This window comes from Streptomyces sp. NPDC047085, assembly GCF_040643735.1.
GTDB lineage: Bacteria > Actinomycetota > Actinomycetes > Streptomycetales > Streptomycetaceae > Streptomyces.
Genome location: NZ_JBEYUW010000001.1, coordinates 771,830 through 828,002, shown reverse-complemented (window position 1 = coordinate 828,002; position 56,173 = coordinate 771,830). Strand labels below are relative to the sequence as shown.

General features: G+C 71.5%; 51 protein-coding genes (2 of these 51 cut by a window edge). 34 read left to right on the top strand and 17 right to left on the bottom strand.

Annotated elements, in window-relative coordinates; all coding sequences use genetic code 11:
• Positions 1–238, top strand: the 3' portion of a protein-coding gene (locus ABZ865_RS03520) for a YafY family protein (RefSeq protein WP_361223090.1). The gene continues 746 nt to the left of window position 1, outside the view; the window shows 238 of its 984 coding nt (coding positions 747–984); the start codon falls outside the window, past its left edge; its stop codon occupies positions 236–238.
• Between the two features lie 56 nt (positions 239–294).
• Complete coding sequence (locus tag ABZ865_RS03515; protein ID WP_361224360.1) at positions 295–813, top strand: DUF4240 domain-containing protein; 519 nt, start codon at positions 295–297, stop codon at positions 811–813.
• On the opposite strand, the gene ABZ865_RS03510 is transcribed toward ABZ865_RS03515, so the two are convergent.
• Positions 803–1,639: a peptidoglycan recognition protein gene (locus ABZ865_RS03510; RefSeq protein ID WP_361223087.1), complete on the bottom strand. Its 837-nt coding sequence runs from the start codon at positions 1,637–1,639 to the stop codon at positions 803–805. The genes ABZ865_RS03515 and ABZ865_RS03510 overlap by 11 nt on opposite strands.
• A gap of 197 nt (positions 1,640–1,836) precedes the next feature.
• Here ABZ865_RS03510 and ABZ865_RS03505 point away from each other — a divergent pair, with 197 nt between their 5' ends.
• Positions 1,837–3,030: a MarP family serine protease gene (locus ABZ865_RS03505; protein ID WP_361223084.1), complete on the top strand. Its 1,194-nt coding sequence runs from the start codon at positions 1,837–1,839 to the stop codon at positions 3,028–3,030.
• Between the two features lie 31 nt (positions 3,031–3,061).
• On the opposite strand, the gene ABZ865_RS03500 is transcribed toward ABZ865_RS03505, so the two are convergent.
• The gene (locus ABZ865_RS03500) at positions 3,062–3,550 is read right to left on the bottom strand and encodes a GNAT family N-acetyltransferase (protein ID WP_361223081.1); all 489 of its coding nucleotides are present in this window, start codon (positions 3,548–3,550) and stop codon (positions 3,062–3,064) included.
• An 82-nt stretch (positions 3,551–3,632) separates the two neighbouring features.
• Between ABZ865_RS03500 and ABZ865_RS03495 the strand changes: the two genes are divergently transcribed.
• Both ABZ865_RS03495 and ABZ865_RS03490 read left to right on the top strand, forming a co-directional pair.
• Complete coding sequence (locus ABZ865_RS03495; protein ID WP_361223078.1) at positions 3,633–4,538, top strand: TIGR01777 family oxidoreductase; 906 nt, start codon at positions 3,633–3,635, stop codon at positions 4,536–4,538.
• 189 nt (positions 4,539–4,727) lie between these two features.
• Complete coding sequence (locus tag ABZ865_RS03490; RefSeq protein ID WP_361223076.1) at positions 4,728–6,092, top strand: NAD(P)/FAD-dependent oxidoreductase; 1,365 nt, start codon at positions 4,728–4,730, stop codon at positions 6,090–6,092.
• Between the two features lie 78 nt (positions 6,093–6,170).
• On the opposite strand, the gene ABZ865_RS03485 is transcribed toward ABZ865_RS03490, so the two are convergent.
• Positions 6,171–7,634, bottom strand: a complete 1,464-nt coding sequence (locus ABZ865_RS03485; protein ID WP_361223074.1) for a regulator — start codon at positions 7,632–7,634, stop codon at positions 6,171–6,173.
• 275 nt (positions 7,635–7,909) lie between these two features.
• Here ABZ865_RS03485 and lipB point away from each other — a divergent pair, with 275 nt between their 5' ends.
• The 4 genes from lipB (at position 7,910) to ABZ865_RS03465 (ending at position 11,073) form a co-directional block, all read left to right on the top strand.
• On the top strand, positions 7,910–8,743 hold the full coding sequence (gene lipB, locus ABZ865_RS03480) for a lipoyl(octanoyl) transferase LipB (protein WP_361223072.1): 834 nt from the start codon (positions 7,910–7,912) through the stop codon (positions 8,741–8,743).
• Positions 8,744–8,850: 107 nt separating this feature from the next.
• A complete protein-coding gene (gene lipA, locus ABZ865_RS03475) occupies positions 8,851–9,816 on the top strand; it encodes a lipoyl synthase (protein WP_361223069.1) in 966 nt (321 codons plus the stop codon).
• A gap of 276 nt (positions 9,817–10,092) precedes the next feature.
• The gene (locus ABZ865_RS03470) at positions 10,093–10,290 is read left to right on the top strand and encodes a hypothetical protein (RefSeq protein WP_361223066.1); all 198 of its coding nucleotides are present in this window, start codon (positions 10,093–10,095) and stop codon (positions 10,288–10,290) included.
• A gap of 81 nt (positions 10,291–10,371) precedes the next feature.
• The gene (locus ABZ865_RS03465; RefSeq protein WP_361223063.1) at positions 10,372–11,073 is read left to right on the top strand and encodes a DUF4191 domain-containing protein; all 702 of its coding nucleotides are present in this window, start codon (positions 10,372–10,374) and stop codon (positions 11,071–11,073) included.
• Between the two features lie 132 nt (positions 11,074–11,205).
• Here the strand turns inward: ABZ865_RS03465 and ABZ865_RS03460 are convergent, their stop codons facing one another.
• Positions 11,206–11,673 (bottom strand): RDD family protein, encoded by a 468-nt coding sequence (locus ABZ865_RS03460; protein WP_361223060.1) that lies wholly within the window; start codon positions 11,671–11,673, stop codon positions 11,206–11,208.
• 209 nt (positions 11,674–11,882) lie between these two features.
• Here ABZ865_RS03460 and glnA point away from each other — a divergent pair, with 209 nt between their 5' ends.
• On the top strand, positions 11,883–13,292 hold the full coding sequence (gene glnA, locus ABZ865_RS03455) for a type I glutamate--ammonia ligase (RefSeq protein ID WP_100825823.1): 1,410 nt from the start codon (positions 11,883–11,885) through the stop codon (positions 13,290–13,292).
• Between the two features lie 116 nt (positions 13,293–13,408).
• Here the strand turns inward: glnA and ABZ865_RS03450 are convergent, their stop codons facing one another.
• Entirely contained in the window at positions 13,409–13,660 is a 252-nt protein-coding gene (locus tag ABZ865_RS03450; RefSeq protein WP_361223057.1) for a hypothetical protein, read from the bottom strand.
• A 308-nt stretch (positions 13,661–13,968) separates the two neighbouring features.
• Here ABZ865_RS03450 and ABZ865_RS03445 point away from each other — a divergent pair, with 308 nt between their 5' ends.
• From ABZ865_RS03445 to ABZ865_RS03430, 4 genes are all read left to right on the top strand, one after another.
• Positions 13,969–14,226: a hypothetical protein gene (locus ABZ865_RS03445; RefSeq protein WP_361223053.1), complete on the top strand. Its 258-nt coding sequence runs from the start codon at positions 13,969–13,971 to the stop codon at positions 14,224–14,226.
• A gap of 48 nt (positions 14,227–14,274) precedes the next feature.
• On the top strand, positions 14,275–15,669 hold the full coding sequence (locus ABZ865_RS03440; RefSeq protein ID WP_361223051.1) for a hypothetical protein: 1,395 nt from the start codon (positions 14,275–14,277) through the stop codon (positions 15,667–15,669).
• A 116-nt stretch (positions 15,670–15,785) separates the two neighbouring features.
• A complete protein-coding gene (gene htpX, locus ABZ865_RS03435) occupies positions 15,786–16,706 on the top strand; it encodes a zinc metalloprotease HtpX (protein WP_361223048.1) in 921 nt (306 codons plus the stop codon).
• Positions 16,707–16,710: 4 nt separating this feature from the next.
• Entirely contained in the window at positions 16,711–17,331 is a 621-nt protein-coding gene (locus ABZ865_RS03430; RefSeq protein ID WP_361223045.1) for a hypothetical protein, read from the top strand.
• 43 nt (positions 17,332–17,374) lie between these two features.
• On the opposite strand, the gene ABZ865_RS03425 is transcribed toward ABZ865_RS03430, so the two are convergent.
• A complete protein-coding gene (locus tag ABZ865_RS03425; RefSeq protein WP_361223043.1) occupies positions 17,375–17,647 on the bottom strand; it encodes a hypothetical protein in 273 nt (90 codons plus the stop codon).
• 152 nt (positions 17,648–17,799) lie between these two features.
• Here ABZ865_RS03425 and ABZ865_RS03420 point away from each other — a divergent pair, with 152 nt between their 5' ends.
• Positions 17,800–18,531 carry an alpha/beta fold hydrolase gene (locus ABZ865_RS03420; RefSeq protein WP_361223040.1) on the top strand — a complete coding sequence of 244 codons (732 nt, stop codon included), beginning with the start codon at positions 17,800–17,802 and terminating at the stop codon, positions 18,529–18,531.
• A gap of 97 nt (positions 18,532–18,628) precedes the next feature.
• Complete coding sequence (locus ABZ865_RS03415) at positions 18,629–19,831, top strand: winged helix DNA-binding domain-containing protein (RefSeq protein WP_361223037.1); 1,203 nt, start codon at positions 18,629–18,631, stop codon at positions 19,829–19,831.
• A 94-nt stretch (positions 19,832–19,925) separates the two neighbouring features.
• Here ABZ865_RS03415 and ABZ865_RS03410 read toward each other — a convergent pair whose 3' ends face one another.
• A complete protein-coding gene (locus ABZ865_RS03410) occupies positions 19,926–20,240 on the bottom strand; it encodes a hypothetical protein (RefSeq protein ID WP_361223035.1) in 315 nt (104 codons plus the stop codon).
• 233 nt (positions 20,241–20,473) lie between these two features.
• The gene (locus tag ABZ865_RS03405) at positions 20,474–22,300 is read right to left on the bottom strand and encodes a hypothetical protein (RefSeq protein ID WP_361223032.1); all 1,827 of its coding nucleotides are present in this window, start codon (positions 22,298–22,300) and stop codon (positions 20,474–20,476) included.
• Between the two features lie 70 nt (positions 22,301–22,370).
• On the opposite strand from ABZ865_RS03405, the gene ABZ865_RS03400 reads away from it, so the two are divergent.
• A complete protein-coding gene (locus tag ABZ865_RS03400; protein ID WP_361223029.1) occupies positions 22,371–22,739 on the top strand; it encodes an arsenate reductase family protein in 369 nt (122 codons plus the stop codon).
• Positions 22,740–22,859: 120 nt separating this feature from the next.
• Positions 22,860–23,612, top strand: coding sequence for a hypothetical protein (locus ABZ865_RS03395; RefSeq protein WP_361223026.1), 753 nt, complete (start codon positions 22,860–22,862; stop codon positions 23,610–23,612).
• A gap of 3 nt (positions 23,613–23,615) precedes the next feature.
• Here ABZ865_RS03395 and ABZ865_RS03390 read toward each other — a convergent pair whose 3' ends face one another.
• Entirely contained in the window at positions 23,616–24,482 is an 867-nt protein-coding gene (locus tag ABZ865_RS03390; RefSeq protein ID WP_361223023.1) for an alpha/beta fold hydrolase, read from the bottom strand.
• 70 nt (positions 24,483–24,552) lie between these two features.
• On the opposite strand from ABZ865_RS03390, the gene ABZ865_RS03385 reads away from it, so the two are divergent.
• The 7 genes from ABZ865_RS03385 to ABZ865_RS03355 all read left to right on the top strand — a co-directional run bounded on the left by ABZ865_RS03385 (position 24,553) and on the right by ABZ865_RS03355 (position 32,046).
• Positions 24,553–25,002: a MarR family transcriptional regulator gene (locus ABZ865_RS03385; RefSeq protein WP_361223020.1), complete on the top strand. Its 450-nt coding sequence runs from the start codon at positions 24,553–24,555 to the stop codon at positions 25,000–25,002.
• A 268-nt stretch (positions 25,003–25,270) separates the two neighbouring features.
• Complete coding sequence (glnII, locus tag ABZ865_RS03380) at positions 25,271–26,302, top strand: glutamine synthetase (protein WP_361223017.1); 1,032 nt, start codon at positions 25,271–25,273, stop codon at positions 26,300–26,302.
• Positions 26,303–26,657: 355 nt separating this feature from the next.
• Positions 26,658–27,248, top strand: coding sequence for a winged helix-turn-helix domain-containing protein (locus ABZ865_RS03375; RefSeq protein WP_361223014.1), 591 nt, complete (start codon positions 26,658–26,660; stop codon positions 27,246–27,248).
• Between the two features lie 60 nt (positions 27,249–27,308).
• Positions 27,309–28,328, top strand: a complete 1,020-nt coding sequence (locus tag ABZ865_RS03370; protein ID WP_361223011.1) for an SDR family oxidoreductase — start codon at positions 27,309–27,311, stop codon at positions 28,326–28,328.
• Between the two features lie 51 nt (positions 28,329–28,379).
• Positions 28,380–29,651 (top strand): sensor histidine kinase, encoded by a 1,272-nt coding sequence (locus ABZ865_RS03365; protein WP_361223008.1) that lies wholly within the window; start codon positions 28,380–28,382, stop codon positions 29,649–29,651.
• Positions 29,636–30,289, top strand: a complete 654-nt coding sequence (locus ABZ865_RS03360) for a response regulator transcription factor (protein WP_361223005.1) — start codon at positions 29,636–29,638, stop codon at positions 30,287–30,289. Before ABZ865_RS03365 ends, ABZ865_RS03360 begins: the two co-directional genes overlap by 16 nt.
• Before the next feature lie 197 nt (positions 30,290–30,486).
• Positions 30,487–32,046, top strand: coding sequence for a DUF1996 domain-containing protein (locus ABZ865_RS03355; RefSeq protein WP_361223003.1), 1,560 nt, complete (start codon positions 30,487–30,489; stop codon positions 32,044–32,046).
• 65 nt (positions 32,047–32,111) lie between these two features.
• Here the strand turns inward: ABZ865_RS03355 and ABZ865_RS03350 are convergent, their stop codons facing one another.
• Complete coding sequence (locus tag ABZ865_RS03350) at positions 32,112–32,510, bottom strand: hypothetical protein (protein WP_361223000.1); 399 nt, start codon at positions 32,508–32,510, stop codon at positions 32,112–32,114.
• 79 nt (positions 32,511–32,589) lie between these two features.
• On the opposite strand from ABZ865_RS03350, the gene ABZ865_RS03345 reads away from it, so the two are divergent.
• The 5 genes from ABZ865_RS03345 (at position 32,590) to ABZ865_RS03325 (ending at position 37,906) form a co-directional block, all read left to right on the top strand.
• Entirely contained in the window at positions 32,590–33,126 is a 537-nt protein-coding gene (locus ABZ865_RS03345) for a tetratricopeptide repeat protein (RefSeq protein ID WP_361222997.1), read from the top strand.
• A 49-nt stretch (positions 33,127–33,175) separates the two neighbouring features.
• On the top strand, positions 33,176–35,098 hold the full coding sequence (locus ABZ865_RS03340) for a hypothetical protein (RefSeq protein WP_361222994.1): 1,923 nt from the start codon (positions 33,176–33,178) through the stop codon (positions 35,096–35,098).
• Between the two features lie 136 nt (positions 35,099–35,234).
• Positions 35,235–36,131, top strand: coding sequence for a metal-dependent hydrolase (locus ABZ865_RS03335; RefSeq protein WP_361222991.1), 897 nt, complete (start codon positions 35,235–35,237; stop codon positions 36,129–36,131).
• On the top strand, positions 36,131–37,153 hold the full coding sequence (locus ABZ865_RS03330) for a PDR/VanB family oxidoreductase (RefSeq protein WP_361222989.1): 1,023 nt from the start codon (positions 36,131–36,133) through the stop codon (positions 37,151–37,153). The genes ABZ865_RS03335 and ABZ865_RS03330 overlap by 1 nt, the downstream gene beginning before the upstream one ends.
• Before the next feature lie 60 nt (positions 37,154–37,213).
• Entirely contained in the window at positions 37,214–37,906 is a 693-nt protein-coding gene (locus ABZ865_RS03325) for a TetR/AcrR family transcriptional regulator (protein ID WP_361224357.1), read from the top strand.
• A 16-nt stretch (positions 37,907–37,922) separates the two neighbouring features.
• Here the strand turns inward: ABZ865_RS03325 and ABZ865_RS03320 are convergent, their stop codons facing one another.
• Both ABZ865_RS03320 and pulA read right to left on the bottom strand, forming a co-directional pair.
• Positions 37,923–38,288, bottom strand: a complete 366-nt coding sequence (locus ABZ865_RS03320; protein ID WP_361222986.1) for an isomerase — start codon at positions 38,286–38,288, stop codon at positions 37,923–37,925.
• A gap of 32 nt (positions 38,289–38,320) precedes the next feature.
• Positions 38,321–43,720, bottom strand: a complete 5,400-nt coding sequence (pulA, locus tag ABZ865_RS03315; protein WP_361222983.1) for a pullulanase-type alpha-1,6-glucosidase — start codon at positions 43,718–43,720, stop codon at positions 38,321–38,323.
• Between the two features lie 330 nt (positions 43,721–44,050).
• On the opposite strand from pulA, the gene ABZ865_RS03310 reads away from it, so the two are divergent.
• Genes ABZ865_RS03310 through ABZ865_RS03300 form a run of 3 tightly spaced genes read left to right on the top strand, consistent with a single transcriptional unit; the run spans position 44,051 to position 48,722 of the window.
• The gene (locus ABZ865_RS03310; RefSeq protein WP_361222981.1) at positions 44,051–44,764 is read left to right on the top strand and encodes a GMC oxidoreductase; all 714 of its coding nucleotides are present in this window, start codon (positions 44,051–44,053) and stop codon (positions 44,762–44,764) included.
• Positions 44,765–44,815: 51 nt separating this feature from the next.
• A complete protein-coding gene (locus ABZ865_RS03305) occupies positions 44,816–46,669 on the top strand; it encodes a peroxidase family protein (RefSeq protein ID WP_361222978.1) in 1,854 nt (617 codons plus the stop codon).
• Position 46,670: 1 nt separating this feature from the next.
• Complete coding sequence (locus ABZ865_RS03300) at positions 46,671–48,722, top strand: serine protease (RefSeq protein ID WP_361222975.1); 2,052 nt, start codon at positions 46,671–46,673, stop codon at positions 48,720–48,722.
• 37 nt (positions 48,723–48,759) lie between these two features.
• Here the strand turns inward: ABZ865_RS03300 and ABZ865_RS03295 are convergent, their stop codons facing one another.
• From ABZ865_RS03295 to ABZ865_RS03275, 5 genes are all read right to left on the bottom strand, one after another.
• The gene (locus ABZ865_RS03295) at positions 48,760–50,136 is read right to left on the bottom strand and encodes an alpha-amylase family protein (protein ID WP_361222972.1); all 1,377 of its coding nucleotides are present in this window, start codon (positions 50,134–50,136) and stop codon (positions 48,760–48,762) included.
• Between the two features lie 135 nt (positions 50,137–50,271).
• Complete coding sequence (locus tag ABZ865_RS03290) at positions 50,272–51,954, bottom strand: glycoside hydrolase family 13 protein (RefSeq protein WP_361222969.1); 1,683 nt, start codon at positions 51,952–51,954, stop codon at positions 50,272–50,274.
• Between the two features lie 197 nt (positions 51,955–52,151).
• Positions 52,152–53,057: an ABC transporter permease subunit gene (locus ABZ865_RS03285; RefSeq protein ID WP_361222966.1), complete on the bottom strand. Its 906-nt coding sequence runs from the start codon at positions 53,055–53,057 to the stop codon at positions 52,152–52,154.
• 19 nt (positions 53,058–53,076) lie between these two features.
• Positions 53,077–54,081, bottom strand: coding sequence for a sugar ABC transporter permease (locus ABZ865_RS03280; RefSeq protein ID WP_361222963.1), 1,005 nt, complete (start codon positions 54,079–54,081; stop codon positions 53,077–53,079).
• Between the two features lie 100 nt (positions 54,082–54,181).
• The gene (locus tag ABZ865_RS03275; RefSeq protein ID WP_361222961.1) at positions 54,182–55,456 is read right to left on the bottom strand and encodes an extracellular solute-binding protein; all 1,275 of its coding nucleotides are present in this window, start codon (positions 55,454–55,456) and stop codon (positions 54,182–54,184) included.
• Positions 55,457–55,833: 377 nt separating this feature from the next.
• Between ABZ865_RS03275 and ABZ865_RS03270 the strand changes: the two genes are divergently transcribed.
• Positions 55,834–56,173: the 5' portion of a LacI family DNA-binding transcriptional regulator gene (locus tag ABZ865_RS03270; protein WP_361222958.1), read on the top strand. Its footprint extends 695 nt past the window's final position; 340 of the gene's 1,035 nt are visible here — the first part of the coding sequence; its start codon is at positions 55,834–55,836; its stop codon lies off the right edge, out of view.

The following is a 56,173-nucleotide window of genomic DNA, read 5'->3' as shown; positions in this document are numbered from 1 at the left end:
CGGCGTGCGCGGGCTGCCGTACGCCGTCGACCCGCTCTCCGCGCGCGAGGCACTGGAGAACGCGGGCGCGCCGGACGCCGAGGAGTGGGTGACGGTGACCGTGCCGGTGGAGTCGGAGGAGGTCGCGCACACCCAGCTGACGGCGCTGGGGCCGGAGGTCGAGGTGCTGGCGCCGGAGAGTCTGCGGGAGCGGTTCACGCGCGATGCCGTACGCCTCGCCGCTCTGTACGAGAAGTAACGATCCGCCGTACTCCGCGTGCGGCACACCGGCTCAGGCCCGATGCTGGTGCCGTGATGGACGAGACGGAGTTCTGGGAGCTGATCGACGCCAGCCGCGAGGCCGCCGAGGGCGACCCCGAGGAGCAGGCGGACCTGCTGGTGGACCGGCTGCTCCAGCTGGACCCGGAGATGGTCCTGGACTTCGCCCGTCACTTCGAGGCGCGCTACAACCGCGCCTACCACTGGGACCTGTGGGGCGCCGCCTGGGTGCTGCTGGACGGGGCCAGCGACGACGCGTTCGACTTCTTCCGGTGCTGGCTGATCGGCCAGGGCCGCGAGGTGTACGAGGGTGCCGTGCACGCCCCCGACTCCCTCGCGGACCTGCTGGACGACTTCGACGAGGAGATCGACGGCGACGGCGAGGAGCTGGGCTACGCGGCCGACGAGGCGTACGAGCAGCTGACCGGCACCGTCGCCCCGGACCTGGGCATCCCCCCGGCGCCCTCCGAACCGGAGGGCACGCCGGTCGACTTCGAGAACGACCGGGCGCTCGCCGAGCGGTATCCCCGGCTGTGGGAGCGGTTCAGGGAGTGATCGGTTTCGCCGGCGGCGTCCGGCCCTGCAGCCGGGCCGCGGACTCCCTGATGGCGGGGAGCTCGGCGCCGAGGGCGGCGCCGGGGCAGCTGGTCGGGTAGCCGGCGTTGTGGCCGGAGACGGCGGGCAGGACGGCGGTGGCGCCCGCCTTGTAGTGGCTGAGGTCGTTGCTGGAGACGAGCCGGACGCGGGCGCGCGGGTCGATGCCGGACAGGCCCAGCTTCCAGGCGGCGAGGCGGGCGATCGCGTCGGTCATGGCCCGGGGCACGGGGACGCCTTCGGTGAAGGTGCCGAGGGCCGCGATGCCGGCGGTGCGGTGGTTGAAGCCCTGGGTGTGGGCGCCGGTGACGGCCCGCTCGACGCCTCCGGCGCGGCCCTCGTAGATGGTGCCGCAGCGGTCGACGAGGAAGTTGTAGCCGATGTCGTCCCAGTCGCGGGCGCCGGTCTGGCCCGAGTACAGGGAGCGGATGACGCTCGGGGTGTCGGCGCAGTCGTAGCCGTTGGGCGAGTCGGTGTGGTGAACGAAGACGGCGATCACCCTGTCGTCGTAGCGCGGGGGCGGCTGGGTGCGCCGGGTGGCGCTGTCCAGCCAGGCGGCGCGCGGCACGATGGCCGGGCGGGCCGCGCGGTAGGGGGTGCCGGCCTGGGCCGGGACGGGCCGCAGGACCTGGGCCGAGCCGGTGCGTTCGGTGCCCGGGGCGAACAGGACCAGCACGGCGACGGCGGCCAGGGCGGGCAGAGCGCAGAGCGGGACGAGGAGGGCACGGGGCACGGGCAGGCGCACGGCTCGCCACTTGCGTGGCCTGGGCACTCGCAACAGACGCATGGGCCCACTGTGGGACCGGTCCGGCCCGTCCGCGAGGTGTGCTGTGCCACCTGGCGGAACCATCGTCCAGGCGTGGGACGTTTCTGGGGGTACACGCACATGTGGGCCGCGCGTCGTCGGGTGGCCGCTTCCGGGCGCGTGACTGATCATCGGGCCTGTTGCGCCCGTACTAGGAGGTCCGAGAGAGAGGCGGCTTCGTGGACCTGCTCGACCTGGTGCTCGTGCTGGTGATCCTGCTGTACGCGGTGGCCGGCTACCGGCGCGGGCTGGTGGCCGGTTGTGTGTCGCTGGCCGGGTTCGTGGGCGGGGCGGTCGTCGGGGTGTGGGTGCTGCCCTGGGTGACGGGGCTGGTGACGCGCGGGTCGGTGACGGCGACGGTGCTCGCGGTGCTGACGGTGCTGGTGCCCGGCGTGGTGGGGCACGAGCTGGCGGGGCGGCTGGCGCTGCGGCTGCGGCACGAGCTGGACCGGGAGGGCCGGGGTCCGCTGCGGGTGACGGACGGGATCGGGGGCGCGGTGGCCAACTCGGTCGCCGTGCTGATCGTGGCCTGGGTCGCGGCGAGCGTCCTGGGGGCGGCGCCGTCGCAGACGCTGACGACGGAGATCCGGAACTCGGCGCTGCTGGACGCGGTGCAGCGGACGATGCCGGAGACGACCCCGGCGTGGTTCTCGCGGGCCACGTCCGCGCTGACCGAGGCGGGGTTCCCGCAGGTCTTCAACCCGTTCGAGAACGAGTCGACGGCCCGGGTGGCCGCGCCCTCCGGCGACAGCGTCACGACGGACGCGACGCGGGCGGCCCAGCTGAGCACGGTGAAGATCGAGGGTGCCTCCGGCACCGAGGGCCGGGAGGGCAGCGGCTTCGTGTACGCGCCGCGGCACGTGATGACGAACGCGCACGTGGTGGCCGGCATCGACCACCCGAGCGTGCGGGTGGGCGGGATCGGGGGGGCGTACGAGGCGCGGGTGGTGCTCTTCGACCCGAACCGGGACGTGGCGGTGCTGTACGTGCCCCGGCTGCGCGCGCCGGTACTGCGCTTCGACGGCCTCGCGAGGCGCGGCGAGGCGGCGGTGGTCGCGGGCTATCCGCAGGACGGGAGCCTGAACCTGCAGGCGGCGACGGTGGGGAACCGGGTGCGGGCGACCGGCCAGAACATCTACAACGACCGTACGGTCACCCGGGAGATCTACTCGATCCGCTCCACGGTCCGGCCGGGCAACTCCGGCGGCCCGCTGCTGACCACGGGCGGCCGGGTGTTCGGCATGGTGTTCGCCCGCTCCACCTCGGACTCCGAGACGGGGTACGCGCTCACGGCGGACGAGGTGGCGGGCGACGCGACCCGGGCGGCGACGGCGACGGTGCCGGTGGACACGGGCGAGCTGGTGACGTCGTAGCGCTCGTCGAAGGGCCTGTGGGTCGGGGGCCCTACAGTGTGCGGCCCATGAACACGTCGTCGACGTACGCGCCGTCGAGGAGGAACTCCTCCGGCAGGACGCCCTCGACGACGAACCCCTCGGACTCGTACAGCTTGCGGGCCGGGGTGTTGTGGCCGAGCACGCGCAGGGTGAGCCGCCGCGCGCCGCGCCGCCGTGCCTCGTCGACGGCGGCCCGGATCAGCGCGCGCCCGACGCCCTGTCCGCGCGCCTTCTCGGCGACGGCGAACCCCTGGATCTGCAGGACGTGCGCGTTCGAGGCCAGCGGGGTGGGGTGGGCGAGGCGGATGTAACCGGCGAGGGTTCCGTCGAGTTCGGCGACCAGGAAGTCGCCCGGGCGATGACGCTCGTCGAAGAACGGGGCGTAGGGCGGCTGCGGCTCGGGCGACACCGCGTGCAGGGTGGACCAGGTGGCCCGGTCGAGGGCGGACAGCTCCCGGTCGTCCTCGGCAACGGCGACACGTATGTACGGCTCGGGCATGGCGGTCACTCTACGACGGCCGTTCCCGGACACTCGCCTGGTTTTACCCGGATCCTGCGGCTCGGGCGCGCATGCTGGGATCATGGAACCTTCAAGAGTCGCGGTGGCCGGGGCGTCCGGGCTCATCGGCGGCGCCCTGGTGCGCTCCCTGGTCGCGGACGGGCACGAGGTGGTGCGGCTGGTCCGCCGGGCGGCCCGGGGCGAGCACGAGGTCTGCTGGGACCCCGAGGGGCAGTACGTGAACGCGGCGGGGCTGGCCGGCTGTGACGTGGTGGTCAACATGGCCGGGGCCGGGGTGGGCGACCACCGCTGGACACCGGAGTACAAGCGGCGGATCCGGGACAGCCGGGTGCTGGGCACGGCGGCGCTGGCGGAGGCCGTGGCCTCGCTGCCCGAGCCGCCGCGGGTCTTCGTGAACGGCAGCGCGATCGGCGTCTACGGCGAGACGGGCGACCGGGTCGTGGACGAGGACACACCCCCCGGGGACGGGTTCCTCGCCAAGGTGTGCGTGGAGTGGGAGGAGGCCGCCGCGCCCGCGCAGGAGGCGGGCGTGCGGACCGTGTTCCCGCGCACCGGGCTGGTGGTGGCCCGGTCCGGCGGGGCCTGGGGGCGGCTGTTCCCGCTGTTCCGGGCGGGGCTCGGGGGGCGTCTGGGGGACGGGCGGCAGTACTGGTCGTACATCGCGCTGCACGACGAGGTGGCCGCGATCCGGCACCTGATCGACCACGACGAGCTGTCCGGGCCGTTCAACCTGACCGCGCCCGAACCGCTGACGAACCGTGAGATCACCGCGGCGATGGGTCGGGTACTGCACCGGCCGACGGCGTTCGCGGTGCCGGCGCCGGTGCTGCGGGCGGTGCTGGGCGAGATGGCCGGGGATGTGCTGGGCAGTCAGCGGGTCGTGCCGAAGCGGCTGCTGGAGTCGGGGTTCCGGTTCGCGTTCCCGGGGATCGACGACGCGATCCGCGCGGCGAGCGCTGCGGGGTGAGCGCTGCGGGGTGAGCCGGGGCGGACAAACAGTCTTGTGACCGGATGCGACCGGCATGCGACCGTGCCCTGTCGATGCGCGACTGTTCCTGACCGATTGCGGTCTTAACCTCGACCCGAACTCGGGTATCCCCGGGGCCTGTTGGGGGCATGACGTCTCCACCGGCCGCGCAACCACAGGAGGGGCCTCGTGCTTGAGCCCGCGTACCAGGTGGACGTCGTCATCGTGGGAGCCGGGATCGCCGGACTCTCGGCGGCTCATCGGCTCACCAGCGCAGGAGTAACGACCGCAGTCCTGGAGGCCGCCCCGTACGCGGGCGGCCGTATGTCGACCGAGAAGGTCGACGGTTTCCGGCTCGACCGCATCGGACAGCTGCTGTCCACGTCCTATCCGGAACTCCGCCTGACCCCGGGGCTCGAGTCGCTCGCCCTGCGGCGCTTCGCTCCCGGTGTCCTGCTGCACCGTGACGGGCGCAGGCATCGTGCGGGCGCTCCGGCGGCCGGAGGGAGCGCAAGGGGCGCACTCCATATGGCGCGCGCCCTCGCGAGCGCCCCCAGGGGGCCCGCGGCCTCTCCGGGGCGGGTGAGCGCACCGGTGGGCGGCGCGGTCGACCAGGCCCGGCTCGGCACCGCGCTGGGCCGGATCGCGGCCACGCCCGTCGAACGCCTGCTGGCCCGCCCGGAGTCGCCCGCCGCGCACGCCCTCGCGGCCCGCGGGGTGCCCGCCCGCACCATCGAGGGGTTCCTGCGCCCGCTGCTCGCCGCGCTGCTGTGCGACCCCGAGCTGAGCACGTCCAGCCGGTGCGCCGACCTGGCGCTCCACTCGTTCGCGAGCGGGCGGCTGTGCGTGCCGGAGGGGGGTGCCGAGGCGCTGCCCGAGCTGCTGGCCGGGGCGTTGCCGCCCGGCACCGTGCACACCGGGGTGCGGGTCACCTCCGTGTCGACGACCTCGGTGACCACCGCCGAGCACGGGGCGATCCGCTGCCGCGCGGTGCTGCTGGCGACCGACGCGCGGGCGGCGGCCGAGCTGCTGCCGGGCCTGCGGGTGCCGGACTTCCACCCCGTGACGGTCGTCCACCACACCACGGACGACCAGGGCCCGGCGTTCTCCACGGGCACCGCGCTGCTGCTGGACGCCGACCGCGGAGGGCCGGTGGCCCACTCGGCGGTGCTCAGCAATGTCGACCCGAGCCGGGCGCCCGCCGGGCGGGTGCTGATCTCCTCGACGGTGCTCGGCAATCCGCCCCAGGACCTCGACACCGCCGTGCGCATCCACCTCGCGCGGCTCTACGGCACGTCGACGCGCCGCTGGGAGACGCTGGCCGTCCACCACACCCCGGAGGCGGTACCGGTCATGCGCCCCCCGCACGACCTGCGCCGCCCGGTACGCCTCCTGGCCGGCCTCTACGTCTGCGGCGACCACCGCGACACCAGCACGGTCCAGGGCGCCCTCCACTCCGCCCACCGCGCCACGGCCGCCATCCTCACGGACCTTGGCACAGCCGGCTCCCTGAACCGGGCAGACCCCGCCCCGACATTGCCGCGAGCGGCGTGAGCAGCCGCACACCAAGGCCGGCTGCACCCCTCATCGGGCACCGCCGGTCTCCGGCGTTCCGACGGTGTCGAACCGCCCTCAGCCCAGTGCCGCCACCTTGTCCCGGTAGCCCCTGACAGGGGCGGCGTCCTTGTAGGGCTCGAGGCGGCGTTCGAAGTCCTTGACGTACTCGTGGGCCCGGACCGAGCGCATTTCGGTGGCCTGGCCCGCGGCCTCGGCGGCCAGCGCGCAGGCCTGGTCGAGTTCGCCGAGGCCGAGCCGGGCGGTGGCGAGGACGACGCGGCAGAAGAGGCGGCTGCGGGCGTGGGCGGGGGCGCGCAGTTGCAGGGAGCGCTCAGCGTGCTGGGCGGCGGCCCGGAACTGCTGCAGGTCCCGGTGGCAGTGACCGAGCTCGTCGGCGAGCTGCGCCTCGTCGAAGAAGCGCGCCCAGTACGGCACTTCGTCCCCGGGCCGGGCCGCCTCCAGGGCGCGCTCGGCCCGCACCAGCGCGCTGGTGCACGCCCGCACCTCGCCGAGCACACCGTGCGCCCGCGCCTCGGCGGCGTGCAGCAGCGCCTGCACGGCCGGCGGCCCACCGGTGCCGGTCCCCTGCTGCGCCACCCGCGCCAGCTGCACGGCCTCCCTGCCGTGCCCGAGATAGACGGCCTGGCGGCTCATGGTGACCAGCACGTAGGAGCCGTAGGCCCGGTCCCCGGCCGCCTGGGAGAGCCGCAGGGCCTGCACGAAGTACCGCTGGGCGAGTCCGTGCGCGGCGATGTCGTACGACGTCCAGCCCGCGAGCCGGGTCAGGTCGGCGGCCGCGGCGAACAGCCGGCGGCCGGTCTGCTCGCCGTAGACCCCGCGCAGCATCGGCTCGCACTCGTGCTCCAGGTAGCGCACCAGGGCCTGGCGCGCGTGCCCGCCGCCGTACTGGTCGTCGAGGGCGCGGAACAGCTCCCCGACCGAGCGCAGCGCGGCGATGTCGCCGCCGGTGACCCGGTGTCCGGGTACGCGTTCGCCGCGCGGGCGGGCCGGGGCGAGCACGGCATCGGGCCGGTCCCTTCCGGCGGCGCCGGCCCGGGCCTGCGCGGGCACCCGGGGCACCAGCTCGCGGCCCACCCGGTCGTCGGCCTTGCCGATCAGCCAGTCCCGGCTGGGCACGACGAGGCCCGCCGGGGTGAAGGCGATCTTCCGCAGCTCGGCGTGGCTGCCGGAGTCCTTGCGCCACAGCCCGCTGACGATGTCGACGGCCTCCTCGGGGGTGGCCGCGAACTCCAGCCCGGCGTACACCGGCGCGCAGGCGTCCAGTCCGAGGTCCTGGGCCGTGAGCCGGCGCCCGAGCCGGCGCGTGAACACCTCGGCGATGAGGGCCGGTGTCGTCCCGCGTGGCTGCTGCCCGCGCAGCCAGCGGGTGACGGACGTCTTGTCGTATCTGAGATCCAGCCCGTGTTCCAGACCGAGCTGGTCGACGCGACGGGCCAGACCCGCGTTGGAGAACCCCGCCTCTGCGATGAGCGCGGCGAGCTGGCGGTTGGGGGTGCGCTGCGCGGGTCGGTCCGTCATCTGCGGTGCGGTCTCCTGCCTTCCAGGCCTCTGAGGTGCCGGGATTGCCTGTGAGCAGCCCTTTTGGCCTCACGAACGGCGCGAATGTAGCGGAGAGTGAACAGGCGGTCGCACACTTCCGCGTGCATTCATCCGATCGTGTGAGGATTGCCCGCGGGGCTGACGTACCCGGGTCGGACGTACAGTGGCGTGGGCGCGTTACGTGCCTGACACACCCATCTCCGGGAATCCGGGATGCCATGCGATGCCACGGGATGCCAAGGGAGGCGCTTGCCGTGAGTGAGTTGCGGTTCGTCCGTATGGGGTTCGGCGCGGATGCCGTCGACTACCAGGAGGCGTGGGACGAGCAGCGCCGGGTCCACGCGGCCCGGTTCGCCGACGAGGTCCCCGACACCGTGCTGCTCCTGGAGCACCCCCCGGTGTACACGGCGGGCCGCCGCACCGCGGACAGCGAGCGCCCCCTGGACGGCACCCCGGTCATCGACGTGGACCGCGGCGGCAAGATCACCTGGCACGGCCCGGGTCAGCTGGTGGGCTACCCGATCCAGAAGCTGCCCCGCCCGGTGGACGTGGTCGCGCACGTGCGCCGCCTGGAGGAGGCGCTCATCCGCACCTGCGCCGAGTACGGCGTCGAGACCACCCGCGTCGAGGGCCGCAGCGGCGTCTGGGTGCTGGGCGACCCGGTCGAGCAGCGCCCGGCGCTCGGCGGACTCTCCCTGGACTTCGACCCGCGGCTGAACGACGAGGAGTTCGACCCGCGCCTGAACGGCCCGGAGTACGCCCCCTCCAACGCCGGCCAGCGCCGCGAGGACCGCAAGATCGCCGCGATCGGCATCCGCGTCGCCAAGGGCGTCACGATGCACGGCTTCGCCTTCAACGTGAACCCGGACAACCGCTGGTTCGACCGGATCATCCCGTGCGGGATCCGCGACGCGGGTGTCGCCTCGCTCGCGAACGAGCTGGGCCGGGACATCACGATCGAGGAGGTCCTGCCGGTGGTGGAGAAGCACCTCAAGGACATCCTGGAGAACGCGGACCTCAAGCCGCGTGTGATCGAGAAGCCGGTCGAGGTGCCGGTCGAGAATCCGGTCGAGAAGGCATCCGCCTGACCTCGGGAATGCGCCCTGCGACCGCGAGGTTGGCCTCACCGGTAGGGCCCAATGAACACGGGCGTACCCTGGTGTACGCCGAAGAATCGAAGCTACAGGGAGCCGACGTGTCCGCAGTCGCACCCGACGGACGCAAGATGCTGCGCCTGGAGGTCCGCAACAGCCAGACCCCCATCGAGCGCAAGCCCGAGTGGATCAAGACCCGGGCGAAAATGGGCCCCGAGTACACGAAGATGCAGAACCTCGTGAAGAGCGAGGGCCTGCACACGGTCTGCCAGGAAGCCGGCTGCCCGAACATCTACGAGTGCTGGGAGGACCGCGAGGCGACCTTCCTCATCGGCGGCGACCAGTGCACCCGGCGCTGTGACTTCTGCCAGATCGACACCGGCAAGCCCGAGGCCCTGGACCGCGACGAACCGCGCCGGGTCGGCGAGTCCGTGGTCACCATGGACCTGAACTACGCCACCATCACCGGCGTCGCCCGCGACGACCTGGAGGACGGCGGCGCCTGGCTGTACGCCGAGACCGTGCGCCAGATCCACGCGCAGACGGCGGACCGCGAGGCCGGCCGCACCAAGGTGGAGCTGCTCGCCCCCGACTTCAACGCGGTCCCCGAGCAGCTGGCCGAGGTCTTCTCCTCCCGCCCCGAGGTCTTCGCGCACAACGTCGAGACGGTCCCCCGGATCTTCAAGCGCATCCGCCCCGGCTTCCGCTACGAGCGCTCGCTGAAGGTCATCACCGAGGCCCGCGACTTCGGCCTGGTCACCAAGTCCAACCTGATCCTCGGCATGGGCGAGACCCGCGAGGAGGTCAGCGAGGCGCTCAGGCAGCTGCACGACGCCGGCTGCGAGCTGGTCACCATCACCCAGTACCTGCGCCCCTCCGTCCGCCACCACCCGGTGGAGCGCTGGGTGAAGCCGCAGGAGTTCGTGGAGCTGAAGGAGGAGGCCGAGCAGATCGGCTTCTCCGGTGTGATGTCCGGCCCGCTGGTGCGGTCCTCGTACCGCGCCGGGCGGCTCTACCAGATGGCCGTCGAGAAGCGGGGTACGTACGTTGCCAGCCAGGCGGTGTGAGCCCGGCGCCCGAGCGGTGCATGCGCCGGGCGCACAACCCGGCGCTTGAGCCAAGCGTGTGAATTCACGCACAAGTTGTTACCGGCCAGTAGTGGCCGAGTCGACGCGGTCCTGACCGTCCTCGCAGATGAGGGCACCCGTCAGGGCCGCGTCGGCGTTCCGGGGCTCCCCATCAAGGCTTCATTGGCGTTTGACCGGTCGGTCACGCCCTGGTAACACCAATCAGTGACTCTGGTATCACGCCACGTACACCCGGACCGAGGGGGGACCTCGACCATGCAGGCCGCGCCCGTTCGCGCCACCGCCATTCCGTCCTTCACCGACGCCCTTCGCGCCGTCGAGTCCCTGCTCATGAGCAGCGGCCAGCGCACCGCCCGCCGCAACGCCTGGACCTCCGTGCTGGAGGACCGCCGCCGCGCCAAGGACCGGGTCGAGGCGCAGCGCGTGCTGGAGCAGGCGACCATCCACTCCTGACCACTCCGCTTCCCCTCCCTTCCGCGGCCCGACCCGGCACTGCCGTCGTGGGCGCTCCCGGGGCCACGTAGACTTCGTGACATGGCGAGGAAGGAAACCGCGGCGGACGCCGCGAACGCAGGGCGACTGAAGCAGATCGCTCTCACGTACAAGATGACCCGCAAGGCCGACAAGAAGATCGGTCTTGTACTCGCGGCCGTCGGCATCGGCACCCTCGGTGTCTTCCTCGCGATCGGCTTCTTGATCGGCCACCCGGTCTATCTGGGCATCTTCGGCCTGCTGGTCGCCGTGCTGGCGACGGCGATCGTGTTCGGCCGTCGTGCCGAGCGGGCCGCCTTCGGCCAGATGGAGGGCCAGCCGGGCGCCGCGGCGGCGGTCCTGGACAACATCGGCCGGGGCTGGACGACCACCCCGGCGGTGGCGATGAACCGCAGCCAGGACGTGGTGCACCGCGCGGTCGGCAAGGCCGGCATCGTGCTGGTCGCGGAGGGCAACCCGAACCGGGTGAAGAGCCTGCTGGCCGCCGAGAAGAAGAAGATGAACCGCATCGTGGCGGACGTCCCGGTGCACGACCTGATCGTCGGCACCGGCGAGGGCCAGATCTCGCTGAAGAAGCTGCGCACGACCATGCTGAAGTACCCGCGTGTGCTCACCGGCCCCCAGGTGACCGCCACCAACGACCGGCTGCGCGCCATGGGCGACCTGATGAGCAACATGCCGCTGCCGAAGGGTCCGATGCCCAAGGGCATGCGGATGCCGAAGGGCGGCCCGAAGGCCCGCTGACGTCCCTCGTACTCCTACGACGATGGGGGCGCCCGGATTCCGTTCCGGGCGCCCCCATCGTCGTAGGAGGTCGGATCCTGCCGTCCGTCGCAGAAGGCGGGATCCTGCCGTCGTACGAGGATCAGCCGAGGATCAGATCCTGACCTCGACGGTCTTCGCGAGCCGGTCGTGCAGGCCGCGACCGTCCCGGTCCCAGATCAGGGCGGGCAGCGCGAGGCAGAGCAGGAACGTGCGCAGCAGGGCTCGCGGCGGATTGACCGTGCCGGTCTGCAGGGCCACGACCCGGATGCCGAAGAGGCGCTTGCCCGGGGTGAAGCCGATCGTGCCGACCGTGAGGGCGCTCATCACGAAGAAGACGAGCAGCGCCCAGTTGCTCGTAGCGGGGCTGTTGCCATGCGTGATCAGGCCGTATGCGATCAGCACGCACAGGCCCCAGTCCACGGCCAGCGCCCCGAGCCGCCGTCCGGGCCGGGCGATCGAGTTCGGGCCCTCTTCCGGCAGCCCGAGCTGCTCACCCCGGTAGCCGAAGTCGGCACCGGCTTCCTCCATGGCCGCCCGCGGCCCGGAGAGCCACGATCCGATTGCTTGCCTGTTGTCCACCCGTCCACGGTACTGGGCCGGATTCGGACAGGATGCGCAGGGGTGTCTCGGGGCTAGGGTTGAAGGGTGACCGGTTAACTTCTGCGAAACAAACGGGTCACGCCCGAGAAATCACCCGTCCCTAGGGTCAAGACCAGCGTGTGCCACCGCACTGGCAGCACGAACGATCTACCACCCCGGCGAGGACGGTCGGGAGTAGGAGGAGCTGGATGTTCCAGAACGCCGACGAGGCCAAGAAGTTCATCGCGGACGAGGACGTCAAGTTCATCGACGTCCGCTTCTGCGACCTGCCGGGCGTCATGCAGCACTTCACGGTGCCCGTCGAGGCGTTCGACCCGGACGAGGAGCTGGCCTTCGACGGATCGTCGATCCGCGGTTTCCAGGCCATCCACGAGTCCGACATGGCCCTGCGCGCCGATCTGTCGACGGCCCGCGTGGACCCGTTCCGCCGCGACAAGACGCTCAACATCAACTTCTTCATCCACGACCCGATCACGGGCGAGCAGTACTCCCGTGACCCGCGCAACGTGGCGAAGAAGGCCGAGGCCTACCTCGCGTCCACCGGTATCGCCGACACGGCGTACTTCGGCCCCGAGGCCGAGTTCTACGTCTTCGACTCCGTCCGCTTCGCGACCGGCGCGAACGAGTCCTTCTACCACATCGACTCCGAGGCCGGCGCCTGGAACACCGGCGCCCTCGAGAACAACCGTGGGTACAAGGTCCGCTACAAGGGCGGCTACTTCCCGGTCCCGCCGGTCGACCACTTCGCCGACCTGCGCGCCGAGATCTCCCTGGAGCTGGAGAAGAACGGCCTCAAGGTCGAGCGCCAGCACCACGAGGTGGGCACCGCCGGCCAGGCGGAGATCAACTACAAGTTCAACACGCTGCTCGCCGCCGCGGACGACCTGCAGCTGTTCAAGTACATCGTGAAGAACGTCGCCTGGCGCAACGGCAAGACGGCGACCTTCATGCCGAAGCCGATCTTCGGTGACAACGGCTCGGGCATGCACGTGCACCAGTCGCTGTGGAGCAACGGCGACCCGCTGTTCTACGACGAGGCCGGTTACGCGGGCCTGTCGGACACCGCCCGCTACTACATCGGCGGCATCCTCAAGCACGCCCCGTCGCTGCTGGCCTTCACCAACCCGACGGTGAACTCGTACCACCGCCTGGTGCCGGGCTTCGAGGCGCCGATCAACCTGGTGTACTCGCAGCGCAACCGCTCCGCAGCGATGCGTATCCCGATCACCGGCTCCAACCCGAAGGCCAAGCGCGTCGAGTTCCGCGCGCCCGACTCCTCCGGTAACCCGTACCTCGCCTTCTCGGCCCTCCTCCTCGCGGGCCTCGACGGCATCAAGAACAAGATCGAGCCGGCCGAGCCGATCGACAAGGACCTCTACGAGCTGGCTCCCGAGGAGCACGCGAACGTGGCCCAGGTCCCGACCTCCCTGCCGGCCGTCCTCGACTCGCTCGAGGCCGACCACGAGTTCCTCCTCCAGGGCGACGTCTTCACGCCGGACCTGATCGAGACGTGGATCGACTTCAAGCGCACCAACGAGATCGCGCCGCTGCAGCTGCGTCCGCACCCGCACGAGTTCGAGCTGTACTTCGACGTGTGATCGACGCGCGACAGCGCTCTGGCTCGACTGAGCTCTGATGAGCTCTGAGGGAACACTGAGGGCCGCCACCCGGAACGCTCCGGGCGGCGGCCCTCGGCCGTGTCAGCCCGCCGCGATCACGCCACGATCACGATGACGGGCACGGTTCCGAAGCCGAAGCCTGGGAAGAAGCCGTTGTTGAAACCGAAGCCGTTGTTGAAGCCGAAGCCTCGGTTGCAGTTCCAGCTGTTGAAGCAGCCGTGGTTGGTGGTGACCTGTGTCGGCGTGGCGGCCGAGGCCGTGGTCGCCGTGGCGACTGTTGCGCCGCCGGCCAGCAGGACGCTTGCGGCGGACAACGCCACGAAGCGCCTGGCACGCTGTGCATTCATGGGACGTACCTTCCTTCCACCCCTCGTGCGGTTGTCGACTGCACGAATCGGATGGCCGCGACTCAGAGTGAAAAGTCCGGCGCGGTCGCTGGATGTGGCCGCTTTGCGGTCGGCCCACCACTCGATGCTAGTTGCCCCTCGCCCGCTCAGCATCCTGGACGGCAACAGGCTGTGACCAGGCGGGGATCACCCCCTGCCGCGCCCTGACCGTGCAACCTTTCGCGCTTCCCACGCTTCCTACTCTCGGGGGATCATCTCCCCTGACTCTGCCGACGAGTGATTCCGCCGACGAGAGAGGTTGAACGGGGATGTCCGAACAGGACGACTGGGAGCGGGAGTTCGATCACCGGTGGGCGAACTCCGCCGAGCACAAGGAACCCTCCGCACGGGCCCGCATGCTCGCCGCCCGCTGGAAGGAGAACCCCCCGGACCCGGCCCCCTTCCGCGCCGACCCCGACCCGATATCCCCACGCCGCTCCTCGTGGGTCTCCACCGTCGTGGTCCTCGGCTGCGTGGCCGCGGTGATCGTCCTGCTGGGGTGGGCGCAGATGAGGTCGCCCTACTAGGGGACGTAGGAGGCAGCGGGGCACGGAAAACGAGGAGAGGGGCGGCGCGTGCCGGAGGAGACAGTCCGCGGGGCGGCGGCCGCGCTGAAGCTGGCGGCGGGTGCCGCGCTGGGCGACGTCCTGGACGCCGGTGACCCGGCCGCCTGGCTGGCGCTGGACGAGGGCGTGCGGTCGGACTGGTGGTACGTCGCACCCGACGCCGTCCCCGTCTGGGAACAGACCGACGGCGGCCGCGCGCTGACCGCCGCACTGCGCGGCGACGGCCCGCTCACCGAGGCGCGGCTCGCGCTCGCCCTGTGCCACCGGGACGGCAGGATCCGGCACCAGGCGCTGGGGCGGGCCGCCGGGCATCCGGCCCTGCTGCCCCTGGTCGCCGTGCGCTGCGCCGACTGGGCCGACCCGGTACGCGAGCGGGCCAGGAAGCTGTTCGCCGAGGCCCTGGACGTGGAGACGGCCGTGCGCCTCGCCCCGCTGGTGCGGCGCCTCGGCGACCGCCACCGCGGAGACCACGCCCTCGGGCTGCTGGCCGGGGTCCTGCGCCGGGCTCCCGCCGGACACCTGGCCCCGCTCCTCGCCTCCCCCGACCGGCCCCTGCGCCGCTTCGCCCACGGCCTCGCCGTCGAAGAAGGGCTCCTCTCCCCCGCGGAGCTGGCCCGCGCGGCAGCCGGGGACGACGACGCCGTCGTACAGACCCTGTGCGCCGATGCGGCGCTCGCCGCCGTGGACGAGGGGACCGCGGACGACGTGCTGGGGCCGTTGCTCGGCGCCCGGAGTCCCCGGGCGCGGTCGGCCGGAGTGACCGCGCTGCGGCGGCTCGGGCGGCCGGAGCAGGCGCTGGGGTTCCTGGCGGACCGGTCGGCGCTGGTGCGGGCCTGCGCGCGGTATGTCGTACGGCAGTACGGAACCGATCCGCTGCCCTGGTACCGGGACAGGTGTGCCGATCCGGGCGGCCGGGCGCCGGCGCCCGGGGCGGTCATCGGGCTGGCGGAGTGCGGGACACGGGCCGATGCCGCCCTGCTGTGGCCGTTGCTGGACCACCCCGTGCCGGCGGTGCGGGCGAAGGCGGTGGCCGGGCTGCGCACGCTGGACCTGACGGACGTGGCGCGGATGCGGCGGATGCTGGACGATCCGGCGCCCGGGGTGGTCCGCGAGGCCACCCTGGCCCTGCTGCCGTCGGCCGGGCTGCTGCCCGAGGCATGGCTGGCGGAGCGGCTGGAGGCCGGGCGGCCCCGGTGGGTGCGGGTGTCGGCCTATCGGCTGCTGGTCGCGCGGGGCGGGGTCGCGGAGCTGCGGGCCGCGGTCGCGGTGCTCGGAGATCCGGACGAGCGGCTGCGGGCGCGGGCCGAGGCCACTGTGGGACAGATGATGCGGTGGGGGACCGTGGGGCGAGCCGGGCCGGAGGTCGTGGGACTGCTGGAGAGGGCCCGTGCCCAGCTGAGGTAGGGCGCCGCCCGGGCGGAAGGCTTTGCTGGGCCTAGGGGCGATCGGACCCTGTTCATGGGATTCGGTGGGTGCACACTGGACAGCGGGACGAGTGCCTGACTGCGGGATGGTGCGAGATGCGGAGCCGCTTCCGGAGCGACCGACGGCTGACCGTGCGGATGACGGTCACGATGTTCCTGCTCGGGCTGCTGTACGTGGCCTTCGTCGCCGCGTTGATCGTGTTGCTGAAGTCCTGGCTGCTGGTCGTCGTCCTGGTCGGGGCGATGTTCGTGGCGCAGTTCTGGTTCTCCGACCGGATCGCGATGTTCGCCATGCGCGGGCGGGTCGTGGAGCGGGAGGAGTATCCCGAGCTGCACGCGGTGGTCGACCGGCTGTGCGCGATCGCCGACATGCCGAAGCCGGTGGTCGCCGTGTCCGACATGGAGATGCCGAACGCGTTCGCCACGGGCCGGAATCCCGATCACGCCGTGGTGTGCGTGACGACGGGGCTGCTGCGGCGGCTGGAGCCCGGGGAGCTGGAGGGTGTGCTCGCGCACGAGCTGTCGCACGTGGCGCACAAGGACGTCGCGGTGATCACCATCGCGTCGTTCCTCGGCGTGGTCGCGGGGCTGATCGTGCGGTTCGCCTTCTACTCGCAGGTGTTCGGCGGGGGCCGCCGGGACCAGAACACGGCCATCGTGTTCGCGGCGGTGATGGGGGTCTCGGCGGCCGTGTACGCGATCAGCTTCCTGCTGATCCGGGCGCTGTCCCGGTACCGTGAGCTGGCCGCCGACCGGGCGGCCGCGCACCTGACCGGCCGGCCCTCGGCGCTGGCGTCGGCGCTCACCAAGGTCTCCGGGGACATCGCCCGGATCCCGACCAAGGACCTGCGCACGGCCCAGGCCTTCAACGCCTTCTACTTCACGCCGGCCACCGGCAAGGAGCCCGGCATCGAGCGGTTCTTCTCCACCCACCCGACCCTGGAGCAGCGGCTGGACCAGCTGGGGCGGATCTCCGCGGAGCTGGGCGAGGCGGCCGCTCCCGGAAAGGCGGGGTGACCTCTTGGGTCTGCTGGACATCCTGCTGGGGCGTACGAAGCCGGTCGCGCCCGATCTCGACCGGTTGTTCGCGCTGCCCTCGGCGGCGGTGACGCTCCAGGCGGCGGCCGGGTACACGCCGACCGGTGACGGCGCGGTGTGCTTCGCCACGGTCGAGGGCGCGGCCTTCGAGCAGACGCACCGGGAGGTCCAGGCGCTGCTCGACGCGGACGCCGACCGCACCGGCCCGCCGGTGGGACTGAGCCAGGACGAGTACGGCTACTCCTGGCTGATCTCCCGCCGCACCCCCGACCAGCTGCCCCAGCTGGTGAACGACCTGCACGCGGTGAACAGCTCGATGGAGGCCAACGGCTTCGGCCCGCAACTGCTGTGCTCGCTCGCCACGTTCCGGAAGGAGGGCAACGGGGACGGCGGCAACAGCAACGGCGATGGCAACGGCCGGAAGCTCGCCCTCGTGTATCTGTACAAGCGCGGCACCTTCTATCCCTTCGCACCGCTGCCCGGAGCGGGCGAGCGCCGGGACAGCGCGCTGGAGCTGCAGGTGAAGTCGATGCTGGCGAACGACCTGCGGATCGAGCAGGACCTCGGCCGGTGGTTCCCGGTGTGGGGCGCCCCCGGCCTGTGACCGGGGGCCCCTGCGCTCACCCGCGTTGTGTTCCGCTCTTCGTTCACCTGCTCTTCTCGCGCTGCTGCCGCCGGGTCTCGAGGGGGCGCTCGCGACGGTAGCGGCGCTCCCACTTGGCCTGGCGGTCCCGGCGCTCGCGGTACGCCCGGTACGAGTCGGGCAGCGGGCCGGGCCCGGCCGCGGGGGGCGCGGGTGGCGAGCCGCGACCGTACTTCACGTACAGGCACAACAGCGCGACGGCGACGAGCCAGTAGGTGTGGTTTCCGGTTCCGAGGATCACCAGGACGACGGTCCAGGTGATGACGATGGTACGCATGACCGACCTCCGTGAATGGTGAGAGGGGATGGGGAGTTGAGGGGGGGAGGGGGGACGTGTCGGCTTCGCGACGTTTGTTCAGCGTAGGGAGACCGTCACCCCGGCTGCATCCCGTTTTCCGGGCCCCGCGCGGCTGTGAGTGAATGGCCCGCATGAGCGAACTCTCCTGCGCGTACGACGCGTTCACGCACGCGTACGACGGTGAACGGCTGAGCGTGGTGCGCGCCGGCCGGCCCGGACGGGCCACCGCCGTCCTGCTGCACGGCGCGGGCAACGGCAGCAAGGAACGGCTGCTGCCGCTGCTCGGCGACTTCACCGCACAGAACTGCCACGCCCTGGCCTTCGACTTCTCCGGGCACGGTGAAAGCACCGGAGAACTCGCCGAGCTGAGCCTGCGGCGGCGCTGTGAGCAGGCGGTGGCCGTGATCGACGCGCACGCCCCGGCGGACGCCCCGCTGATCCTGGTCGGATTCAGCATGAGCGGGCAGACGGTGTCTGATCTCGTACGGCACTACGGCCGCCGGGTGGCCGCCGTGGCCCTGTGCGCGCCCGCCGTGTACGCGCCGGAGGCCTGGGCCGTGCCGTTCGGCAACGGCGACGGCCGCTTCAGCGAGATCATCCGCACTCCCGGCAGCTGGCGGAAGGCACCGGCCCTCGAAACGCTGCGGTCGTACGAGGGCCGCGCGGTCCTGGCGGTGCCGGGCACGGACACGGTCATCCCGCCGGAGGTCACCGAGGCGCTGCAGGACGCCCTGTCGGCCCGCGCGGAGTACACCCGCCTCGAACTCCCCGATGCCGACCACTGGTTGGGCCTGTGGTTCCGCGACCACGCGGAGGACCGCCGGAGGCTGACCGCCGCCCTGCTGAGCGGCCTGGGGGCATAGAGCGGCGGCGGCACGGTCGCCGGGCCGGGGCCGATTGTCAGTGGCGTGCGCGACGATGGCGAGCAGAGCACGGTGCGTGAGCGACGGGGAGGTCGGCATGGGTGACGGACGCGACGGACGTGACGGACGGCTGCGGCACGTCGACGCGGCGGAGCGGCGGGCCCGGCTGGCCCTGCGGCACCGCCTGGCGGTGGGCGAGCGGGCGGCGAGTCCGGAGGAGGTCGCCGCGGCCCTGGTCGCGCTGCACGGCACCGACCCGGCGACCGTGTACCTGGCGGTGGCCGCGCGGCTCGCCGACGCCGCGAAGGCGGTGCCGGAGACGGAGCGGGCGCTGTACGAGGACCGCACGCTCGTCCGCATGCACGGCATGCGCCACACGGTGTTCGTGTTCCCCACGGAGCTGACCGCCGTCGTCCACGCCTCGACCGGCCTCACCGTGGCCGCCCGTGAGCGTGCCTCCCTCGTCAAGGCCATGGCCAAGGCGGGCGCCCCCGACGCGGCCTGGCTCGCGGAGGTCGAGGAGTCCACGCTGGCCGCGCTGGCCCGGCGCGGCCAGGCGACGGCGGCGGAGCTGACGGCGGACGAGCCGCGTCTGCGCGAGCAGTTCGTGTACGCGGCGGGCAAGAGCTACGAGGGCGTCCACACGGTCTCCTCTCGCCTCCTGCGCGTCCTCGGCGTCGAGGGCAAGGTGGTCCGGGGCCGCCCCCTCGGCTCCTGGACCTCCAGCCAGTTCCGCTGGGCCCCGGCACCCGAACACCCCGAGCTCGAGCCGGCCCGGGCCCAGGCGGACCTCCTCCGGCGCTGGCTGCACGCCTGCGGCCCGGCCACGGAGGCGGACCTGAAGTGGTGGACGGGCTGGCGCGTCACGGAGGTCCGCCGCGCCCTGTCGGCGATCGGCGCACGCGAGGTCTCCGTGGACGAGGGCACCGCCTACGTCACCGCCGAGGACACGGACCCGGTGGCCTCCCCCACCGATCCCTGGGCCGCCCTCCTCCCCTCTCTCGACCCGACGGCCATGGCCTGGCAGCAGCGCGACTGGTACCTCTCCCCCGACCTGCGCCCCCACCTCTACGACCGCAGCGGCAACGTGGGCCCGACGGTCTGGTGGAACGGCCGGGTGATCGGCGGCTGGGCCCAGCGCGCGGACGGGGAGATCGTCTGGCGCATCCCGGAGGAGGGCGTCCGCCGGGAGGCCGAGGCGGCGGTGGCGGCGGAGGCCGAGCGGCTGCGGGGCTGGATGGGGACGACGAGAGTGACGCCCCGCTTCCGGACGCCGCTGGAGCGGGAGTTGACGGCGTAGGACGCCGAGGCGCGGAGACATGCGCGAAGACGGTGCGCGGAGACGATGCGGTGCCGGGTGCCCCGCACCGACGCGGGGCACCCGGCACCACGGCTCACCGCGAGTAGCGCATCAGCGCCCGCACCATGTGGCAGGTCGTGTCGGACGGCGGGTGCACTCCGATCCGCTCGGCCGTGCTGCGGATCGTCTCGTCGCGGGCCTGGTTCGGCAGGTAGACGCCGGAGTCGAGCAGGGCTATGGCGAGGCGCATGGCCTTCAGCCGCCGGTTGTGCGTGACGTACCACTCGCGCGGCCGTCCGGCCGGCAGCCGGTGCTTCATCAGCGGCGCGTAGGGCGAGTCGAGCGGGACGGAACGCTTGGCGGTGGACTGGGTCGGCGACGGCTTGGTCTTCAGGGCGGCAGCGGGCACGGGCATCCTCCTGTCGCGGTCAGGGCATCCTCCGGAAGCTCCGGCGATTCCCTCGAACACTGCTCCCAGTCTACCGCCGGGCACTGACAATCAGGCAGCCTGAGAAGACCCTCAAATGCCCATCTGAGCTGGGAAATTGTCGTCACGTCACATCAGCATCGGGAGGCACGCACGGAGTCCCTGAAATTCGAACAGAACCACGTCGACGCACGGTTCGCCGGCCGTGGCTCCGGTCAGCCGAGCAGGCGCAGGGCGGCGTCACGCAACTCGTCGTCCGGGTTCGGGATCGCCGGCGGCCAGGTGGTCGCCAGGAGGCGCCGCGGGGAGTAGGCCCAGTGGCGCAGGGCCGGCCGGAGGTCCTCGGGGGCGGTGCCGGTCTCGGCGAGTGCCTGGAGGGCGTTCAGTCCCACCGGGGAGGGGCCGGCGATCTCGGCGAGGATCGGCACGGCGCGCTCGGGGTCCCGGGTGATGCGCCAGTGTGCCGCGGCGGCGGACATGGTGGTCCAGGCGCTCCCGGCGCCGCGGCTCAGCTCCTCGACGAGGGGCAGCAGCGGTGTCCCCGCGCCGGCCAGCCGCCCCGCCTCGGCCAGATGCCACGGCAGGTCCCGGCCGGCCCCGAGCAGCCGCTCCAACAGGCCGAGCGCCGGGCGCGCGTCGCCGCTCAGGCGGGCACGGGCCACGGCGGCGGTCACGGCCAGGTACACGTCGGTGCCGTCGGAGGCCCGGGCCAGCAGGTCGAGCAGTTCGGCGTCGTGGACGCCCCAGGTGCCGAAGTACCGGGCGAGCAGCGGGACACCGCGGGTCCGCAGCTGCTCCTTGAGTTCGGGCAGGAGGTGGGTCACGGCCCCCGGGGTGAGGGTGGCGAGCAGTTCGTCGAGGTGCTGCGGGCTGGGGTCGCGCAGGGCCCGGCGCTGGTGGTCCAGGTCGCCGGTGCGGGCCGCCAGCACGGTCAGCGCGGCCGGGGTGGGCGTGGCGGTGACGGTGAGAACGCGGGCGTCCCCGGCGCGGCCGAGGGCGAGTTGGGCCGCGGCGGCCACGCGTCGCTCCTCGGAGCCGGTGTGGGCGAGGAGCGTGGTGAGCAGGGTGCTGTCGGGCCGGCGGACGTGGGAGATCCAGCGGGCGACGCCCTCCAGGCACAGGGCGAGCCGCTGCGGATCACGCTGGTGCGGCAGGGCTTCGGTGAGCAGGGCGACGGCGTCGACCTCACGGCTGCGCCACGTGCAGGCGATCTGGTCGGCCTGGAAGGAGCCGCGCCCGCCGAGGTCGCCCTCCGCGATCCAGTGCCGGGCGACGGTGACCGCGGTGCCGGGGTCGGCGTCGAGGACTTCCCTGACGCGGCGCTCGGAGGTGCCGAGGGCGGGGAAGGGGAAGTCGTCCTCGCCGGGATCGGGGTCGGCCCCGGCCTCGGCCAGTATGCGAACCATCGCGGGCGCGTAGGGAGGGCCTGAGCGCTCCGCGGCCAGCAGCGCGGCCACGTACCGCAGGGCGGGCATCCCGCTGTCGAGTGCGGCCCGCTCCCGGGCCTCGACGGCCGCCCGGTCGGCGTCGAGCAGGGCGAGGGCGGTCAGCGCGTCCGCGCGCACCTCCACGACCGGGTCGTCCTCGTACCGGCGGATCAGGTGCTCGACCACCGCCGGTCTCGCCGCCTCGTCCGCGGCGGTCGTGAGCCGGACGGCGGCACGGCGCACGGCCCGGGCGGGATCGTCCAGGAACGGCAGCAGGTCGGGCAGGACCGCCGCGACCCGTGCGCTCACCGCCCGCTCGACGGCGCTGGGCGACGCGCCGCGGTCCGTCATGTCGGCCAGCATCATCAGCAGCCAGTCGCGCTTGGCCCGGACGTGGGCGGCGGCGTGCGCGAGGAAGGGGACGGCCTCGATCGTGGCCGGGTAGACCGAGCCCTGGTGCAGGACACAGCTGAACAGCTCGCTCAGGGCTTCGTCGACCTGCTCGGGGTCGGCGGAGTACAGCGCGCGGATCAGGTCCGGGACGTCCTCCGCGCTGCCGTACGCGTGCGTCAGCGCGGCCCAGTCGACGGTGTCCAGTTCCTCGGGTGGTCTCATGAGCGCCGACCCTAATCACGGCCACTGACAGGTCCGCCGGCACGTCCGCCCGGACGCTACCGTGGGCCCCATGGAAATCTGGATCAATCCGGCCTGCTCCAAGTGCCGCAGCGCGATCAGCCTCCTGGACGCCGAAGGGGCCGAGTACACCGTCCGCCGCTACCTGGAGGACGTGCCGAGCGAGGACGAGATCAGGGCCGTACTCGACCGGCTCGGGCTGGAGCCGTGGGACATCACCCGGACCCAGGAGGCGGCCGCCAAGGAGCTGGGGCTCAAGGACTGGGCCCGGGACGCGAGTGCGCGGGACCGGTGGATCACGGCGCTCGCCGAGCACCCCAAGCTCATCCAGCGGCCGATCATCACGGCCGACGACGGAACGGCGCTGGTGGCCCGCACCGACGACGCCGTACAGGAGGCGCTGGCCAGGAGGAAGAGCTGAGCAGGGCTCAACTCCGCTGTGACGCAGGTTACTTCGGCGAACTCCCGTGACCGCTGAGTAACCTCGTTCGGCATCTCGTACATAGCGACGTACGCTCCCCTACCTCTTCAGGAGGCGCGCATGTCGCGCAGGAGAACTCTCAGCACGAAGAAGAAGCTCGCGGTGTTCGTCAGTGCCGCGGCAGTTGCGGGCGGCGGGGCCTTCGCGCTGGCGTCCACCTCGAACGCGGCGCCGCCCGCGAACAACGCCAAGACGCTGTCCGCCGCGAACTCGACCGTCTGCCAGGGACTGGCCACGGCCCACGGCAACAACGACAAGTTCATCGCGGACCAGAAGGCGAACCCGGACGCCCAGTCGGCGGCCCGGATCGCCAACCGCGAGGCGGTCATCAAGCAGATCGAGGTCCAGCAGAAGGCTGCCGGATGCACCGTTGGGGAGTCGGCTCAGGGCTCCCAGTCGGCGCAGGGCGGCCAGCAGGGCAACGGGAACCAGCAGGGCAACGCCAACGGTCAGGGCAACGCCAACGGTCAGGCCAACGCCGGCCAGCAGGGCAACGCGCAGCAGGGCGGTCAGCAGGCCGGCGCCGCGGGGAACGACAACGGCGGCGGTGCCGCCGCGGCCTCCGGCCAGCAGGTCTGCAAGGGCTCCACCGTCACGCTCTCCGGCGAGGGCGGCGCCCCGGCCGCGTCCAGCAACCAGTTCCCGGCCGGTACGACGCTGAAGGTCACCAACCTGGACAACAACAAGTCCACGACGGTGAAGGTCACCTCCGTCTCCGGCAGCTGTGTGCTGCTGAACAACGCGGCCTTCGAACAGGTCCGGGAGCCGGGCAAGTTCCTCATCCGCCGCGCCGTGATCGAGAAGGTGGGGTGAGGCTCAGCCGGCTGACAGGAAACCGGTGAGCCGGCGGGTCAGGTCGTCCGGTGCCGCCTGTGGCAGCGCGTGGTGCGAGACGTCCGCGAGGACGCCGGTCTCCACGCGCGGCAGCATCGCGGCGGCCCGCGCCGCCACCGTGGTGGGGTCATGGGTCCTGCTGTTCGCGGCCACGAGCAGCAGGACCGGCACGTCCAGGGCGCGCAGCGCGTCCGGGGCCGGGCGCGGGCTCGTCACCGGCCGTACGGCCGGGAAGCCGGCGGCCGCCTCCTGGAGGCGCAGCCAGTCCGGATCCAGGGGGACTCCCCCGGTCTCCCACTCCAGGAAGGCGCGGGCCCGGTGGGGCGCGGGCCGCAGCAGCATCGGCAGGGCGTGACAGAGGTACGCCGCCTTGAACCCGGCGAAGCACTGGGTCGGGTCCAGGAGGAACAGGCGGCGCACCCGCGCGGGTGAGCGCAGGGCGTGGTGCAGGGCCGTCCAGGCGCCGTACGAGTGCCCGCCCACGTCGGCCGACGTGACGCCCAGGCCGTCCAGCAGGGCGTCCAGCCAGGCAGCCAGGTCGGCGACCGTGCGGGGGTGGCGGTCGTCGGCCGTGGCGCTCAGACCGGGGGCGCCGATCAGGTCGGGGGCGTAGACCCGGCGGGTCCGGGCGAGGTCCGCCGCCTGGGCGTACCAGGACACGGAGGTCGCTCCGCCGCCGCCCGGCAGCAGGAGCAGCGGGGGCGCCTCGTGCGGGCCGCAGGCGTTGACGCGGGTCGCGCCGAAGGGCGTGGAGACCGTCAGCGCCTCGCGGTCCGCGGGCCATTTCGCCAGCACCTTGTCGTATGCGACCCGGAAGGCGTCGGCGTCGTACGCGCTCGTCCGTGGCACGGATGCACCCCCTATTATCTCGTTGAGCAAGATACTTGCCGAACGAGACGATACGCCCCGGAGGATGCGCATGCCCACCCCGTCCGAGATGGAGACCGTCCATCTGCTGCGCGCCGCCGTCGTCGAACTCGGCCTGCACAGCGCCCGGTTCGCGAGCCGCAACGGTATGCACCCGACCGACGTGCGCGCCCTGATCGCGCTGATGGACGCCCGGCGCGCGGGCGAGGAGACGACCGCCGGGCGGCTCGGGGCGGAGCTGGGGCTCAACTCGGCGGGGACGACGGCACTCGTCGACCGGCTGGAACGGGCCGGACATGTGCGGCGGGTACGCGGGCAGCGGGACCGGCGGCGGGTCGTGATCGAGGTGGAGGACCGCGCGGTCGAACTGGGCCAGGCGTTCTTCGGGCCGCTCATCCAGCGCTCGGTCGAACTGCTGCGCGGATACGACGAGGGGCAGCGGGCAGCGATCCGAGACTTCCTCGACGGCGTCCGGCAAGCGGCGGCCGAGGGCCGGGACTGAGCGCCACGGCGAGCCGGAACCGGGCCCCGCGGCACGGCCCAGCGGCCCCTTTACCCCGCCCCATCCCATCTCACAACGTGATCCGCGGCACAGAATGCCCAGGTAACACGGGGTTCACATACGGGCAACGGACGGGAAATCGCCTGTTGACAGGCTGCCGGGCAGATCGACGCGGCGCCCTGGTGCCGCAGCGCCGCAGCACACACGTTGCAGCACCCGCAGCACCCGCACCGAGTGCGCCCGACCACCCCCGAAGGATGTGGCCCCCGTGACCTTCAAGGCTGAGTACATCTGGATCGACGGCACCCAGCCGACGGCCAAGCTTCGTTCCAAGACGAAGATCATCACGGGTGCTCCGGCCGGTCTCGAGTCGCTCCCGATCTGGGGCTTCGACGGCTCCTCCACCAACCAGGCCGAGGGCCACTCCTCGGACCGCGTGCTCAAGCCGGTCTTCACCTGCCCGGACCCGATCCGCGGCGGCGACGACATCCTGGTGCTGTGCGAGGTCCTCGACATCGACATGACCCCGCACGCGTCCAACACGCGTGCCGCGCTGGCCGAGGTCGCCGAGCGGTTCGCCGCGCAGGAGCCGATCTTCGGCATCGAGCAGGAGTACACCTTCTTCGACGGCGCCCGCCCGCTCGGCTTCCCCGAGGGCGGCTTCCCGGCCCCGCAGGGCGGCTACTACTGCGGTGTCGGCGCCGACGAGATCTTCGGCCGCGAGATCGTCGAGGCCCACCTGGAGAACTGCCTGAAGGCGGGTCTGGGCATCTCCGGCATCAACGCCGAGGTCATGCCGGGCCAGTGGGAGTTCCAGGTCGGCCCGCTCTCCCCGCTGGAAGTCTCCGACCAGCTGTGGGTGGCCCGTTGGCTGCTGTACCGCACCGCCGAGGACTTCGGCGTCTCCGCGACCCTCGACCCCAAGCCGGTCAAGGGCGACTGGAACGGCGCGGGCGCGCACACCAACTTCTCCACCAAGGCGATGCGCGAGGGCTACGACGCCATCATCACCGCCTGCGAGTCCCTCGGTGAGGGCTCCAAGCCGCTGGACCACGTCAAGAACTACGGCGCCGGCATCGACGACCGCCTGACCGGTCTGCACGAGACCGCCCCGTGGGACAAGTACTCCTACGGCGTCTCCGACCGCGGCGCCTCGGTCCGTATCCCGTGGCAGGTCGAGAAGGACGGCAAGGGCTACATCGAGGACCGCCGCCCGAACGCCAACGTCGACCCGTACGTGGTGACCCGCCTCCTGGTGGACACCTGCTGCTCCGCCCTGGAGAAGGCCGGCCAGGTCTGATCCGGGCCTGAACCAGGCCTGATCCACGCCTGATCCCCAAGCACGCCAGGGGCGTTCACCGTGACGGTGGGCGCCCCTTCGCTGTGTCACGGGAGTGTCCGACCAGTGAAAGGAGGGTCCGCTCCCGCCCCTCCGTCTGCTTCAATGGGGGCATGGCCAGCTTCCAGAAGTACACAGCGACGGGTCGCCATGACCTCGAGCCGTTCTGGCCTTCCCGTCAGCACCACGACTTCGACCGGCTGTGTTGCCGCGCGACGAGCGCGCGGGCCCTCTGAAGCCGTACACCCCGGTCTTCGGCCGCCGCGCACCGACGTACGTCCTCCGACGGACCTTCGCGCGAAAGAGCTGACCTCTCATGGCGACCTCCCGTTCCCTTTCCGGTACTTCCACCCTCACCGCCCCGACCCCGGCGAACGCCGCCCGGCACCGACTGCGGGCCGTCGACCGGGACGAGGTGGTCGACGTGGCCGACTTCCTGCCGCCGGGCGCCACCTGGCTGCCCGCGCCGCAGCACACCCTGCCCACCCTCCCCGGCCGGCCGCCGATGGTCGGCTACCTGGTGCTGGTCCCGGCCGACCAGCAGCCCCCGTTCCTGCCGGTCGCGGTCCCGGACCGGCCGGAGACCGAGGAGACCGCGGAGACCGGCGCCGCCGAACCGCTGGTGCGGATCGACTCCACGCGGCGCACCGCCCGCGTCGACGGCCGCGAACTCGACCTCACCTACCTGGAGTTCGAACTGCTCGCCCACCTGGTCGCGCACCCCCACCGGGTGCACACCCGCGACCAGCTGGTCACCACCGTGTGGGGCTACGGCCACGTCGGCGACGGCCGCACCGTGGACGTCCACATCGCCCGGCTGCGCCGCAAGCTGGGCGCCGAGCACCGCCAGGCGATCCAGACCGTGCGCCGGGTCGGTTACAAGTACACCCCGCCGACCGGGCGTTGATCGTCTGCTGAGAGCAGAGTCCCGTTCCGTTCCACGGCCCCGGCGGGCAGAGTCACCCGTATGAGACTTCTGATGCTGGGTGGTACGGAGTTCGCCGGGCGGGCCGTCGTGGAGGCGGCCCTCGGGCGGGGCTGGGACGTCACCGTCCTCAACCGGGGACGGCACGAACCCCTGCCGGGGACGACGGCGTTGCGTGGCGACCGCACCGCGCCCGACGGGCTCGCCGCCCTGGCCGGGGGCGAGTGGGACGTCGTCGTCGACACCTGGTCGCGGGCGCCGCGCGCGGTGCGGGACGCGGCGCGGCTGCTGCGGGACCGCGCCGAACGGTATGTGTACGTGTCGACCTGCTCGGTGTACGCGTGGGCCCCGCCCGCCGGGTACACCGAGGACGCGCCGCTGGTCGAGGGCGCCGCGGCCGACGCGGAGCAGACCGAGTACCCGCAGGACAAGCGGGGCGGCGAGCTGGCCGTGCTGGACGCCTTCGGCGCGGACCGCTCGCTGCTCGTGCGGGCGGGGCTGATCCTCGGGCCGTACGAGAACATCGGCCGGCTGCCCTGGTGGCTGACCCGGATCGCCCGGGGCGGACCCGTGCTGGCGCCCGGCCCGCGGGACCTGCCCCTGCAGTACGTCGACGTCCGCGACCTCGCCGATTGGATCCTCGACGCGGCCGGGGCGGGGCTGAGCGGGCCGTACAACCTGCTGAGCCCGCAGGGGCACGCCACGATGGGCGAGCTGCTCGACGCGTGCGTGAGCGCGACCGGCGCGGACGCCGAGCTGCGCTGGACCGACCCGGACGCCGTACTCGCCGCGGGCATCGAGCCGTGGACCCAGCTGCCCGTGTGGGTGCCGCCGGGGACCGACATGCACGACGCCCTGCACGCCGCGGACGTCTCGCGGGCCGTCGGGGCGGGCCTGCGCTGCCGGCCCGTGACCGAGACCGTGGCCGACACCTGGGCCTGGCTGAAGTCGATCGGCGGCACCGCGCCACAGCGCCCGGACCGTCCGCCGGTGGGGCTGGACCCGACGGTGGAGGCGAAGGTGCTGGCGGACGCCGACGGTGTACCTGGCACCACCCCCTGACGTGGGCCTTCGCCCCGTGACCGGGGCCGTCGGGTCCGCGAGACTTGTGGCATGAACACCGACACGAAGAGCAGCGGGGTCCGTGCGCGGACCCGGGAGACAGCACTGGCCGCCGTTCAGGGACTGACACTTGCGGTGGCCGTGCTGCCCATGTCCGTGCTGTTCCTCGTCCTGACTCTGGTCTCCGTCGCGCTCGTCCCGGTCGGCGTCGGCCTCGTCACGACTCCGGCGATCCTGACCGGGGTGCGCGCCCTCGCGGACAAGCGCCGGGAGCTCGCGGCGGAGTGGTGCGGGGTGCGGATCCCGTCCGCCTACGAGCCCGTCCCGGCCGGCGCGAACCCCTGGACGCGCACCTTCACCCTGCTGCGCGACCCGCAGGTGCGGCGGGACGTGCTGTGGCTGCCGGTGGACATGACGGCCGGGTTCGTCACGGCGCTGCTCCCGGCCGTGCTCTTCCTGTATCCCTTCGAGGGGTTCGCGGTGGCGGCCGGGCTGTGGCGGGTGCTCGACGACGGCCAGACCTACTGGTACGGCTTCGTGCCGGTCACCGACCAGCCGACCGCGCTCGGCGCCGCCGCCACCGCGGCCGTCCTGCTGGTCGCCGCCTACCGCCTCACGCCGCGCCTGCTGAAGGCCCACTTCACGCTCACCCGGGCCGTGCTCGACACCGGCCGGGGCGAACTCGTCGAGCGGGTACGCGTGTTGACCGAGACCCGGCGCGACGCCGTCGACACCTCCGCCGCCGAGCTGCGCCGCATCGAACGGGACCTGCACGACGGGGCGCAGGCCCGGCTGGTCGCGATGGGCATGGACCTCGGCACGATCGAGATGCTGCTCGACAAGGACCCCGCGCAGGCGAAGCAGCTGCTGTCCCAGGCCCGCCGGAACTCCGTCGAGGCCCTGGAGGAGCTGCGCGACCTGGTCCGGGGCATCCATCCGCCGGTGCTGGCCGAGCGCGGACTCGGCGACGCCGTAAAGGCGTTGGCGCTACGGCTGCCCCTGCCGAGTGAGGTGACCGTGGACCTGACCGGCCGGGCGGACGCGCCGGTCGAGTCGGCCGCCTACTTCGCGGTCAGCGAGGTGCTCACCAACGCCGTCAAGCACTCCGGCGCCGACCGGGTCTGGGTGGACCTGGACCACACCGACGGGATGCTGCGGATCACGGTCACCGACAACGGCAGGGGCGGCGCCACGGTCGGCGCGGGCTCGGGGCTCGCCGGGGTCGAGCGGCGACTGGGTACATTCGACGGCGTCCTGGCCGTCAGCAGCCCCGCGGGCGGTCCCACCCTGGTGACCATGGAGATCCCGTGCGCGTTGTCCTAGCCGAAGACCTCTTCCTGCTGCGCGACGGCCTGGTCCGGATGCTGGAGGCCTACGGCTTCGAGATCGCGGCGGCCGTCGAGTCCGGCCCCGAACTCACCCGGGCGCTGGCCGAGTTGGAGCCGGACGTCGCCGTGGTCGACGTGCGCCTCCCGCCCACGCACACCGACGAGGGCCTGCAGTGCGCGCTGCACGCCCGCCGGGAGCGGCCCGGGCTGCCGGTGCTGGTCCTCTCTCAGCACGTCGAGCAGCTGTACGCGCGCGAGCTGCTTGCCGACGGCACCGGCGGCGTCGGCTATCTGCTGAAGGACCGGGTCTTCGACGCCGAGCAGTTCGTGGACGCCGTACGACGGGTCGCGGCGGGCGGTACGGCGATGGACCCGCAGGTCATCCAGCAGCTGCTGTCCCGCAGGGCGGCCGCGGACCGCCCCCTCGGCAACCTCACCCCGCGCGAGCTGGAGGTGCTGGAGCTGATGGCACAGGGCCGCTCGAACGCGGCGATCGCGGCACAACTGGTGGTGACGGAACGGGCCATCGCAAAGCACACCTCCAACATCTTCACCAAACTGGGCCTGGAGGTCTCGGACGACGACAACCGCCGCGTCCTGGCGGTCCTGGCCTACCTGGACCGCGACCGCTGAACCGTCATGCCGAACCGTAATCCGGAACACGTTAACTTCCGCTGCTCACAGGCCATTTGACGCCCTGGGCACCGTGATCCTCCGACGAAATCTGTGGGACGGCTGAACACCACTGAGGCGGCGTCCGTATGGAAGGACGCCGCTTCACTCCTGTCGGGCGCCTCGATGCTGCCCCGCAAGGAAGTCAGAGGAGTTCCATGGGACGCAACACACGAAAACGCCGTACGCCGCTGGCCACCAAGGCCATTGCCGCATCGGCGGCCCTAGCGCTCGGTGGGGGCGGGCTGATCTGGGCCAACTTCTATGCCTCGGCCCACGAGTCCAACAACCAGTCGTGGGGAGGCAACCAGACCAAGGCCGCGACGGCGCAGGTCGCGACGATCTCCTGCCCGGACGTCGGGCAGAAGCTGACGAACGTGCCGGCCCAGGCCCGTACCGAGGTGGCCGGGGAGCTGGCGAACCTCGACCGGCAGATCACCGACGCCTACCAGCGGCTGGCGACCACGCGGGACGCGCAGGCCAGGGACGCGAGCTTCGTGCAGAACTCCATCCTGCAGCCGCTCAAGGACCGGCGGCAGGCGATCCTCGACCGGATCAAGCTGGAGATCACCCGCGTCGGCGGCACCGCGCCGGCCGATCTGAACACCCTCGCCACCTGTACCGGCAGCCCCGCCAACCAGACCAACGCCGGCGGCCAGACCGGCACGGGCGACCAGCAGAACAACACCGGTGGTCAGCAGCAGACCGGCGGGCAGCAGCAGACGGGTGGCCAGCAGCAGGGCGGCCAGCAGCAAGGCGGCCAGCAGCAGGGTGGCGGGCAGCAGCAGGGCGGGCAGGCCGGCAACGGTCCGGTCGCGGCCGACTTCGTGGACATCACCAAGGTCCAGCCGAACGTGCCGGCCAAGCCGGCCAGGAACGGCAACGCGTCGACCGGTACGTTCACCACGCGCTGCGGCGTGAACGCCAACAAGAACCACAACACCGACAACGTGATCGTGGCGCCCGGCGTGGCCAACGGCGCGCACCACCTGCACGACTACGTCGGCAACCAGAAGGTCAACGCGTTCTCCAGCAACCAGACGTTCCTGCAGGGCGGCACCAGCTGCCAGAACCGGAACGACCTGTCGTCGTACTACTGGCCCGTGGTCCGCGTCCAGGACGGCACGCAGGACTTCGACCAGAACAAGGACGGCGGCGGCAAGGAGGGCAACGTCGGCAAGATCCTGACGCCGGTGCGGGCCCAGATCAAGTACGTGGGCAGCCCGACCAGCAAGGTCGTGGCGATGCCGCAGTTCCTGCGGATCATCACCGGTGACGCCAAGACCACCACCAACGGTCTGGCCAACGCCAACGCGCACTGGAGCTGCACCGGCTTCGAGAACAAGGTGCAGCTGACCACGCAGTACCCGATCTGCCCGCAGGGCAGCCAGGTGGTGCGCACGTTCGCCTTCCAGAGCTGCTGGGACGGGCAGAACATCGACAGCGCCAACCACCGCACGCACGTGGCCTTCGCGGACGCCAACGGCAACTGCCAGAACGGCTTCAAGGCGATCCCGCAGCTCACGATGCGACTGGTGTACAACATCACCCCGCCGACCATCCAGAACGGCCAGGTGAAGAACGCCTACGCGGTGGACGGGTTCCCGGAGCAGCTGCACAAGCCGGCCACCGACCACGACGACTTCATCAGCGTCACGACCGGCGGCCTGGCGAACAAGATCGCCAACTGCATCAACACCGGACAGCGCTGCGCGTAGTCACCCCCCGGGAAAGCGGGCGGTGGGAATCTCCCACCGCCCGCTTTTCGTGTGCCCGAGCCAGGTCAGCCGCCGTGGGCGTGGGCGTGGTGGTTGGCGCCGACCTCGACGTCGCCGCCGAGGGTGGTGCGCAGTGCCTTGACGACGCCGTCGTCGCCGACGGCCACCCACTTGCGGCCGACGAGGTAGTAACCGCCGTAGTCCTTGGCGTCGTTGATCCACTCGCGCTGGCCGCGGTCGGTGGCGAAGGTGGCGAGGACGAACCTGCCGTCGCCGTTGCGGCACAGGGCCTGGCGGATCTCGTCGGCGTCGGTCTGCATGTTCGGCTTGCACTTCACCTCGGCGGCCAGGCTCTCCAGGCTGCCGGTGGCGGTGGGCGGCACCGCCTCGGTGTCGCCGCCCGCTCCGCAGCCCGCCAGCGTGAGTGCCGCCGCGCCGGCGAGCAGCGCCCTTGTCAACCTCATCCGTTCCTCCGGTCCTGGTGGGCCAAGCATGCCGCAGTCCTTTCGGATACGGCTCCGGGGCGGGCTGTGCTCAAATCCGATGCCGGGGTGGGCACGTGTGTGCGAGGGTGTGCCGGTGAACCGAGACTGGGAAGATCGTGTGGCCGCCGCCTGGGCCACCTTCGACGAGTACCCCGAGGAGCGGGCGGCCGAGTTCCGCGCCCTGATCGACACGCTCGTCGCCGAGCTCCCGGACGGCAGCCCGCTGGGCCCGTTCGAGCAGGCCTGCGCCTGGGACTCCACCGGGCACTCGGACAAGGCGGCGCCGCTGTACCGGGAGGCGCTGGCGCGCGGCCTGGACGGCTACAAGGGGCGCCGGGCCAAGATCCAGCTGTCGTCCTCACTGCGGAACATCGGGCAGGCGGAGGAGGGCGTCAAGCTGCTCACCCCCGAACTGGACGCACCATCCGACGAGTTGGACGACGCGGTACGGGCGTGTCTCGCCCTGTGTCTGTCGAGCCTGGGCCGCGACCGCGAGGGGCTGTCCCTCGTACTCGGCGCTCTGGCCCCTCATCTGCCCCGCTACCAGCGGTCGATGGCCAACTACGCGCGGGCGCTGGTCGATCCGGAGGCGTGAGTCATCCGCTTGGCGGTGACCAATCAACGGCTCGCTCGTTTTCCCGAACGTGCAGTCACAGGATGTAGCCCAGCGTCACACACGTGCCTCCGCCGGGGCCGATGGCCCGGTCGTCGACGTCGAGCAGGCCGAGGCCGCGCTCGTCGAGCACTACCCACGGCTGGTCCGGCTCGCCTACCTGGTGCTGCCACCGGGCCTGGGCCGGGGGCGCCGGGTGCTGACCGCACACGCCCTGGTCCAGCGCGCCCTGCCCCGGGGCCGCAAGCAGACGCCGCTGATCCCGGCGCAGGCCACCGGCCGGGACGGCGACCCCGGGTACGGCTTCGTCCGCCTGAGGGTGCTGCGTACGGCCCTGGAGGCGGCCCGCCCGCGCAAGGGCCTGCCCACGCGCGCGCAGCTGCCGGCGCCGCTGCCCCGGGTGTGGGGCCTGCGGCTGTTCCCGCGCTCCGGCGGCGCCGACGAACTCGCCCTGGACCAGCGGCTGTCCGCGCTGTCCGGTGCCGCCCGCGCCGCGTACGTGCTGCGCGGTCTGGAGGGGCTGACCGACCCCGACGTGCGCAAGGTCCTCAAGGCGGCCGGGGTCACCCGACCCGAGAAGGCGCTGGCCGAGGCGAACAGCGTGCCCGAGCAGTACACGCTGCTGGCCTCGTCCGAGTTCGACGCCTGCTCGCTCCAGGCCCGCCCCACCGACCTGATGCGCCGCCGCCAGCACAGCAAGGCGGCGCTCGCCGCGGCCGCCGCGCTCGCGGTGTGCGGTGCGCTGGTCGCGATGCCGGGCGGGGGCTGGGGCCCGGACGGCGCCGCGGCGCCGGTCTACGCGGAGAACCCGGCCGCCGAGGCCGCCCTGGACCCCGGCAAGCTCGTCCGGGTCGCCCCCACCGCCTGGGAGTCCTCGGCGCGCACCGACTTCTCCGTGTGGCCCGCGCGCGGCCCGCTCACCGGGGACAAGGAGCTGCTGCGCCGCGCCCTAGCCGTCTGGGCCCGCCCGGGCGGGACGGTGCGCGTCTCGGCGACCCCCGGCACCCAGACCGGGGGCCCGGCGGGCCCGCCCCAGCTGCTGTACGCGGGCGAGGTCGACAACGCGCGCGTGGTGATCCTCTACGACGGCCTGCGCATCGCCCGCTACGCCGAGCCGGCGGACGGCACCGAGGGCGCGGCGCTCGACTTCGCCCGTGTCGACGGGGCGAGCGGCGCGGAGGCGAGCGCGCTGGTGCTCGGCCGGTCCGACGGCAACGTCCGCTATCTGACGGCGCCCTGGGTGAAGAAGGCCGCCGAGCGGGATCTGATGAAGCCGGACGCGACGCCGACCGCGCTCGCCCTGACCGACGGCGTGACCGCGTCGATGGACAGCCCGGCGCTGCGCTCCGGCGGCTGCACCTCCTGGGACGTGCTCCAGCTGACCGGCGCCGACGGCACCCGGCTCGCCACCGACCTCGGCGAGCTGGTGCCCGCCCATCTCACCGCCGGGCGGCCGGGCCGGACCGGTGAGGCGTCCGGTGCGGAGGGGCTGCGGGACTGGGCGCCGTTCGCCTGCTCGCTGGCCGTGGCGCGCTCCGCCGGGGTGCGCAGCGTGAACGCGTGGGCGTACGCGCAGCAGCCGCTGCCGGACGCGAGCGGCAGCGGGGAGTGGGTGTGCACGCGCGCCGAGACGTGGCGCGGCGACGGCACGGCCGCGCTGGCGCAGTTCCGGACGCCGGGCGGGCCGGTGGGGGCGGTCGTGGCCAAGGCGACGGACGTGCCGGCGTGCGGTCCGCGCGACCCGCATGTGCTGGCCGGGGTGCTGTGGAAGTCGAAGGCCGGGAACTGGTACCTGCTGGCCGCGGGCAGCAAGGAGACGTCGTCGATCCGGTCGACGGGTGGGGTCACGGCGTCCGGGCAGGGGCCGTTGCTGGCGGCTCGCGCCGAGCAGGGGGCCCGGGCCGACCTCGAGGGGACGCTCGCGGACGGGCGGCGGATCAGCGGGTTGCGATAGGCACGGCGTCGGCGTCATCGGTGTCGTCGGCGCCGGCATCGGCGGTGTCGGCACCGGCGACCGCTTGGTGACACTGATGTAAACAAGGCCGTCCGCAGGGGTTCTCAGACAGCCTACCCATCAGTACATTGACGCCATGTCTAACACGCAGGCCCGGCCGGTGGAGTCCGAGCGCATCCCGCTCAAGGCCCGCAACGTGTCCTTCTCGTGGGAGGACACGCCGCTGCACTGGGTGCCCGGCGATCCGTTCACCACGCACACCATCAACGTGCTGCACCTGCTGCTGCCCGCCGGCGAGCGGTGGTTCGTGCATGTGTACAAGCAGGTGCTGCCGCTCATCCGGGACGACCGGCTCCGCGAGGACGTGCTCGGCTTCATCGGGCAGGAGGCGATGCACTCCCAGGCCCACGACGAGGTGCTGCCGCACCTGCGCGAGCGGGGCCTCGACCCGACGCCGTACACCGCACAGGTCGACTGGTTCTTCGAGAAGCTGCTCGGCGACCGCACGCTGCCCCCGGGGAAGGCGCGTCGCTGGTGGCTGCTGGAGCGGGTCGCGCTGATCGCGGCCATCGAGCACTACACCGCCTTCCTCGGCGACTGGGTGCTCAACGCGGCCGAGCTGGACCGGCGCGGCGCCGACCCGACCATGCTGGACCTGCTGCGCTGGCACGGCGCCGAGGAGGTCGAGCACCGCTCGGTCGCCTTCGACCTCTTCCTGCACGTCGACGGCAGCTACCGGCGCCGGGTGCGCACCTGGGCGCTGGCCTTCTCGGCGCTGGTGTTCCTGTGGCAGCGCGGGGCCCGCTTCTTCATGGAGAACGACCCGAGCCTGGTGGACGGCAAGGCCTCGTTCACGGAGTTCTACCGCAGCGGCCGCCGGGGCACCCTGCCCTCGACCGGCGCCATGCTCAGGTCCATCCCCCGCTATCTGAACCACGCCTATCACCCCTCCCAGGAGGGCTCCACCGCCCAGGCGGTCGCCTACCTGGCCTCCTCCCCCGCCGCGCTCGCCGCGGAGAAGGCGGTGCGGTGATGCCGAAGCTGCGTACCGTCGCGCTCGTCGCGGGCGCCGCCCTGCTGACCCGGCGGGCCCTGCGGCGCCGCATCCAGGCGTCGCCGCTGTGGCCGATGCCCGCGCTGGAGGAGCCGACCTCGGGCCGGCCTCGCTCACGGGCGCTGAGGCTGCTGGTGACCTCGCACGAGACGGCGGCCGACGGGGTCGCGCAACTCCGGCTCGAGGGCTCGGAGTTGCCCCGCTGGGAGCCCGGTGCGCATCTCGACGTCGTGCTGCCGTCGGGGCTCGTGCGGCAGTACTCGCTGTGCGGCGACCCGGAGGACACCTCGTCGTACACCGTCGCGATCCGGCTCGTCGAGGACGGGCGGGGCGGCTCGCGTGAGGCGCACGAGCAGGTGACGGAGGGCATGGAGCTGGAGGTGCGCGGGCCCCGGAACCGCTTCCCGCTGGTCGAGGCGCCGTCGTACGTCTTCGTCGCGGGCGGTATCGGCATCACCCCGCTGCTGCCGATGCTGCGGGCGCTTCCCGAAGGCACGGACTGGCGGCTGCTGTACGCCGGTCGGACGCGGGCGTCGATGCCGTTCCTGGAGGAGGTCGAGAAGCTGGGCGGGGACCGGGTGACCGTGGTGGAGGGGCGGCCCGATCTCGACGCGCTGCGGGTGCCGGAGGGAGCCGTCGTCTACTGCTGCGGGCCGGAGGGGCTCATGTCAGCCGTCGAGGAACGCTTCCCGGAGGTCCGCCTCGAACGGTTCGCACCGCGCACCTCCGCCGACGGCAACCACGAGTTCGAGGTCGAACTGCGCCGCAGCGGACGGACCTTGACGGTCCCGGCCGGCTCCACCGTGCTGGCCGCCGTGCGCCGGGAACTGCCCGACACCGCCTACTCCTGCGCGCAGGGCTTCTGCGGGACCTGCCAACAGCGGGTGCTGGAGGGCGAGGTGGATCACCGGGACGAGCTGCTGACGGATGCGGAACGGCACGAGTCGATGCTGATCTGCGTATCGCGGGCCCGGAGCGATCGCTTGGTGCTCGACATGTGAACACGGGGGGCCGAATCCGGTCGGTAAGGTGTTCGCATGAGTACCGGGGTTCGCCGCAGGATGGGCGTCGAGGAGCGGCGGCAGCAGCTGATCGGCGTCGCCCTCGACCTGTTCAGCCGACGTTCGCCCGACGAGGTCTCCATCGACGAGATAGCGTCGGCGGCGGGCATCTCGCGCCCGCTGGTCTACCACTACTTCCCCGGCAAACTCAGCCTGTACGAGGCCGCGTTGAAGCGTGCCTCGCAGGATCTGGCGGCCCGGTTCGCGGAGCCGCACGAGGGCCCGCTGGGCGCCAGGCTGCTGCGGGTGATGCGCCGCTACTTCGACTTCGTGGACGAGCACGGGCCCGGTTTCTCCGCGCTGATGCGCGGCGGCCCGGCGGTCTCCGCGGACGGGGTCGGCGCGAAGGACCACGTCTCGGCGACCAACGCCCTCATCGACTCCGTACGACAGGCCGCCTACGAGCAGATCCTCTCGCACCTGGGCGTCACCGCCGCGCCCCCGCGCCTCGAGCTGGTCGTCCGCTCCTGGATCTCGCTCGCCGAGTCGACGGCGCTGATCTGGCTGGACGGCCGGCGCATCCCGCGCGGCGAGCTCGAACTCCAGCTCGTGCACGACTTCGCCGCGCTGGCGGCGGTCAGCGCCGCCTACGACGAGGAGATGGCCGCCCTGCTGCGCACCATGGTCAAGGACGAGCCGGCCGACGGCCCCTTCGCGGAGCTCGTCGGCCGGCTGCTGTCCCTGGCGCCCTGAGGGCCCGCCGGATCCGCTACCGGTCGAACTTCCGGTACGACGGATCCAGCTCGCGGACCTCGGCGGAGGCGTGCAGGGTGACCCCGTCCTCCGCCGCCACATGCGTGCGGAGCAGCTCCAGCACGGCCTCCGTCAGCCTCGCCTCGGTCTCCTCGCTGCGTCCGGCGAGCAGACCGATGGTCACGTGGACGATGGCGGGCTGCCGGTCCATCGGCTCGTATCCGTAGGCGGAGAGCCCGTCCCGGAACAGCGTCTTGCAGGCCTCCGGCTTGGCCGCCGCGATCTCGACGACCGTTTCGTGCAGGGCCCGGGCGAAGCCGTCCATGTCGAAGGCGTCCGAGTCCTCCAGCACGGCGGTGTAGTCGACGGTGATCTGCGGCATGGGCACTCCTGTTCTACGACGACGGACCGACCCTACTTCGCCGCCCGGGTGAACACCGCCACGGTCCGCGCCGGGACGGTGAAGGTGCCCGAGCCGGCCGCGTAGGAGGAGGTCTTCACCACCTCGTCCGCGCCGGCCGCCTGCACCGGGTGCAGCGTGTACGGCGTCCCGGCGAGGGTGCCGACGTGCTGCTCCTGCGCCTGCGGGGTGGCGTTGAAGACGACGACGAGGTCACCGAGCTTCATGGTGATCACGCCGGGCGTCTCGTCCTTGCCGGACAGCGGGAAGGACAGCTGGTCCTGCACCTGCGTGGCCGTGCCGAGGGAGAACGCGTGCTCGGTCGTACGGATCCTCAGCAGGTCCTGGTAGGCGGCCGAGGCGCCGGTGATCTGCGGGCAGCCGACCTTGACCGTGCCGAGCAGCGGCTTGGCGTAGGTCCACTTGGACTGGTTGTCGGCGGCCGGGGGCAGCCCGCGGCCGAAGCCGTTGCCGTCGGCGCAGTTCCAGTGGATGGCGTTGAACCAGTCGCCGCTGTCGAAGGAGTTGCGGTCCAGCGACTTCGAGCGGAGCAGGTCGGTGCCCGCCTGGGAGAGGGCCGGGCCCTGCGAGAGGGCGGCCGTGGCCATCGCCAGGACCTGCATGCGGGCCCGGTCGGACGCGGAGGTGTCCTTCGGGAGCTTGTAGGTCAGGGCGTCGAACAGCGACTCGTTGTCGTGCGCGTCCACGTAGGCGAGGGCGTCGCCGGGCGCGTCCGCGTAGCCGGCCGGGGCGCCGTTGTAGTCGACCTCGGAGCCGCCCACCTCCTTGCCGTCGGTGTCGGTGAACCGGTACTTCGCGAGGTTGCCGCTCAGGCCGACCTTGATCAGGTCCTGGTAGTGCAGCAGCCGGGCCTTCTGCTCGGCCGACGTGCCGTTCGCCGCCGATCCGTTGGGGTCGGTGTACAGCCCCGACGCGAAGCCCTGGATGCCGGGGTCCGAGTCGAAGGGGCCGCCGCCGCGCACGGCGTCACGGGCGCGGTCGGAGAAGGTGGCGATGCCGGTTCCGGCCATGTTCGCCTGCGTGGCCTGCACGAACCGGGCGTCGTTGGCGACCTCCCCGAAGTTCCAGCCCTCGCCGTACAGGATGATCTTCTTGCCGTCGACGCCGTCCTTGTCGAGGGTCAGCGCGTCGAGGGCCTTCCTGACCGCGAGGATGTTGGCCTTCGGGTGGTGGCCCATGAGGTCGAAGCGGAAGCCGTCGACCTTGTACTCCTTGGCCCAGGTGACGATCGAGTCCACGACCAGCTTGCCCATCATGGCGTTCTCGGGCGCGGTGTTGGCGCAGCAGGTGCTGTTGGCCACGCTGCCGTCGGCGAGGAGCCGCTGGTAGTAGCCGGGCACGACCTTGTCGAGGACGGAGGTGTCGGCCTGGCCGCCGGCCGCCGTGTGGTTGTAGACGACGTCCATCACGACCCGGAGGCCGTCCTGGTTGAGCGCCTTGACCATCTGGCGGAACTGGACGGTACGGGCGGTGCCGTCGGGGTCGGTGGCGTACGAGCCCTCGGGGACCGTGTAGTGGTACGGGTCGTAGCCCCAGTTGTAGGCGTCCTTCGCGGCGATCTTCGCCACGCACTCCTGCTGCTTGTCGGAGTCGGCCGCGTACGAGGCCAGGTCGCAGTCGGTGGTGGCCTGGTCGGCCTTCTTCTCGGGGATGGTGGCGATGTCGAAGGCCGGCAGCAGGTGCACGTACGAGGTGCCCGACTTCGCCAGCTCACGCAGGTGCTTCGAGCCGTCGCTGTCCTTGTCGGTGAAGGCCAGGTAGGTCCCCGGGTGCTTCGAGGTGGCGTCCCCGACGGAGAAGTCCCGGATGTGCAGCTCCTGGATCTGCGCGTCCTTCAGCGGTACGGCCTTGGGCTTGCGCAGGCCCGACCAGCCGCTCGGGGCGAGGGCCTTGTCGTTCAGGTCGACGACGAGGCTGCGCTCGGAGTTCGCGGTCAGGGCGACCGAGTAGGGGTCGGTCACCTTGTTGGTGACCATCTTGCGGACGCTGGGCGCCCAGACCTTCACGACGTACCGGTAGGGCTTGCCCTTCCAGGAGGCGGGGCCGGTGACGGACCACACGCCGGTCGTGCTGTCCCGATGCATCTTCACGGCCGTGCCGTCGAGGTCCAGGTGGACGGACTGGGCCGTCGGCGCCCACACGGACAGGGTCGGCCTGCCGTCGTGGAAGACCGGCCCGAGGGCGGCCTTCGTCGCGCCGGGGTACAGGTCGTCCAGGACCCCGGCGATCTGCACACCGGTCGCGGCCAGCACCGCGCCGTTCGCGGCACGCTGGGAGGCGACGAGCTGCCCGCCGAGGGCCGAGCGCACCCGGTCCCGGTCGCGCGGGTCGACGGCCCAGGCGGTGTAGTCCTTCAGGTGCGGGAACTTCGCCTTCTGGGCGTCGGTGAGCGTGGTCTTCGACAGGCGCAGCCAGCGCTCGTCGTCACTGGTCAGCGTGCCGCCCTTGGCGACGATGGAGCCGTCGTGGGAGGAGAGCAGCTGGGTGGAGGCGGCGCCGTCGGCGCCGTTCCAGGCGAGGGTGTTCCGGTCGATCCAGACCGCCTTGGAGGTGGTCAGGTCGACGGCGGCCGCGCTGCCCGCGGGCTGCGGCAGCAGGTACTTCTCCTGGCCGTTCAAGAGCCACACCTCGTGGCCGTTGGCCTTGAGGTCCAGGGACTGGTCGGTGGGCAGGTCCTTGTCGTCGCCCTTGTGGACGATGTAGCTGAGGCTGGTGGCACCCTCGGTGAGCGGCACCTCGAAGACCGCGCCATAGGCATCAGTCTTCACCGGCTTCAGCGGGTTCGACCAGTCGGTGGGGTTCGCGGCACCCGTCCAGACGTGCAGGCCCCAGCCGTCGTAGTTCCCGTCGGCCCGGTGGTAGTGGATGACCGCCTTGGTCGTGTCCTGCGCGGGATAGTCGGGCCGCTGGGTCAGGACGTCGGCCTTGCCCTGCTCGACCCAGATCTCACCCGTCCTGGTGACGTCGATGGACCGGTCGGCGGAGACGTCCTTGTTGCCGTCCTTGTCGATGACCAGGAAGCCGACGTTCGAGGCGCCCGGATTGAGCTTGACGTAGGCGAAGGCGCCGTAGGCGTCGCGGCCGGTGAAGGGGTGGCTGGCGGGCCAGTTCGTGGCCTCGCCGTCCGCGAGGTCGCCCCAGGCGTACAGGCCCCAGTTGTCGTAGTCGCCGTCGGCGCGCTTGTAGTGGACGATCGCGTAGTCCCGGGAGGAGGCCGTGGGGACCTCGGGCGCGGGCGGGGTGCCGGTGGTGCTGCTCGCCAGGGCGCTCGCGGTGTGCCCGGCCGAGTCGATCACGACGGCCTTGTAGCGCAGGGCGGTTCCGGACGGAACGTTCTTGCCGAGGGTCTGGGTGACCTTGTAGGGGGCGTGGTCGGCGGAGCCGAGCGTCTGCCACCGGCCGTTTCCGACCTGGGCGGCGAAGACGACCCGGTTGAGCTGTCCGCCGTCGACGTCGGCACCGATCTCGACGGTGCCGGTGGCTCCGGCGGCCGGGGCCTTCAGAGTGATCGTCGGCTTGGTGGCGGGCTTGGCGAGGGTGCCGGAGGCCTTGTAGACGACGGTGGTGCCGGCCGGGACGGTGACGGTGAGCTTGCGGTCGGCGTCGGTCTTCAGCGTGCCGTTCGTGCCGTAGATGCCCTGGTACGCCATGTCCGCCGAGCCGGTCGCGAAGGTCGCGGACTTCTCGGTGTCGGCGTTGTTGAGGGCGACGACGTACTCGGCGCCCGTCTTGGCGTCCGTACGGGTGAAGGCGTAGATCCCGGTGCCGTCGGCCGCGTACCGCTCGGTCTGGACTCCGTCGGTCAGGGCCGGGTTGGCCCTGCGGAGCTTGGCGAGGGCGGCGATGTCCTGGTAGAGCGGCGCGCCGGTGTCGTAGGCGTCGCTCGCGTGGGTGCGGTCGGTGCCGATCTCGTCGTCGTCGAGGTAGTCGGCGACCTTGGAGGCGAACATGGTCTGGCGGGCGTCCTTGTCGCCGCCGGAGCCGGTGAAGCCCTGCTCGTCGCCGTAGTAGACGACGGGGTTGCCGCGGCTGAGGAACATCACCTCGTTGGCGAGCCGGTCCTTGGCGAGCAGCTCGGCGTCGGTGGCCTTGGGGTTGTCCTGCTTGAGGAAGTACCCGACGCGGCCCATGTCGTGGTTGCCGAGGAAGGTGACCTGCTCGTACGCGTTGGCCTTGCCGGACGTGTACTTGTAGTCGTCGCCGAAGACGCCGGCGAGCTTCTTCGCGCTGCCGCCCTGGGAGGCGAACTGGCGTGCCGCGTCCTGGAAGGGGAAGTCGAGGGTGGCGTCCAGGCGGCCCTGGGTGACGTACGGGGAGGTGATGGAGGTGTCGCCGGAGTAGACCTCGCCGAACATGAAGAAGTTCTTACGGCCCTGTGCGGCCGCGTACCTGTCCAGCGCGGTGGCCCACTGGGTCCAGAACTCCATGTCGACGTGCTTGACCGTGTCGATCCGGAAGCCGTCGACGGCGAAGTCCCGCACCCACCGCTCGTAGATCTTCTCCATGCCCTGGACGACCTCGGGGCGCTCGGTCCACAGGTCGTCGAGGCCGGAGAAGTCACCGTGGTCCGAGGACTCGCCGGCGAACGTCGAGTCACCGCGGTTGTGGTACATCGTCGGGTCGTTGAGCCAGGCCGGGACCTTGCTGCGGCTGGTGACCTGCGGGGTGCGCGGGAAGGAGTCCGCGTCCACGGCCGGGAACTTCCGGCTGCCGTCGGCGTAGTCGGCGTCGTCGAAGGGACGTCCGTCCTTGGTCAGGTACGGGAAGGCGCCCTTGGAGAGGTAGTCGTACGCCTTCTCCTTGTAGTCGACGACGTCGGCGGTGTGGTTGGTGATGACGTCGAAGAAGACCTTCATGCCCTTGGCGTGCGCCGCGGAGATGAGGGTCTTGAGGTCCTTGTTGGTGCCGAAGTGCGGGTCGACCTGGGTGAAGTCGGTGATCCAGTAACCGTGGTAGCCGGCCGAGGCGTTGCTGCCCGTGCCCTGCACCGGGCGGTTCTTGAAGATGGGGGCCATCCAGATGGCGGTGGTGCCCAGGCCCTTGATGTAGTCGAGGCGCCGGGTCAGCCCCTTGAGGTCGCCGCCCTGGTAGAAGCCCTTGTCGGTGGGGTCGTAGCCGGTGGTCAGGCGGGATCCGGTCAGTCCGCCCTTGTCGTTGGACGTGTCCCCGTTGGCGAAACGGTCCGGCATGACGAAGTAGAACTGCTCGCGGGTGTCGTCGTGCCGGGCCGGCTGGGCGGCCAGTTGGGCGTCCGACGGGGGTGCGGGCGGGGTGGCGGCGTGGGCGGCCACTGGCTGGATCAGAGCGGCGGCGAGGGCGGCGGCGGTGACGGCCGCGGCCCTTCCGCGATGCGGCGTACGGCGCGTGCGGGGCGCCGGCCATCTGGGTATCACAGGCGGTAACTCCTAGCGATTACGGCTCTTTCGGGTCCGACCCCAACGCCACGGCGCGGCTCCGCTGCCGGGCGACCGCGCGACCGTACCGCCGCCGAAAGGTTTACAGCAAGAGACTTGAAACCAACGGTAAGAAATTTCACCGCCGATCGGACTCGGCCGTCGTCACCTGGCGGCAGTAAGACCATGCTCTCCAGGGCGGTTGACGACCGCACCTATTGACCGTTCAACCAGGGAGGCCGCGTTGCGGGATGCTCCGCGCAGGTGAAAAGTGGCTTGTGTACCGGACCTCGGCTCAGCAGTACGACGCACAGCCCGTCTGGATCCCTCATGGCCAGAACCATCCGGCGACACGTCCTCCGCACATCTGCCGTGACCGCAGTGCTTGCTCTGCCCGCCGTGCCCTTTCAGCCGACGGCTCTCCCATCGACGCCGAGCGCGCGCCGGGACGATCGGCGGGTGCACCGCACACCACGCGCTGATCGCCGTCTACCCGTACAACAGGGACTGGGACGCCATCGCCGAAAAGACGGGCGACGCGACCTGGCACAGCACGGCCATGCGCCGGTACTTCGAGCGGCTGGAGCGCTGCACCTACCGGCCACGGCCCAAGGAGCCGCCCGGCCAACCGCTGCCGGCCGCGTTGCTCCGCATCCTGCCCGGCGTGGCGGCCCGGTACCGCAACGACGCCCGGCACGGCTTCGACGGTTGGCTGCCCACCGCCCTCGCCGATCCCGAACTGGTCGTGCAGGACCCCCAGTTGCTGAAGGTCATCCTCTCCGCCGCGCAGGACACACTCCCCCTCTCCACGGCAGGCGGCCGCCGCAGTGCCGTACGGGAACGTGTCCAGGCGGTGCAGCGCGCTCATCCGGATCACCTGGTGGTCCGTACCCACGCGCTGGCCGGGTACGCGGGACGGACCGTCCGCGGATCGTCGACGCCTCCGTGTTCCCCCGCATTCCCGGATTCTTCGTCGCCGCCCCCATCTACATGATCAGCGAGAAGGCGAGCGACGTGATCCTCGCCGACACGGCCCGCGCCTGACCGCACCGTCCGCCACGCAACGGGACCAGGAGCCCCTCAAGGAGTCATCCCATGAGTATGCACCGACGCGCCGCACAGCGTTCCCCGGCCGGATACCGCACATCACTCCCCTGGCGGATCGTCACCGGAGCCGCCGGATACATCGACCGCCGCTTCGGCTGGGACAGACTGCCCGTCGTCGCCGGCCTGCTGACACTCCTCGGGCTGCGCGTCAGGCTCCGGCAGAAGAACCTCTACGACACCAGCCGTCTGCCCGCGGTCAACGCGCCCAAGCCCGCACCCCCGTCCGCGAGTCACAAAGTCAACCGGACCGCCGACGGCAGCCACAACGACCTCGGTGAGCCACGCATGGGCATGGCGGGCACCCGGTTCGGCCGGAACATCCCGCTGGAGGCCATCGCTCCCGCCGCGCCCGAGGACGTACTGGTCCGGCCCAATCCGCGAGAGGTCAGCCGCGCGCTGCTCACCCGCGACCGGCTGATCGCCGCCGAGTCCGTGAACTCCCTGGTCACCGCCTGGCTCCAGTTCATGATCCGGGACTGGTTCAGCCACGGTACGAGCCCCACGGACAGGCCCTGGGAAGTTCCCCTGACGGATGACGACCCGTGGCCGGACCAGCCCATGCGGATCATGCGGACCCCGGGCGACCCGACCCGTGACCCCGACGCCCCCGCCGGCACGCCGGACACCCGCGTCAACGCGTCCTCCCACTGGTGGGACGCGTCCCAGATCTACGGCAGGAACGAGGCCGAGCAGCACCAGTTGCGCACCGGCCGGCTGGGCAAGCTGCACCTGTGGGACGACGAGCAGCCGCCCGTCCCCGCCGACCCCGCCCAGGACCCCACGCGCGTTCCCGGCTTCTGGCTGGGCCTCGCCATGATGCAGGACCTGTTCACCCGGGAGCACAACGCGATCTGCGACCACCTGCACGCCGCCTACCCGTCCTGGGGCGACGAGGAGCTGTTCCAGCGTGCCCGGCTCGTCAACGCGGCGCTTCTGGCGAAGATCCACACCGTGGAGTGGACACCGGCCGTGATCAGCCATCCCACCACCGTCAAGGCGCTGCGCGCCAACTGGTGGGGCATCGCGGGCGAACGCGTCCACAACCTCTTTGGCCGCGTCAGCGACAGCGAGGTCGTCAGCGGCATCCCCGGCGGGGAGACCGACCACTACGGCGTCCCCTACGCGCTCACCGAGGAGTTCGTGGCGGTCTACCGCATGCACCCGCTCGTCCGCGACGACTGGCATCTGCGCTCCGTCACCGATGACAGCACCCTGCGCCACTGCACCCTTCGCGACATCTCGGGCCCGGGAGCGCTGAAGTTCCTGGAGACCACGGAGATGGCCGACCTGCTCTACAGCTTCGGCACGCTCCATCCAGGACTGGTCACCCTGCACAACTTCCCCAGGTTCCTCCAGGAGTTCGAACGCCCGGACGGGCATCTGCAGGACCTCGCCGCCACCGACATCCTGCGCTCCCGGGAGCTGGGAGTGCCCCGCTACAACGACTTCCGGCGCCTGCTGCGGCTCAAGCCCGCGGACAACTTCACGGAGCTGGCACAGGACCCCGCGTGGGCCGAGCAGATCGAGCGGCTCTACGACGGCGACATCGAGAAGGTCGACCTGATGGTCGGGCTGTACGCGGAGAAGCTGCCGGCCGGATTCGCCTTCAGCGACACGGCGTTCCGGATCTTCATCCTGATGGCCTCGCGCAGGCTGAACAGTGACCGCTTCTTCACCGAGTACTACACCCCCGAGGTCTACTCCAAGGCCGGTATGGCCTGGATCGACGACAACAGCATGATCACGGTCCTGCTGCGCCACTGCCCCGAGCTGCGCACGTCCCTGTCCGGGCTGACCAACGCCTTCGTGCCGTGGCACAGCGCCGCGCGGAAGGAGACCTGAGATGGGCGTGACGGAGCGGACGGGTCAGGAGCGCGTACGCCAGGTCGCCGCGGCCGCCGAGCGGTATCGCGCGACGAGCGACGAACGCCGGGCCATCGAACGGCAACAGGATGCCGGCGTTCCCTTCCCGGACTCCCGGCAGGCGCTCGCCGCGCGGGCCATACGCCTGCTGGACCGGCACGCGGTGCCCGCCGCCCTGGCCGTGGAGGCCGTGCGCGCGGAACCGCTGGCCGCGCCCGACGCCTACGAGCGCATCCTCGGGGTGTCCAAGGAACTGCAGGCATGGAGCTTCCTGCCGCGTGGTGCCAGGGCGGCGCGTACCGTGGCACGGATATCGGTGCGGGAGAACGGCCGCGAACTGCCGCTCGGCACCGGCTTCCTGGTGTCTCCGCGCCTGCTGATGACCAACCATCATGTGATCAGCGACGCCGAGGCGGCCCGGCAGTGCTTCGTCGAGTTCGACGCCCAGGTCACCGTGGACAACACGCCGCAGCCGCCGACGCGGCTGGAGCTGGACCCCGACGGGTTCTTCGTGGCCGACGAACCCTTGGACTTCGCCCTGGTCCTGGTCGCACCCGGCCCGGACGGGCGGCCGCCCGGGGAGACGTTCGGCTGGAACCGGCTCAGCGTCCAGCCGGGCAAGCTGGTCATCGGGGAGCCGGTCAATGTGATCGGCCATCCGATGGGGCGCCTGAAGGAGATCGCCGTCCGCGACAACATGCTCCAGGTGCGGCTGGACGACTTCCTCCACTACCGGACGGACACCGAGCCCGGCAATTCGGGTTCCCCGGTCTTCAACGATCAGTGGGAGGTCGTCGCGCTCCACCACAGCGGGGTGCCGAGGACCGACGACCAGGGGCGCATCCTGCGCACGGACGGGCAGGTGTGGCAGCCGGGCGACGGCGACGACGCGGTCGACTGGGTGGCCAACGAGGGCGTACGCATCAGCTCCATCCTGCGCCACCTCGCCGAGCTGCCGCTCGGCACCCCGTCGGGCCCGCTGTCCGAGATGGGCCCCGAATCGGGTCTGGCCCTGACGGAGTCCGCCGTTCCCGCTCCGGCACCCGCCGTCGCCGTACCCCAACCGGTCGCCGCGGCCGGCGTACCGGCCCCCGTCACCGCGGTGGCCGGGGCGCACGCCGGGTTGCGTGCCCGGGACGGCGCGTTCGGCGGTGGGCGCCATCTCGTCTTCCTGCACGGGCGCTCCCAGCAGGGGAAGGACCCGGAGAACCTGCGCCGCGAGTGGGTGGCCGGTCTCAACCAGGGGCTCGTGCGCGCCGGGCTCCGGCCCGTCGACCCGGCCGACGTCTGGTTCCCGTACTACGGCGACCGGCTGGTGCAGGCGCTCTCCGCGCGCGAGGCCGTGCCACGGGTGACCGAGTCCACGAGTCTCTCGCCGGCGGAGATCGTCGCCCCCGCCACGCCCACGGCACGGGCGCTGTACGAGGAGCTCGTCGGTGAGGCCGCCGTCCGCTGGAACATCCCGCCGGAGCGGCAGCCGGGCGCCGAGCGGATCGGCTTCGGCGACCTCGTCGGACCCCTCCAGCGGCAGCTGAGCTGGCTGGCCGCGCGGAGCGACCTCGACGCCTGGTCCATCGCCCTGGTCTTCCACGACGTGGCCGCATACCTCGACGACCGGCGCATCCGGGACACGGTTCTGGACTGTGTGCTGGAGACGATGCCCGAGGAGGGGGAGCTGGTCTTCGTCACCCACAGCCTCGGCACGATCGTCGGCATGGACCTCACCACACGGCTGTCGCCTGCCGTGCGCCCGGTCCACCTCACCACGGCGGGCAGCCCGCTGGGCCTGGACAGCGTGTACAAGAGGCTGCTCATCGGGGGGCCCAAAACCCCCGACGTGGTGGCGGACTGGCTCAACGCGTGGTCCCCGGCCGACGCGGTGGCCATCGGATGCCCGCTGGCCGACGACTGGGCGGACGGCCTGACCGACGTGGCGGTCGTGAACGCCCGTGACCGGGCCCACAGCATCGTGGAGTACCTCTCCCACCCAGAGGTCGCCGGGGGGATCGGCCACCACCTCGCGCTCGCCTGACAGCGAGCGGGACGCGGCGGGCCCGGCCGCGGCCGGGTCAGCAGCTGGTCTTGCCGGCGTAGATGGCGAGCGCGGTGTTCGGGGCGACCGACGCCGTGAACCAGCCGGTGCTGTTCACCGTCACGGTCCGGTTGCCCTGCACGTCGCAGTAGGTGCCTGCGGGCAGCGAGGTCTGGTACGAACGGTTGGCCGTCGTGGTCTCGTGGTTGATGACCACGTAGCCCTTGGTGCCGCGGCCGAAGGTGATGAGGTTGTTGCCGTTGTCCCACCAGTTGGTGACCGCCTGGCCGCGGGTGGCGTTGCGGAAGGCGACCATGGACTTGATCTCGGGCCAGGCGTGCTGGCACTTCCAGCCGTCCTGCCAGCAGGCGTTGACGGTGCCGCCGTTGGGCGGTCCCGCGTCCGCGTCGGTCCACTCGTAGCCGGAGTTGATGTCGGGGGCGCCGTAGGGCCAGGCCAGCATGAAGACGTTGGCCAGGGTGTAGTTCGCGCCGCTCTTGTAGTTCAGGGTGCTGCCGTTGCGCTCGGTGTCGTGGTTGTCGACGAAGACACCGGCGCCCGAGCTGCCCAGATAGCCCCAGGGTTCGCCGAAGTTGCTGAGGTAGGCGAGCTTCTCGGTGTTGAAGACCCGCTTGAGGTCGTAGGCGTAGCGGAACTCCTGGACGTCGCCGTTGCCGGTGTACTCGGTGGGCTGGACCGCCTCGCCGGCGCCGTAGATGACCTCCTGCTTCCAGTAGGCGTTGGGGTTGGTGAGGCGGGACTTGATGTTGGCGAGGTCGGCCGTGTCGATGTGCTTGGCCGCGTCGACGCGGAAGCCGTCCACGCCGAGGGAGAGCAGGTCGTTCATGTAGTTCGCGATGGTCTGGCGGACGTACGACTCCCCCGTGTCGAGGTCGGCGAGGCCCACCAGTTCGCAGTGCTGGACGTTCCAGCGGTCCTGGTAGTTGGTGACCTGGGAGGTGCAGTCGTCGAAGTCGGCCGAGGAGTACAGGCCGGGGTAGTTGTACTTCGTGTACGACGAGCCGCCGGTGCCGGTGCCGGATCCGGCCGACATGTGGTTGATCACCGTGTCGACGACGACCTTCACGCCCGCCGTGTGGCAGGTGTTCACCATGTTCTGGAAGGCCGTGCGGTCACCCAGCCGCCCGGCGATCTTGTAGCTGACCGGCTGGTACGACGTCCACCACTGGGAGCCCTGTATGTGCTCGGCGGGCGGGGAGACCTGGACGTAGCCGTAGCCGGCGGGGCCGAGGGTGTTGGTGCACTCCTTGGCGACGGAGGCGTAGCTCCACTCGAAGAGGACGGCGGTGACGTCCTTGGTGCCGGGCGGGGAGGCCTGGGCTGTAGCCGGGTACATGCCAACCGTGACGGCGGCCGCAAGGGCCAACGCCGCGGGGAGGGTTCTGCGTGCCATGTGGGGGTTCCTTCGTCATTGAAGGCGCTTGCTGAAACCTTTCAGCAAACTTGCGGTGACGCAGATGTTAAAGGCCCGCTGCCTGAAACGGCAGCGGGCCGAGCAAAGTTGATGCAAGAACTTTCCGAGGGGCCGTCAGGCCGTCGTCCACCACACCGTCGTGTCGGCCGGGACCTTGGCCTGGCCGCTCGTCTCGGCGACCTCACCACTGCCGAGCAGCAGACGGCCGTAGGCCGGAGTCGTCACCGACTCGCCCGTGGTGTTCGTGACGCAGACGAACTCGCCGCGCCGGAAGGCCAGCACGCCCTCGGGGGCGCGCAGCCACTCCACCGCGTCGCCCGCGCCGAGCGAGGGCTGTTCCCGGCGGGCGGCGAGCGCGGCCCGGTACAGCTCCAGCGTCGAGCCGGGCTCGCCCGTCTGGGCCTCCACGCTCAGCTCGCCCCAGCTCTCCGGCTGCGGCAGCCAGCTGCCCCCGTCGCCGAAGCCGTACGACGAGCCCGTACGGGTCCACGGGATCGGCACCCGGCAGCCGTCGCGGAAGCCGTCCTGGCCCGCGCCCCGGAAGTACGCCGGGTCCTGGCGCACCTCGTCGGGCAGGTCCACGACGTCCGGCAGGCCCAGCTCCTCGCCCTGGTAGATGTATGCCGAGCCGGGCAGGGCGAGCATCAGCAGGGTGGCGGCGCGGGCCCGGCGCAGGCCCAGCTCGCGGTCGCCGGCCGTGCGGATCTGGGTGCCGAGACCGGGCGGGTTGGCGAAGCGGGTGGCGTGCCGGGTGACGTCGTGGTTGGACAGCACCCAGGTGGCCGGGGCGCCGACCGGGCGCATCGCCTCCAGCGTGCGGTCGATGACCCCGCGCAGCTCCTCCGCGTCCCACTCGGCGCTCAGGTACTGGAAGTTGAAGGCCTGGTGCAGCTCGTCGGGACGGACGTAGTTGGCCGTGCGCTCGACGGTCGGGGTCCACGCCTCGGCGACGAAGATGCGCTCGCCCGCATACTCGTCGAGGATCGTGCGCCACTGCCGGTAGATGGCGTGCACGCCGTCCTGGTCGAAGAACGGCATGACATCGTTGCCCAGCAGCTTGAGCTGATCATGGGAACCCAGGTCCGGGAGGCCGTCCGCCTTCACCAGTCCGTGGGCCACGTCGATGCGGAAGCCGTCGACGCCCATGTCCAGCCAGAAGCGCAGGATGGAGCGGAACTCGTCGCCGACCGCCGGGTGCTGCCAGTTGAAGTCGGGCTGCTCGGGCGCGAAGAGGTGCAGGTACCACTCGCCGGGCGCCCCGTCGGGCTCGGTGACCCGGGTCCAGGCCGGGCCGCCGAAGATGGACTCCCAGTCGTTGGGCGGCAGTTCGCCGTTCTTCCCCTTGCCGGGACGGAAGTGGTAGCGCTCGCGCAGCGGCGAGCCGGGGCCCTCGGCGAGGGCCCGCTTGAACCACTCGTGCTGGTCGGAGGAGTGGTTGGGAACCAGGTCCACAATGATGCGCAGGCCCAGCGCGTGCGCGTCACGGATCAGCGCGTCGGCGTCGAGCAGGTTGCCGAACATCGGGTCGACGGCACGGTAGTCGGCGACGTCGTAGCCGGCGTCGGCCTGCGGAGAGGCGTAGAAGGGGCTGAGCCAGACCGCGTCCACGCCGAGGTCGCGCAGGTACGGGAGTCTGGAGCGTACGCCCTCCAGGTCGCCCATGCCGTCGCCGTTGCTGTCGGCGAAGCTGCGCGGATAGACCTGGTAGATCACCGCGTCGCGCCACCAGTCGCGGCGCCCCGCGACGGTGGCGAGCGCGGAGTCGGTGGCCGGGGCTGCAGGTTGCTGCTGGCTCATGGCGTCCTTGATGCGTGATCGAGTTCTGGTCATGGGGGGTGGGGCGACCGGCGGATGTGCGAGGCGGCCGCGGTGTCAGCGGGGTCGGATGGAACACCGCGGCCGCCTACCCGCGCGCTCGGGCGCGGGAGCCTCTGTCCGGATCCGGTCTCGGGCATCCGTCTCAGGCGTCCGGTTTCAGTTGTCCGGCAGGGGCGTCAGCCCTTGGTGCCGCCCGCGGTGAGGCCGGTGACGAGGTTCTTCTGCACGAGGTAGAAGAACACCGACACGGGTATCGCGATCAGCACCGCGGTGGCGGCCATGTAGTTCCACTGCGCGTCGTGCTCGCTGACGAAGGTCTGCAGACCCACCGCGAAGGTGTACTTCGAGTCGTCCAGCATGAAGGTCGTGGCGAAGGCGACCTCGCCGACGGCGGTGATGAAGTTGTAGAAGGCGGCGACGGCGAGGCCCGGGCGGGCCAGCGGCAGGATCAGCCGGAAGAAGGTGCCGAAGGGGCTGAGTCCGTCCACGCGCCCCGCCTCGTCGATCTCGAAGGGGATGGTGTCGAAGTACCCCTTGAGCAGCCAGGCGCTGTACGGCACGGCGGTGGTGCAGTTGATGACGATCAGCGCCCAGTAGGTGTCGATGAGGCCGAGTTCGCCGAAGATCTCGTACATCGGCACGATCAGGATGGCGATCGGGAAGGCCTGGGTGAGCAGCAGCACCCACATCAGCGACTTGTAGCCGGGGAAGCGCATGCGCGAGACGGCGTAGCCGGTGGTCGCGGCGACGAAGACGCCGATCAGGGTGGTGCCGAGGGCCACGATCATCGTCGACTTGAACCAGTCGAAGAAGGCGGTGTGCTCCAGCACGAAGCTGTAGTTGGAGAAGCCCATCTTGCCCGCGATCTTGCCGGGGTGCAGGTAGTCGTCCTTGTCCGGGCCGAGGGACAGGAAGAACAGCCAGGCCACCGGGGCCAGCGCGATCAGGCTCGCCACGGCGAGACCGCCGTGCAGTAGGGCGGCACCGAGCGGGCCGCGCTCGCCGCGCCGGCGGGTGCGGCGCCGGGGCGCGGGGGCGGGGACCGGTGCGGTCTCGGTCTTGTCCAGGGTCGTGGTGCTCATGGTGGCGGCTCCTGCGGCGTCAGACGGCGAGCTGGTCATTGCGCCTCAGCCAGCGGAAGTAGAAGGAGGTGAAGACGGTGAGGATCGACAGCAGCAGCACGCCGTACGCGGCGGACTGGGCGAAGTCGCGCGGCTGCTGTCCGAAGCCCAGGAAGTAGGCCCAGGTGACGAGGATCTGGGCGTCGGGCGCGCTGGTGGGGCCGAACAGCAGGAAGATGATGGCGAACTGGTTGAACGTCCAGATGATGCCGAGCAGGATCACCGTGGAGCTGACCGAGCGCAGGCCCGGCAGGGTGACGTGCCGGAAGCGCTGCCAGGCGCTGGCGCCGTCCATCTCGGCCGCCTCGTAGAGCGAGGAGTCGATGGACTGCAGGCCGCCGAGCAGCGAGAGCATCATGAACGGCACACCGCACCAGGTGTTGACCATGATCGCGGCGAACCGCTGCCAGAAGGTGTCCTCCAGCCACTGCGGCTGGGGCAGGTGGACCGCGTCCAGGATCTGGTTGATCACGCCGGAGTCGGCGAGCATGATCCGCCAGGAGAAGACGGTGACGAAGGTCGGCACGGCCCAGGGCAGGACCAGCATCAGCCGGTAGAAGGTGCGGCCGCGCAGCTTCTGGTTGAGCATGAGCGCGAGGCCGAGGCCGATGGTGTAGTGCAGGGCCACGCAGGCGACCGTCCAGAAGACGGTCCACAGGAAGTGCGACCAGAAGCGGTCGTACGCCGTCGGGCCGAACAGGATGTCCTTGTAGTTGTCCAGCCCGATGAACTTGTACGTGGCGTCGATGTGGTTGACGCCGATCGTGCGCGCCGAGTTGAGGCTGTTGGCGTCCGTGAGGGTGAGGTAGACGCCCCGCGCCAGCGGGTAGCCCACCAGGACGCCGAGCACGATGACCACGGGGGCGATCATCGCGTAGGCGTACCAGTATCTCTGGAAGCCGTTCTTGAAGCGCTGCCCCAGCCCGGGCCGAGGCGCGCGGTCACCGCGGCGCTTGCCGGTCGCGCGGTCGATGGCGACTGTCATGGTTCGACACCTTCTGATGGTTCAGGGTTCGGGCTGGGCACAGCGGGTGGCCGCCGGATCCCTACCCCCTTCGGGGCGGGGATCCGACGGCCGCTCGGGCTTACTTGCTGTAGCCGGTCACCAGCTTGGAGATGGCCAGCTCGGCGTTGCTCAGGCCCTTGTCCAGGGACTCCTTGCCACCGGCGATCTTGGGCAGCTCGGTGTCCAGCGGACCCCACAGGGAGCTGTACTCGGGCAGGGCCGGGCGCGGCTGGGCGGCGGCGAGGACGCCCTGGTAGCCGGCGATGCCCGGGTCGGCCTTGACCTGCGCGGTGTAGGCGTCGGAACGGGTGGGCAGCGTGGAGTTCTTCAGGGCGATGGTCTCCTGGGACTTCGCCGAGGTCATGAACTGCACGAACTTCAGCGCCGCGGCCTGGTGGGCCTTGTCGGAGCCGGCGTAGACCGCGAGGTTGTGACCGCCGGTCGGGGCGCCCGCCTTGCCGCTGGAGCCGGCCGGGACGGTGGCGATGCCGAGGTTGGACTTGTCGCTGAAGGCCGAACCCTTGTAGAAGTTCGTGATCTCCCAGGGACCCTGGACGATCATGCCGACCTTGCCGTTGACGAACGCGTCCTGGATGTGGGCGTAGGCGTCGGCGGTGGTGTCGGCCTTGTGCAGGCCCTTGCCGGAGAACAGGCTCAGCCAGGTGCCGTAGGCCTTCTTGGCCGCGGCCGAGTTCACGGTGATCTTCTTGGCGGCGACGTCGACGGTGTCGGTGCCCTCGCCGTACAGGAAGGACTGGGCGTAGTAGGCCGCGGTGGAGCCCCAGTAGCCGTCGACGCCGGCCTTGGCCTTGATCTTGGCGGCGTCGGACTTCAGCTCGTCCCAGGTCTTGGGGGCCTCGGCGATGCCGGCCTTCTTGAACAGGGCCTTGTTGTAGACCAGGGCGAGGGTGTCGGTGACGAACGGCGTGCCGTAGGTCTTGCCCTCGTACTGGGCCTGCTTGATCAGGTTCGGCTCGAACTTGGCCTGGTCGGCGAGGGCGTCCGTGCCGTCCAGCGGCAGGAAGTAGCCCTTCTTCGCGAAGGCGGGCGTCCAGCCGACCTCGGAGCGCAGCACGTCCGGGGCGCCCTTGGAGCCGGCGGCGGTGTCGAACTTGTTCTGCGCCTGGTCGAAGGGGACGTTGACGTACTTGACCTTGATGTCCTTGTTGGCAGCCTCGAACTGCTTGACCAGGGCCTGGTACGTCGGCGCCTCGTTGGTGGCGTTGGAGGTGTCCCACCAGGTGATGGTCACCGGGCCGGACGCCTTGCCGTTGTCGCCGTCGTCCCCGCCGCACGCCGTCGCCGTGAGGGCGAGGGACGCCACCAGCGCGGAGGCCGCTATGCCACGCCGCATGAGTTCTCCTTGAGGGTTAAGCCCGTGTGATGCAGGGATCGGTCCCGCCCGTCCCCGCGGTCTTGCCGACTGCGCCGTTGCGGCCGCCGGGCGAGTGGAACGTAACAGCGTTGTAAGCGGCGCGAAAGGTCTTGCAGAAAAAAAGTGCAAGAGGCCACGATGGTTACGCGGCCGTGACCTCCGCTCGACCCTGGCGCAACCAAGGATTGAAGCCGTTGAGCGGGCGGGCGGGCACGTGTGCAAGACTCTGCAAGCTCTTTCCACCACGCTTTCAAGGGAGCGCGATGACGCAGCAATCCACGGCGGGCCGTCCGGCCGCCCGCGCACGCCGTTCCGTTGGTGGGCAAGGGCAGGTGCGGCCGGTACAGTCCAGTGCCGTGACCACACGGCTTGCGGACATCGCTGCGCAGGCGGGGGTGAGCGAAGCGACCGTCAGCCGCGTCCTCAACGGGAAGCCGGGCGTAGCCGCCACCACCCGCCAGTCGGTGCTGGCCGCGCTCGACGTGCTCGGCTACGAGCGTCCGGTGCGGCTGCGCCAGCGCAGCGAGGGCCTGGTGGGCCTGATCACCCCGGAGCTGGAGAACCCGATATTCCCGGCCCTGGCGCAGGTCATCGGCCAGGCGCTGACGCGCCAGGGCTACACCCCGGTGCTCGCCACCCAGACCCCGGGCGGGTCCACGGAGGACGAGCTGACCGAGATGCTGGTGGACCGGGGGG

Bases quoted from the DNA above. Each gene is read 5' to 3' on its own strand.
- ABZ865_RS03515 (WP_361224360.1), top strand. From the start codon at position 295: ATGGACGAGACGGAGTTCTGGGAGCTGATCGACGCCAGCCGCGAGGCC.
- ABZ865_RS03510 (WP_361223087.1), bottom strand. From the start codon at position 1,639: ATGCGTCTGTTGCGAGTGCCCAGGCCACGCAAGTGGCGAGCCGTGCGC.
- ABZ865_RS03500 (WP_361223081.1), bottom strand. From the start codon at position 3,550: ATGCCCGAGCCGTACATACGTGTCGCCGTTGCCGAGGACGACCGGGAG.
- ABZ865_RS03495 (WP_361223078.1), top strand. From the start codon at position 3,633: ATGGAACCTTCAAGAGTCGCGGTGGCCGGGGCGTCCGGGCTCATCGGC.
- ABZ865_RS03485 (WP_361223074.1), bottom strand. From the start codon at position 7,634: ATGACGGACCGACCCGCGCAGCGCACCCCCAACCGCCAGCTCGCCGCG.
- ABZ865_RS03470 (WP_361223066.1), top strand. From the start codon at position 10,093: ATGCAGGCCGCGCCCGTTCGCGCCACCGCCATTCCGTCCTTCACCGAC.
- ABZ865_RS03465 (WP_361223063.1), top strand. From the start codon at position 10,372: ATGGCGAGGAAGGAAACCGCGGCGGACGCCGCGAACGCAGGGCGACTG.
- glnA (WP_100825823.1), top strand. From the start codon at position 11,883: ATGTTCCAGAACGCCGACGAGGCCAAGAAGTTCATCGCGGACGAGGAC.
- ABZ865_RS03450 (WP_361223057.1), bottom strand. From the start codon at position 13,660: ATGAATGCACAGCGTGCCAGGCGCTTCGTGGCGTTGTCCGCCGCAAGC.
- ABZ865_RS03445 (WP_361223053.1), top strand. From the start codon at position 13,969: ATGTCCGAACAGGACGACTGGGAGCGGGAGTTCGATCACCGGTGGGCG.
- htpX (WP_361223048.1), top strand. From the start codon at position 15,786: ATGCGGAGCCGCTTCCGGAGCGACCGACGGCTGACCGTGCGGATGACG.
- ABZ865_RS03425 (WP_361223043.1), bottom strand. From the start codon at position 17,647: ATGCGTACCATCGTCATCACCTGGACCGTCGTCCTGGTGATCCTCGGA.
- ABZ865_RS03420 (WP_361223040.1), top strand. From the start codon at position 17,800: ATGAGCGAACTCTCCTGCGCGTACGACGCGTTCACGCACGCGTACGAC.
- ABZ865_RS03415 (WP_361223037.1), top strand. From the start codon at position 18,629: ATGGGTGACGGACGCGACGGACGTGACGGACGGCTGCGGCACGTCGAC.
- ABZ865_RS03405 (WP_361223032.1), bottom strand. From the start codon at position 22,300: ATGAGACCACCCGAGGAACTGGACACCGTCGACTGGGCCGCGCTGACG.
- ABZ865_RS03400 (WP_361223029.1), top strand. From the start codon at position 22,371: ATGGAAATCTGGATCAATCCGGCCTGCTCCAAGTGCCGCAGCGCGATC.
- ABZ865_RS03395 (WP_361223026.1), top strand. From the start codon at position 22,860: ATGTCGCGCAGGAGAACTCTCAGCACGAAGAAGAAGCTCGCGGTGTTC.
- ABZ865_RS03385 (WP_361223020.1), top strand. From the start codon at position 24,553: ATGCCCACCCCGTCCGAGATGGAGACCGTCCATCTGCTGCGCGCCGCC.
- ABZ865_RS03375 (WP_361223014.1), top strand. From the start codon at position 26,658: ATGGCGACCTCCCGTTCCCTTTCCGGTACTTCCACCCTCACCGCCCCG.
- ABZ865_RS03370 (WP_361223011.1), top strand. From the start codon at position 27,309: ATGAGACTTCTGATGCTGGGTGGTACGGAGTTCGCCGGGCGGGCCGTC.
- ABZ865_RS03365 (WP_361223008.1), top strand. From the start codon at position 28,380: ATGAACACCGACACGAAGAGCAGCGGGGTCCGTGCGCGGACCCGGGAG.
- ABZ865_RS03355 (WP_361223003.1), top strand. From the start codon at position 30,487: ATGGGACGCAACACACGAAAACGCCGTACGCCGCTGGCCACCAAGGCC.
- ABZ865_RS03350 (WP_361223000.1), bottom strand. From the start codon at position 32,510: ATGAGGTTGACAAGGGCGCTGCTCGCCGGCGCGGCGGCACTCACGCTG.
- ABZ865_RS03345 (WP_361222997.1), top strand. From the start codon at position 32,590: ATGCCGGGGTGGGCACGTGTGTGCGAGGGTGTGCCGGTGAACCGAGAC.
- ABZ865_RS03335 (WP_361222991.1), top strand. From the start codon at position 35,235: ATGTCTAACACGCAGGCCCGGCCGGTGGAGTCCGAGCGCATCCCGCTC.
- ABZ865_RS03330 (WP_361222989.1), top strand. From the start codon at position 36,131: ATGCCGAAGCTGCGTACCGTCGCGCTCGTCGCGGGCGCCGCCCTGCTG.
- ABZ865_RS03325 (WP_361224357.1), top strand. From the start codon at position 37,214: ATGGGCGTCGAGGAGCGGCGGCAGCAGCTGATCGGCGTCGCCCTCGAC.
- ABZ865_RS03320 (WP_361222986.1), bottom strand. From the start codon at position 38,288: ATGCCGCAGATCACCGTCGACTACACCGCCGTGCTGGAGGACTCGGAC.
- ABZ865_RS03310 (WP_361222981.1), top strand. From the start codon at position 44,051: ATGGCCAGAACCATCCGGCGACACGTCCTCCGCACATCTGCCGTGACC.
- ABZ865_RS03305 (WP_361222978.1), top strand. From the start codon at position 44,816: ATGAGTATGCACCGACGCGCCGCACAGCGTTCCCCGGCCGGATACCGC.
- ABZ865_RS03300 (WP_361222975.1), top strand. From the start codon at position 46,671: ATGGGCGTGACGGAGCGGACGGGTCAGGAGCGCGTACGCCAGGTCGCC.
- ABZ865_RS03295 (WP_361222972.1), bottom strand. From the start codon at position 50,136: ATGGCACGCAGAACCCTCCCCGCGGCGTTGGCCCTTGCGGCCGCCGTC.
- ABZ865_RS03290 (WP_361222969.1), bottom strand. From the start codon at position 51,954: ATGAGCCAGCAGCAACCTGCAGCCCCGGCCACCGACTCCGCGCTCGCC.
- ABZ865_RS03285 (WP_361222966.1), bottom strand. From the start codon at position 53,057: ATGAGCACCACGACCCTGGACAAGACCGAGACCGCACCGGTCCCCGCC.
- ABZ865_RS03280 (WP_361222963.1), bottom strand. From the start codon at position 54,081: ATGACAGTCGCCATCGACCGCGCGACCGGCAAGCGCCGCGGTGACCGC.
- ABZ865_RS03275 (WP_361222961.1), bottom strand. From the start codon at position 55,456: ATGCGGCGTGGCATAGCGGCCTCCGCGCTGGTGGCGTCCCTCGCCCTC.